Genomic DNA, 57,531 nt, shown 5'->3' on the forward strand with positions numbered 1-57,531 from the left:
TCTATCTCGACGAGTTAGAAGGAGTACAGGAACGTCTAGGAGTGAGTATAATTCAGTTAGTGGTGGAAGAAGAAGGCCAAGCGATGGAACTGGCACAAAGACTAATTCAGCAAACCCAAGAGGTATTAGACACCAGTCCCATTCAGCGAGATATTATTGACTTAATTGAAACAATTGTTGTGTACAAATTACCCCAACTGAGTCGAGAGGAGATAGCAGAAATGTTAGGATTAACGGATTTAAAACAAACTCGTTTCTATCAAGAAGCTTTTGAAGAAGGCCGCCAAGAAGGTCGTCAGGAAGGTCGTCAAGAAGGTCGTCAGGAAGGTCGTCAGGAAGGTTGGCAAGAAGGGATGGAACAAGGGATTGAACAGGGGGTGGAACAAGCTCAAAGAAACTTAATTCAACGTCTCTTGAGTCGTGGTCAAAGTCCATCGGAAATTGCTGCGTTACTGGATTTACCTGTGGAAAGAGTCCAGCAACTTCTGTAATATTTTGGCTCGAAAGGTCAAGACAGAAGATAAGGGAATTATTCCCGACATTAGGTTAAGGATGGGCATCAAGGGGAAATCAGGGGTTTCCAGTGATGGGTCAAGTAACTAGGTGTATCCCTGTTCGCCATTGAGATTCCGCTTTTCCGTTCTCCAGTCCGAGACACCCTACACCAGTGAACAGGGAGAAATCAAGGAGGAGTGAATGGAAACCATAGGGAATTGTGCTTATTCCCTATTATCACCCTACTTATGACTTGATTACTCCCCCTCTTTTTTGGGTCACTGATGCACTCTATTGAGGAGGACGGGGAAAAGGGGTTTCAACAAAACCGAGTTCAAAGAGTTGCTGATAAGCTTTTTTGCCCAATTCAGTGGTGGGGTTTTGCGATCGCACAATCTGAATCAACAACGGCACAGACAAATCTGGCTTATTTTGAGCGCGATGGACTAAGGCCAATTGGTAGGTCGCCTGATCTCGCAACTGGGCGGTATTCAGAGCATTTCTCCGGTGAGACTCTGACATCCGGTTATCAATCCCCGAAAAGGTCGAAGAAAGCTGTTGATAAAAATTAGACAGTTGGTTAAAGACTTGGCGCGCTTCTTGGAGTCTTTGGGCAGCTAAATCATAGTTTTGGTTGCCCACCGCTCGACTAGCTTCATCTAATAACCGTTGTCCCCCCGGAATACTTAGAAGACTGGTGCTTTGTTGTAGGGGGCGTAACCCATCGGAGGGCGTAAAATTGGGGTCAATATCGCCATCTTCTAAAGGGACTTGAGCTTGTGCCGCAGTGGGCAGAATCATCCCCGCGAGGAGGGCGCACAGCAGAAGTTGAAGGTTGAAGCGGCGAACCGTTCCGAAAAATAGCATTGAATAACCTCTTAGGCCAAGGCCGCAAAACACAACACAATCACGACAGGAAACAACTCCTGTCTGTTGGCATACGATTTTAGCACTCTGTTGGAACAATTGGGGAATTGGTGGGGGGAATCGGGAGTCGGGAGTCGGGAGGCGGGAATCGGTGTAGGGGCGCAATGCTTGCGCCCTAGGGAGTCGGGAAAAGGCAATAGTCAAGAGTTTTGGCTATTCACTAGCCACTATTCCCTGCTCCCCTGCTCCCCCTCCCCCCTCTCCCCTCTCCCCCTCCCCCCCTCTCCCCCTCTCCCCCTCCCCCCCTCTCCCCCTCTCCCCCGTTCCCTGTTCCCTGTTCAAGACATCCCCTATAATTAGGCTGAAACTCCTAGCCCCACTTTAACGGGGTTAGATGAGATATCTCATCGTTCTCAATCAGACACCATGACTAACCCGGAAGAGGTAGAAGTTTCTCCCAGTCCCACTGGGGTAGTTGAAGCGAAAATCGGTCTAATTTTACAACGGGGGGGGGAAGAGTTACCCCTGCTGAAAGTGGGCGATCGCTTTACCCTCGCGCTCAAGACTAAGGAAATCCCCCCAGCCTTTCAACAGTGGCGTTTGAGAGCGATTCCCCCCAGCGAATTATGGGAGGTGCGAGTGACCCCCCAAGCCCTAGAGGAACAACTCGCCCTCGCTCGGCAACATCCCGAGGTGGCTTTTGCCAGTCATGTCTACCAACTCCAACAGAGTCCCGAAACCTTACTCTATTTGAGTCGGGAAATCACCCTGCAATTTCGGGACTCCCTGACCGAAACGGAACAACAAGCCATTGCCGATAGTTGGGGACTCGACCGCCAAGAAGCCATCCCCGGCATCCCCAACACCTTTATTTATTTCCTCACCCCCACCTCCCCAGAAAACCCCCTCAAACTCGCCAATCGCTTAAGCGCCCATCCTGACATCCTCACCGCAGAACCGAATGTGATTTTGCAACAGGCGGCCTATTATCGTCCCCAAGAAGAACATTACAGCGAACAATGGTACTTATTTCACCAAGGGGGCAATCAATTAGCGGTTAATTCTCATATTGAGATCGAGAAAGCTTGGGATATTACCCGGGGGGTGCGTTCGGTAGTGGTGGCTGTTGCCGATGATGCCATTGACCTGAATCATCCCGACTTTCAAGGCAAGGGAAAAATTGTCGCCCCCTATGACTTCAAAGATCAGGACTTTTTACCCATCCCCGGCAACCGCCAAGAAAGTCACGGCACAGCCTGCGCGGGAATTGCGGTAGCGGAGGAAAATGGGACAGGAATTATCGGCGTGGCCCCGAACTGCGCTCTGATGCCCTTGCGGACGACGGGCTATTTAGATGATCGGTCGATTGAGCAGTTATTTAACTGGGCGGTGGAGAAAAAAGCTGATGTGATCTCCTGTAGTTGGGGGGCGGCGGTGGTTCACTTTCCCCTCTCCCTACGGCAACGGGCGACCTTGCACCGGGCGGCGACCCAAGGGCGAGACGGCAAGGGCTGCGTGATTGTCTTTGCGGCGGGCAATGCTAACCGTCCGGTACAGGGGAAAATCTATGAGCGAGACTGGCCAAATAATTTACTCAATGGGCCGACGGATTGGTTAAGTGGTTTTGCGGCTCATCCAGATGTGATTGCGGTGTCGGCTTCGACCAGCTTGAATAAGAAGGCGGCTTATAGTAATTGGGGGGAACATATTTCAGTCTGCGCGCCTAGTAATAATGCCCCGCCGGGGATGTGGTTTCAACAGACGGGGTTTGTGCAAACGGCGCCGAGAGTGACAACGTGGTTGCCGGGACGGGGAATTTTTACCACAGATTTATTGGGAGATTTGGGCTATGATTCGGGGGATTTTACCCGTAGTTTTGGCGGCACGTCCAGCGCTTGCCCGGTGGTGGCTGGGGTGGCGGCTTTGATGCTATCGGTTAACCCTGACTTAACCGCCCAACAGGTGAAGCAACTGTTGCAGAATAGCACCGATAAGATTGTAGACCGCGATCGCGACCCCCAACTAGGGTTACAACTGGGGACGTACAATCAACAAGGTCATTCTCAATGGTTTGGTTACGGGAAAGTGAACGCTTTTCGGGCAGTGCAGGCCGCCCAACAACAACAGGCCCAAGGGGGGAGGACGGGTTCTATACAAACCTTAGAATTACGGCAAAATCAGCCCCTCACTATCCCCGATCATGATCCTCGGGGGGGGGTGAGTGCGATCGCCTTCAATCAAACCGGACAGGTGGAACAGGTGGAGGTACAACTGGAACTCAGACACCAGTTTCTGGGGGATTTGGAGGTTTATCTGCTCCCCCCCACGGGAGAAACCTTACTTTTACAAAATCGCAGTCTGGGCAACCAAACTCTGTTACGCGCCACGTATAATTCCCTCAATACTCCCCTCCTCCAGCGTCTTAGGGGACGGTCTGGGCGAGGCAATTGGCAACTCTGGATCATCGATCATGCCCCGGGGGATACTGGGCAGTTGTGGAGTTGGGGGTTAAAAATTAGTTTACTCCTCTAATCCCCTTAAATTGATAATTAATCCAGTAACACCCACGGCTTCCGCGTCGTGTCTCCCAACGAGAAAGGACTAGAAACAATGTTAAAGTGGCTCAAAAATCTCTCCCAACAACTGAACCCCCAAATCCATATGCACCCGGAGGATGGGTCGGAGGCGACTGAGGATGTGGTGGAGGAATCGACTCAACCCTTAACCGATAAGGATTATGAGTTTTTGTTTACCCAACTCTTAGAAGGGGTAGGACATGGTTGGCAACCGATTCGCGTTCAACGGTTTTTTGAAGCCCTCGAAAGTCGCGGCACCATTGAACAATGGGTGGAGTGGCTACAACGCTATGGGGCGAAAATATTGGCCGCTTCTAACTCAAATCCCGATTTAGCTAGACGTTTGGTTGCCTTGGGTGAAGTGACGCGATCGCTCCCGAAATACCAAAAAGTCGGCGAGACGGCTGGGGGAATTGGTCGCCTCTTAGTGGCACGAGAGAGTAAAGGTGATAGTGACACTTGGCAGTATAGCGATCCCCCAGTTTATCGCGCCCAACCGGATCCCCCAGCCCCCACGCCTCCCCCCTCGGAACCGGAAACAGTGTTACCGCCCCCCCCCAGCAGTGGGATTCCCCCTCTCAACCCCCAAACCATCCCCACCGGGGACAATCGCACGATTACCCTGGATGAATTGTTAGTGCGACTGCAACAGGATGAGAATTTAGTGCAACAGGTCGCCCAGCGTTTGGGGTTACAGTCGAATGATCCCCAAGAGATTATTCAGGAGTTGGTGCGGCAAATTAATCAACGCAATGCCGCTCAAGGAATCACCGCGCCCTCACCGCCCCCGGTGTCGAGTAATGATGCCGCTGAGGCCGCCTTTAATCAAGGGGTGCAGTTTTACGAGTTGGGGAGTTTTGAACAGGCGATCGCGGCTTGGGAAAAGGCCATTGAGTTAAAACCCGACTACTATCAAGCGTGGGGCAATCGAGGGCTAGGGTTAAAAAACCTCAGTCGCTATTCCGAGGCCATCGAGTCTTATGATCGGGCGATTGGCTTAAAACCGGACTTTCATAAGGCTTGGTATAATCGCGGTCTGGCCTTGGATGAGTTGGGGCGCTATGAAGAAGCGATCGCCTCCTACGACCAAGTATTACAAATCAAGGGCGATTTCCATAAAGCCTGGTACAGTCGCGGCAACAGTTTAGACAATATTGGACGCTATGAGGAAGCCGTAGCCTGTTATGACCGCGCCATTGACTTAAAATCCGACTTTTATAAAGCCTGGTCGAGTCGGGGCAATGCCCAGAAAAGTCGGGGGATGTATGAAGAAGCCATCATGAGTTATGACGGGGCGCTACGGCTGAAATTAGATGATCCCGAAATCTGGTATAACCGAGGTCTGGCACTCGCTGCACTGGGACGGGAACAAGAAGCGATCGCCAGTTATGAAAAAGCCCTCGAATTGCGCCCCAATGATCACGCCGTCCTCTGGAGTCGGGGGGATGCTAAAGCCGATTTAGGGCTATGGGAACAAGCCCTCGCCGATTATGACCGAGTAATTGCCGTTAATCCTAACTTTGCCGCCGTTTGGTGTAGTCGGGGGAATGTGCTGCAAACCTTGGGGCGTAACGATGAGGCCTTGATGTCTTATGATCAGGCGATCGCGCAAAATAAAACCCTCACCGAAGCTTGGTATGGTCGCGCCAACACCCTCTATCAATGGCAACGCTACCCCGAAGCCCTTGATAGTTACAACCACGCCCTCTCCTGTGAACCTAACTTTGATCTCGCCTGGAAAGGGCGCGCCCTCACCCTCCTCGCCCTCAACCGCCCCGAGGAAGCCATTGGCTGTTTTGACCGTTGTCTACAACTAGCCGGGGAAGAGTGGGAAATCTGGTCAGGGCGCAGTCGGGCGGCCAAACGCTCCGGAGAGGCCGACCTGTTGTTAATGGCCCTTAGCCCCGTAGTGCAGAATGACCCCCGCTTAAACCTCCGAGGCTACGAGGGACAATTGGCCAACTTAGAACGTGGTCTAAGCGCCCTTTCCCCCGACTTATACCCCGAAGCTTGGGGTCAACTGCAACGACAAATTGCCCTCGCCCACTACCACCAAGCCCTAGAAGAAGAAAAACCCCAAGGTTTATGGCAAACCGCCTTAAACTGTAGTAATGAAGCCTTAGATGTTTTAACCCCCGAAGCCTTCCCCCTACTCACCTTGCAACTCTGGCAAGAGCAAATTCAAACCCATCTCTGCTTAGAACAGTTAAAACAAGCCGAAGCGGTTCATCAAAAGGCTTTATCCCTGCAACAAACCCTGCTCACCAGTGGAAACCTCAACCCAGAGCAGCAAAAGCAACTGAGCTTGAAACTAGCGGGATTAAACGCCTTAGCGGTGGATCTAGCCCTGCAAAACGGGGAATTTAAACAAGCCCTCGAAGCCGCCGAAACCAGCCGCCACTGGGTTCTCTCCTGGTTGCTGGATCGTCCTGAATGGCGGCAAACCCGCTTAAACTGGGAAGCCATGCAGCGTCTAATCCCCCCCCAAACTGCTCTACTCTATTGGCATATTAGCCCCAATACCCTCACCACCTTTATCTTAAAACCCAATGCCCCAGAACCCCTTGTCGTGGGACATACGCCCAATGTGGTCTTAAATGTGGTCTTGAGTCCCTCCCTACGTTCTCGGGTGGAGTCCGCCAAAGCCGACAGCGAGGCCTCCCTTGATTTATTATTGGAACTGTTAGGATTAGGGGAAGAACCCCGCCGCAAAGCCAGTAAACCCGACAAAACCCCCCAACAAAAAGAACGCACCCAAGAGAATGTAGACGAGTACACCGCCGCCCGCAAACGGTTAATGCGCCTCAAAGAGTGGTTAGGGGTATGGGATAAAGCCCAGCAGGACTTAGAACATTTTGCCGATCAACTACCTGCTTGTTTAGAAAGCCTGCAAGAGATCCTGCAAGTTCCCGAAATTTGGGACGAATTAGAGGACGAATCCATTGACCAAATCATCTTAATTCCCCATCAAGACTTACACCGTCTCCCCCTAACGGCCTTATTGGGAGAGCGCGTCACTGTGACCACCCTTCCGAGTTTACAACTGGGGGAACTGGTCGCCGACCTTGCCCCGGAATCCCCCACCGACGATTTAGCGGATCCGTGGTTAAAAGGGGAAGACTTCGGGACTGACCCCCCCAGTTCAACCCTTCCTCTCCTGTGCCTAGAATGCCCTACAGCCCCGCCCGGAAGCAATCGAACCCATATTACTCAATCGGGCTTAGAAGCCGCTCTATTGGGGGTTATTGTGGGGAATATGCAGCGTTTAGATCCCACCTCAATCAGTCAACGGCAAAGTTTAGAGGCCATTGGGGCGGGACAAGGTTTATTACACCTCCTCGCCCACACCACCTATAACACCGTCAATCCTCTCCAATCTACCCTAGTCCTGCAAGGGTCAGAACGGCTCACCCTACGCCAACTCTCCTCCCTCCCCCTCTCCCGTTATCCCCTCGTCACCTTGGGCGCCGTCGAGATTCCCGTGACAGGATACCCGGAAGACAGCCCCGACTACGGCGGAATTGCTACCATTCTCAATAGCCAAGGGGTGAAGGCTGTCCTCCGTCCCCTCTGGTCGGTTGATCCCACCGTGCGGTTATTATTCATGGTGGAGTTCTACCGACGCATCGCCCGCCGTCAAACGGCCGCCGTCGCTCTCCAACAAACCCAACAGTGGTTACGCCATTTAACCGTTCGTCAATTAGTGCAATGGTACTTAGACCGAGCGCAGGAATTGGAAACCTATCCCCAATCTCTATCGGAAGAGTTAGTCACTGCCGCCCGTCAACGCCAAGAAACCTTAAATCAAGGCAATGGGGATCTAACTCCTTATGCTCATCCTTATTACTGGGCAGCTTTCACCTTATCTGGAAATTCGTAACAGGCTTGTCAGACTTGAAACTACATCTAAGGATAGGTTATCAAGAAAGCAACAGCCCTTTTTCTAGTGGATGTCAACCAAATCATGAGTGAAATGAACTCGAATATCCTTGAAGATGTGCAAATTCCTCGCGAAGTGCGAGTCACCCAACTGCAAAACTTAATTGACACCTTGCGAATTGCTGAGGAAATTGCGACCAAAGGTTACTTAATCAGCAGTTCTGAATTAGCTGACCTGATGGACGTGAATGCTAGTGCTGTCACGAGTCGTGGGGATCACTGGTCTTGGCGAAATTGGGTAATTTCAAGAGTCCGCAGAGAAGGGAATCAAATTCTCTGGCAATTAGAACGGGTAGATTAAACAACAGGGAACGGGGAACGGGGAACGGGCAGCAGGGGAGCAGGGGAGAATTGATAATTATTCCCTATCACCTATTCCCGATTCCCGATTCCCGATTCCCGATTCCCGATTCCCGACTCCCGACTCCCTGTTCCCTGTTCCCTATTTCGTAATGCTTACTAGCCTCCTTTGGATTCTGCTCATGGGCTTTTTTGTCGGTCAAATTGCCCGACGTTTAAAAGCACCGCCCCTATTTGGGATGATTCTGGCGGGGATTATCTTAGGGCCAGAAGTGGCTAATGTTCTCACATCAGAAATACTGGAATCGGCTCAGTCCCTGCGGATTATCGCGGTCATGATCATCTTGATGAAGGCCGGGTTAGGATTAGACTGGGAAAAACTGGCTCAACAAGGTAGCGTGGCCATTCGCTTAGGCTTTCTCCCTGCCACTTTTGAAGCGGTTGTAGTTGCGATCGCCTCTATCTTCCTCTTTCAACTAGACTGGATGACTGGACTCCTGCTAGGCTGTGTCGTAGGGGCAGAATCCCCCGCCGTCATTGTCCCCGGAATGTTACGTCTCAAAAGTCTAGGCTGGGGTGTCAGTAAAGGCATCCCCGACACCATTCTAACCGGAAGTGCCGTCTCCGATGTCTTACTCCTCCTGCTGTTTAACCTCCTGCTCAATTTCCTCTCCCAAGGCATGGACACCGGAATCACCCTCCCCGGTGGCCTGACCTTAAACGCGCTGGAATTACTCCCCCTGCAAGTCATCAGTCAAATTGCTGTCGGTATTGGTTTAGGATTTTGTGCCGCCCGTTGGCTTATTTCCCTGTTAGTGCGGCAAAACTGGACTCAAAATAGTGTACAGGATACCCTCGTTGTGGCCGGAATTGCCCTGCTTTTGGTCGTGACGGCCGAACAAATCCCCCTCTTTTCCGGTTATATGGCCGTCATGTCAACAGGTTATTTTTTACTGGAATTCGATGCTCCCCTAGCCCGAGAAATTCGTAAAGGTTTTGATGGATTATGGATTGGGGCAGAAATTATCCTCTTTGTCCTCATGGGGGCTAGTGTGCAACTCTCCGTCTTGGGTGATGTATTACTGCCCGGATTGCTACTCCTCGCCATTGGTACCTTAATCGGACGGGGGTTAGGCTGGTATCTTTCTACATTAGGCAGTAATTGGACTCCCTCAGAGCGACTGTTTTTATTAGCTGGAAATTCGGCTAAGGCCACTGTCCAGGCGGCTATTGGGGCGATTCCCCTCGCCTATGGTATCGCGGGAGGGGAGATTATTCTAGCGATCGCCGCCCTGTCCATCTTAGTGACTGCCCCCCTCGGTGCTTGGGCAATTCCCACCTTTGCCCCCAAACTCCTCCAAAAAGGGGAAGTAGACCCCACCAAAGTTAATATCAGCCGCCCCGTGCGTTTACTGGTCGCCGTAGACACTTCCCCCCTCTCCCATCCCATTATGGTTAAAGCGGCCGACCTCGCCCGACGGGGCAACAGTGAGGTCATTGTGTTGCACGTCCTTTGTACCGATGACCCCCTAGGACTGGATAACCTGAGACAAAGCGCCCGACAAGTCTTCGCCGATATTCGCCATAGATTCATCACAGTCACCGGGTCAATTTCTGAAGAAATTGTCCGCACCGCTCAACAGTACCAAGTGGATGAAATTATCATGGGCAAACGAGGAAAACGGAGTTTATCGGAGCAAATTTTAGTGAATTCCGTCTCCCAAGCCATTTTAGAAACGGCCGCTATCCCTGTGATTATCGTTACTCCACCTTACGTTCTGCAATGACCGCATAAAAGGGATCTTGTCCTCCCATGCCCAACATTTGGAGGAAACTGGGCAGTTCAGAACGTTGAATAATCACCTCCGGTTCAGTGAACCCAGAAATCGCTTTAAGATAAGCCTTAACTAAGGCCACCCGTCCCATTTCGCTATTATCCCGCCAAGCGGCGATCGCCTTTTGATAAAACATCCGGTTAGAAAAGCTGATAATCAACAATCCCCCCGGTTTGAGAAGGCGACAAATTTCACTTAAAACAATCTCGGGATACTGTAAATACTGCACCGACACACAGATTAACACCGCGTCAAATTCCCCATCGGAAAAGGGCAATTGAGGGGTACTGTTCAAATTCTGCACAACATAATGATTCAGTCGCGGATTTTTCCTCAACTCCTCCTCATTCATCCCGTGACCTTCAACATGGGCAAATTCCACCTCATCCGGCAGATGAGACACCCAACTACTCATCAAGTCCAGAACGCGACTGTTGGGTTTTAAGCGTTCCCGATAAAGTTGGGTCAGTTGGTCAATGAAATGATCATCAACATGAGTCACAAAGCGAGGGACAGAATAGAAAAACCCATCATCCCCATTATCGTATTTCGTCCGTGCTTCCGGTTTCAACAACATAGTTCACAGGCATTTCTAGGATCTCCACTCCATAGGATAAAGGAAAGAGACAGTGAATTGTCCCCAGTTCCCCCCCCCCTCCCAAAAACAGGATATCCGGAATCCTCAATTTTTGGTCTGTAGCTTCTCCTCAAACCACTCTTACCCAGTTTAAATAGGGCGTGCTGAATAACTCTGCTCGTGGGGCTAGGGAACAGGGGGGAGTCAGAAAAAGGCAACCTTTTTTGATTCTTTATCTCTAAAACCTTGCACTTTCTCGCTCCCAATCGAAAGTCCTAGTCACAGTGCTTAGAGGGATATTCAGCAGACACTAAATAAGTCATAACACAGTTTAACCTCTTCTCTTCTGCCCCTGTCCCGGCAATTGTTGCCGTCCCATTCAATCATCAAAGGTCATGAAAAAAGCTCAATGGCTAATCATTCTCCTAGTCCTAGCTCTCCTAATTCTTGCCTTCCTTCAGCCTTCCTTAGCCCTCTTAAGCGGTATTGTTATCACTTGTATTTTATCCTATCAATACCCGCGAATCGCCTTTATTGCCTTGCTGATATATCTTCCTTTTTCTGGGACAATCACTTATCAACTTTTAGGCGGTCATCCCGCCAGTACATTCTTTAAAGATTTTCTTTACTTTCCTGCCTTAATCGGTTTAATTCAATTTCACCAAAAAGAAACCAATCCTGTCAGTATTTCCAAGCCCCTACGATGGTCAATTATCTTGGTCTTTTGCTTCGGTTTATTAACCCTAATCACCGTCAATTTAGCCCAGCAAGTTTTACCCGTGGCTCAGGACGGAATCCCTATCCTAATGGGATTAATCGGCTTAAAAACTTGGATTGGCTACATCCCCCTAATTGGGGTTGGTTCTCTACTCTTGCGCCAGACTAAAGACCTGCATTTTTTCAGCCGTTTATTTGTCCTCCTCGCCCTGATTTGCTCCGGACTCGCTATCATCCAGTATGGGTTACTCGTGACCGGAATTTGTGAAGGGACCAGAGGATTAGTCGATCCAGACCTTTTCAAGGCTACTCTTGAGGCTAAATGCTTTGTCGGTGGCACAGTTGCCTTTAATCCTGAACATAATATCATCCGTTTACCCGGGACTTTTACCTCCCCTTGGCATTGGTCTTGGTTTTTAATTTCCAGTGCGTTTATGGTTGCTGCTACCGCTTGGTGTGACCCCAATAAACATTGGAGAAAAATCGGATTTTTGACCTTGACTTTTCTGGTTTTATCTAGTATAATATCGGGGCAAGATTTAGCTATCAAACTTGTTCCGACTATTGGTATTTTGTCTTACTTTGTAATTCATCCTGATTGGAAGCAAAACCCAAAAAACCTTCAAGGTTTTGGGATTTTTGCCGTTGTTTTTATTGTGGTTAGTTCTATTCTTTTATCCGCCGAGTTTGTCGCGGCTCAATTTAATTGGGTATTGACTCAAAATCCGGGATTCTTGGGGAATGGTTTGGGGAGTGCTACCAACGCGGCGCGAATTTTTGGCCCCACAGACCTGATCGAAACCTTTTATCCCAAAATGCTGTTCGAGGCGGGACTGTTGGGAGTGGTGAGTTTTCTAGGGGTGGTGGTGACGTTAAGCTGGGTTGTGTTTCACCAAGGGCGATCGCTTTTAGATCCCAAACTCCAAGGATACGCCCTCCTGATTTGGCTTTTCGTCCTCCTCGTAAGTTATAACCAATACTGGTATCCGCTAGATACCGATCCCGTTAATATTTATTATTGGTTATGGGCAGGAATGGCACTCAAGTTGCCTCTCCTAAAGCCCTAATGGTTTCCTGATTACTGTTACCACTGTGTCCTCCTTCCTCTTCGACCGTGAAATGATGCGGCGCTGTTTGCAACTGGCGCGGAAAGCCCTCGGGAAAACCGCCCCCAACCCCCTCGTTGGCTGTGTGATCACCCAAGGAGGGAAAATCGTCGGGCAAGGATTTCATCCCAAAGCCGGAGAACCCCACGCTGAAGTGTTTGCCCTCCGTGCCGCCGGAGAACAAGCCCGAGGCGCTACCCTCTACGTCAACCTAGAACCCTGTAACCACCAAGGCCGCACCCCCCCCTGTACCCAAGCCATCCTACAAGCGGGAATCCGTAAAGTCGTGGTCGGGATGATTGACCCAGACCCTCGCGTTTCTGGAACCGGGGTAGAAACCCTCCAACAAGCCGGCCTAGAGGTCATCGTTGGAGTAGAAGAAGCCGCCTGTCAGAAACTCAATGAGGCCTTTATTCACCGCATCCTCTATCAGCGCCCCTTGGGGATTCTCAAGTATGCCATGACCCTAGACGGGAAAATTGCCACCACCACCGGACATAGTGCTTGGGTAACAGGAGAAAAAGCCCGTCATCTTGTCCACCAACAGCGCGCCATTGCCGACGCGGTAATTGTCGGGGGAAACACCGTCCGCCAAGATAACCCCCACCTCACCAGTCACGGCGTTTCAGACCGAAACCCCCTACGAGTCATTATCAGTCCCAGTTTTAATCTGCCCCCCATTGCTCACCTCTGGGACACAGAAACCGCCCCCACCCTGATCTTTACCCAAGAAGGTGCTAATCTTCCCTTACAGGCTCAATTAAGCCAACAAGGAGTAGAAATTGAAGCCTTGCCCCAACTGACCCTAGATGCCGTGATAGAGTCTCTCTATCATCGGGGATTATCCCAAATCTTTTGGGAATGTGGGGGAGTCCTAGCCGCCCAAGCTATTCAAGCCAAAGCTGTGCAGAAGGTGATGGCCTTCATTGCCCCTAAAATCATCGGTGGCACTACCGCCCCCTCTCCCGTAGGGGATTTAGGATTCACCCAAATGACGGAGGCTCTCCCCCTAAAAGAATTGGTCATCACGTCCCTTGATGGCGATTTATTAGTTGAGGGCTATCTCGATTTTCCATAAATAGTAAGAGATGGGGTATAGGGGGAATTAAGCATTATTCCCTCTTACCTCTTGCCTTTTCCCCATTCCCGACTCCCTATTCCCCCATCCTGATTTGTGTCTAAACAGTTTAAAAATCCCCCGTTTGAGTATATTTACTCCCCTAACTTCCCCGAAATTCTGGAATCGTTAAATATTTCCTTGTTCATTTCCACCTATCAAGTGGGCAAGTTGATTGTGGTTCGTTCACAAAATGGTTATTTAAGTACCTTACTCCGCAATTTTAAACACCTCATGGGGCTAGCGCTCAATCAACATTGTCTAGCCTTGGGAACCAAACGAGAAATCTGGTTTTTGCCCAATGTTCCGGGGATTGCTCACAAAATTAATCCCCCAGAACAATATGATGGCTGTTTTGTGCCGCGTAAGTCCCACATTACCGGAGATATTCGAGTGCATGAGTTGGCATGGGTGGGGGAGGAATTATGGTTTGTTAATACTCGCTTTTCTTGCCTTTGTACCCTCGAAGATTACTATAATTTTGTCCCGCGATGGCAGCCCCCTTTTATTACGGAATTAGTCCCTGAAGATCGCTGTCATTTAAATGGCTTGGCTGTGGTGAATTCTAAGCCCCAGTATGTGACGTTTTTTCAGGTGAGTAATGTGGCGGGGGAATGGCGTAAAAACAGGAAGAATGGGGGCTGTGTGATGGATATTGAGAGCGGAGATGTGCTGAATCAAAGTTTCTCTATGCCCCATTCTCCACGGGTTTATAACAATCGTTTATGGGTTTTAAATTCAGGCTATGGGGAGTTAGTGGTTATTGACGAAAAAAGCGGGGAAAAAATCTCGGTGGTTCAGTTACCGGGTTTTACAAGAGGATTGACTTTTTGCGGAAATTATGCTTTTATTGGGCTGTCTCAAATTCGCGAAAAAAAGACGTTTGGGGGTTTACCGATTGAGCAGCAGAATCAACCGTTACAATGTGCGGTTTGGGTGGTGGATATTGTAACGGGGAAGGCGGTAGCTTCTTTAAAGTTTGTGTCGGGCTGTACGGAGTTATTTGATGTGCAGGTTTTGCCGAATATTCCCTATCCGACGGTGGTCGGTTTTCAGAAGAATACGTTAAATAAGATTTTTATTTTTTGAGCCATAGAGGATTAAATGGGGCTTGCTGAACAAGTCGGTTAATCGGGAAGAGGCACTCTTGCAAGAGTTTTGGCTATTCACTAGCCACGATTCACTATTCCCCCTCCCCCCCTCCTGTTCCCTGTTCCCTGATGCAGCAAGCCCTACTAGGATTTCGAGAATTCTGAAGCAACAATCATGGAACCGATGCCTTGATTGGTAAAGACTTCTAATAGGAGGGCGTGGGGAACTCGGCCGTCGAGGATGTGGGCGGCATGAACACCTTGGGCAAGCGATCGCACACAACAATTCACTTTCGGGATCATCCCCCCAGCCACAATCCCGTCATTAATCAATTCTCGGGCTTGTTGGATATCTAACTTAGCGATTAAGGTAGACGGATCCTTATAATCCCGTAAAATGCCCGCCGTATCCGTCAGCAGAATCAATTTTTCAGCCCCCAAAGCGGCCGCAATTTCCCCCGCGACTGTATCGGCATTAATATTATAAGCTTGTCCGTTTTGGTCTACCGCAACGCTGGAAATCACCGGAACATAGCCCCCCTTGAGCAGGGTTTCAATGACGCGGGTATCAACACTACTCACCTCACCGACAAAACCAACATCCGCGCTATTATCCACCGGACGGGCGGTGATCAAGTTACCATCTTTCCCACATAAACCTACGGCCGCCCCCCCCGCTTGATTAATCAGGGCGACAATTTCCTTGTTCACTCGACCGACTAAAACCATTTCCACTACTTCCATCGTGTCGGCATCGGTGACGCGCAAACCATCTTTAAATTGGGGTTCAATCTTCAATTTTCCCAGCCAACTGTTGATTTCTGGACCCCCTCCGTGAACGACAATGGGGCGAGCGCCGACACAAGAGAGAAACACAATATCCCGCATGACCTGATCTTTCAAGCTAGAATCCTTCATGGCCGCCCCCCCATACTTAATCACAATCGTCCGTCCGGCAAATTGTTGAATGTAGGGGAGGGCTTCACTCAAGACACGGACGCGAGTATTGGCGGGATCTTGATTCAACAGGTTCTCACTACTCATGAATGGCTTGCCTCAATGAATAAACTGGGTTTATGTACCATCATTAAGGGACAAACCCCCCAAACCCGAGAACGTTCAGATAGATTTAACAAAAATGTTGCGGAATTCCCCTTCCTCGCTTGCTCGGGGTGGGATAGCAACCCAGCAATATACTGAGCGACAGCGAATCCATGCTAAGATAAATGTATCTTGACCACTAACTCCCAAAGCGAAAACCAAGCTAAAAAGGGCTGTGTTGCAAGAGAAAATTTGGGTCTTAGGAACTAGGACTTCTGCCTGGGGAGGGAAGATAAGACTCGCTATATTTCGGTATAGAAAGCACTTCCCATTGAATCAGGAAGCTCCATCCTCGCGCCTAGGCAGGGTGGGGTAGTTCACCTAATGAGGGCTTGATCTTCTGTCTCCTGTTTTGTGGGGGTCATCTATTGTCCCTTGCTTATGGGATCTCGTGCCCTTTGACACTCCCAGGCCTAAAGGCGTGGGGATTCTACATTCACGGACTCACCGTTAGACAGCAGGCTTGCGCCAACCGCCCAAGAGGGCAAATCTCCTGTAGCGTAAGTTCCAGTATGCCCTACCGTACTGAGTCCTAGTCTCAAAATATTGATGGCCGCATTGATATCTCTGTCTTCCACATACCCACCTTCCACATACCCACAATGAGGACAAACATGGGTTCTAGTAGACAAAGATTTTTTCACGTTATCGCCACAGCTAGAGCATTTTTGACTCGTGTTATGGGGAGGGACTGCAACAGTTACCTTCCCATATTTATGGCCAAAATATTCTAACCAACTGCGAAAAGTGTACCAACCTGCATCACTAATTGATTTCGCTAGATGTCTTTGTTGTCCATCCAGTAGCGTAAGCACTTGTTTTGAACGAATTGGCTAGTACGAATGGCTTCATCTATCGCTTGATATTGCTTGTCTTTCCCTTTGACTTTGAACTCGTATACAATCATGGCATGAACCACTTGAACTTACCTTATGTTAGCACACAAAGCATAAAGTCGTCCTAAAGGACGAGGTTTTAAACCCATGTTTTCGATAAGCAGAGGTCAACGTTGTTATCCCAGCCCTTCCTCAAGCCAATCTGACTATGAACCCAAATCCATCCCCATCTGCATCTAAGACTGGTCAATCTACTCTCGGGACTGCGGCCGCTTCTTCTCTCGGCAAAGCCCAAAACTATAAAAAACTTTTGGCTTTGGTGTTGGAGTGGACGGATAAGGAACCGTTTCTGACCCAGATCCTGTTTAAGCTGATGATGGAGGAGAAGACCACACCAAAAACGGGACAGGAGGAGGTGTGGATGGAAAATTTAGTGCGATCGCGAGTCCTCCACAACTGGGAACAAAACCCCCGTCTCAAACCCCTCTGGTCGATTCGCGATCGCCTACTCAAAAGCAAGGACAAAAAGCGCAGTCTCCAACTCCTGAAATTTTATAAGCAAGTCTTTCAAGAAGAGGGAGTTTTCGCCAATACTGGGTCAGAACAAAAAGAACTCCGCCTCTTGGGTTTAATCGCCAAGCAACAAGGGAAACTGAAAGTTCATAATAAAATCTATGAACTTATTTTCAGTGAAGAATGGGTCGATCAAGCCATTGAAACGCTGGAAAATGACCTAGAACCCAGCGAAGAAGATTATTTGCGCATCTTCACACAACTGGAGCGCAAACTATTCGGTTCTCAAGTCGATATTATCCGCCAAATTGAACAGGGCAATGATGATCAAGAAGTCACCCAACCCCTCTATGAAGTCCTGCGAGATGTGACGACCAATGTAGGAGAATTAGTCGGGTCTGACCGTACCAGCATCTTTTTACTGAATGAAGAAAAAACCGAATTGTGGTCTTTAGTAGCTGAAGATGAAAGCGGGCATTTTTTAGATATTCATGTGCGGATGGGGGAAGGAATTACCGGATTAGTGGCTAAAAATAAACAGGTGATCCACATTCCTGATCATGTCTATGAAGATCCACGCTCCCAATTAGTGAAAGAATTTGATAAAAAATATAATTACCATACCCAAAATATCCTAGCTTTTCCCATTTTAAATGATGAGCAAGAAGTCATCGCTGTTGTTCAACTGCTAAATAAACTCAAAAAACGACAACAAGATATTGAAGGCTTTACTCATCTAGATTTAGAACGTCTTGCTAAATGTGTTCTACCCATTCGTCGCATTTTAGAAACCTGTCAATCTTGTTATGAGTCCATTAAGAAAGCCCAAGCTACGGCGGCTTTAAGACAAGCGACACGCTCGTTAGATCAGGTTAATTTAGACACCCAAATGATTTTAGAACGGGTGATGAATGCGGCGAAAAAACTGCTCAATGCCGATCGCAGTACCCTGTGGTTAGTCGATGAAGAAAAGGGGGATTTATGGACAGAAATTCCCGGAGATGGCAAGATTAGATGTCCCATCGGCACGGGATTTGTGGGACAAGTGGCACAAAGTCGCCAAGCGATGATTATTCCCTATGATTTATATGATGACCCTAATGCAGAAAATGCTAAGAAAACGGATGAACATACCCACTATCGGACTTGTAGTTTGCTTTGTATGCCAGTGTTAAGTCCCAGTGGCAAGTTATTAGGGGTGACGCAATTAGTGAACAAACGGAAAGCCGGGGCAACGGGAGAATATGATAAGTCTCTCTTTCCGGCTGTTCCTCCTTTTTTTAAGGCCAGTTTTGATAAAAATGACCGCCATTCTATGCAGATTTTTAACGAACGGGTGGGGGCAATTCTTCAGTTTGCTAAAACCCATGAGAAGTTAAAAGAATCGGCGAAGCTTGAACCGCAAGCGGCAGTTTTACAAACCTTGAATTTGTTTTCCAATGTTTTAGATAATGGCTCAGAACAAGGGTATGAGACGGTTTACACGCTTATTAAGCAGTTATCCCATTCTCTAAAACGTCAACTTAAAGCAGAATTTTGCCACATTTTTATGTTGAGTGTGGATCAACAGGATCTCTGGTTGTTTTATAGAGAAGCACAAACGGAGTTAGTCAAAACGATCATTTTAACGACTCAACAAGGAATTGCTGTTAAGGTATTAACGGCTAAGGAAGCAAAGAAAAGTAATAAAGCGGGACAAATTCGCGATCAATTAGTGCGAGTGGGATTGAGTTCTAAACAGGTGGGAGACTTAAAGAGTGTTTTATTATTCCCCTTGGTGGATGGTTCGGGAAATGCTGTGGCCTTAATTCGTTTGTTAAATAAAATAGATTATCCTGATGGGTTTACGGCGGAAGATGTTGATTTTCTGAAACAAAAATCGCGGGATGTTTTACCGATTCTGCAAGGGTTTCAGTCTTTTTCTTCCAGTTTGTAAGGGCGAGTTTTGAGAGGCTCATTATCAGTTCACTTGCCGATTTAAAGTGCCAAAGAATAAAATGGATATTAGGCCCGAAGATCGACCGAAGGTGAAAGCCGAATGTTTGCGCCTTTTGGTCACGTTGCGGTTAGATCCGGCGCGGACTCAGTTGATTTCTGGCTTTATCGATAGTTATTTGAGGCTCAATGAAGCAGAGCAAGCTTTATTCACCCAAGAATTGGGGGCATTTGAACCACAAGAACAGGAGGGCGTGATGGAAATTGTAACCAGTTGGATGGAACAAGGTATTGAACGGGGTATTGAGCAAGGTATGGCACAAGCTCAACGAGAGGCGATCGCACGCATGGTTGAACGCCGCTTTTCCGTAGCAGAAATTGCCGATATTGTCAACCTCCCCCCAGAGAGAGTCGAAGCGATTATCAACAGTCTAGGCAAATAGGAAAAACCTCCCCCCGGATTCAGGAGAAGCTAGAATTCCTTCCGGCTAGAGGTTTCTTGAGAACGGAGAGGGAGGGATTCGAACCCTCGAATGAGTTACCCCATTACAGCATTTCCAGTGCTGCGCCTTCGACCACTCGGCCACCTCTCCAAAGGTGTCGCGATTTACAATCATAGCGGGTCAGTTGATCAAAAAGCAACCCCTGAAGCAAAAAAAATCCAACACCCCCATCCTTTAGCGTCCGGTTCAGGGTAGGGTAGAAGGAGTAATGCGTTAGGTCTGTGAGTCATGACCCAGTTTCATACCGTAGTAATCCGCGATCGCCAACAAAACAAAGAATATCTTCTGCGCGTCCCGGAGGATGAGTACATCCTCCAAAGCGCCGAAGAGCAAAACATCACCCTCCCCTTCTCCTGTCGGAATGGGGCTTGTACGACCTGCGCCGTGAGAATCTGTTCCGGGGAAATCCATCAACCCGAAGCGATGGGACTTTCTCCAGAATTGCGCGATCGCGGTTATGCCCTCCTCTGCGTCAGTTATGCCCGCTCCGACCTCGAAGTAGAAACCCAAGATGAAGATGAAGTCTATGAACTCCAATTCGGGCGCTACTTCGGCAAAAAAAATAAAGTCCGCTTTGGGCTGCCCCTCGACGACGACTAACCCCCCATGTTTCGTCTCCCCCCCCTCCCCCGTTGGTGTATTCTCCTCCTGAGTCTCAGCCTCCTCCCCCTGTTGCTCAGTTGCCAAGCCCCACCCCCCAGCCAACGCATCCCCGCCCAAGTCCAGCGCGTCGTCAGTGGGCAAACCCTCGAAGTCCTCCTCACAGGAACCAACAGCCCCCAACAAATCCGCGTCCGCTTGATCGGCCTAAGTACCCCCGACCTCAGCCAGGAGCCTTGGGGATCCCAAGCCCAAACCACCCTAGCCACTTGGCTCCAAGACAGCCCCACCATTGACCTTGAATGGGATCGCCAACCCCAAGACCCCTTTCAGCGTTACTTGGCCTATGTGTGGAAGGGTGGGATATTAATAAATGAACAACTCCTCAGCCAAGGATACGCCCTGCTGGATACCCATGCCCCCAACACCAAATATCAAGAACGCTTAGAACAAGCCCAACGTTACGCCCGACTCATGGGCAACGGGATCTGGAATCCTCAAAACCCCCTGCGAATCACCCCCCAAGAAGCCCGACAACAAAATCAAATCCCCCATCGGGATCGGTAATCCTCCAAATTGGGCAATCTAACCTTAACCCCTTGTCTTGTTGCTAACTCCCCCATGAATCCCTCCCCTAGAGAACTCAAACACCTACTAACCATTGCCAGCGAAGCCGCCCTGAGTGCTGGAGTCATCCTGCAAGATCACTGGGGCAACATCCAAATCATCGAAGAAAAAGGACGGGCTGGGGATTTAGTCACAGAAGTTGATAAAAAATCCGAAGCCACCATTCTCGCCATCCTGAACGAACAAGTCCCCGATCATGGCATTCTCGCCGAAGAATCCGGTATTTTGGGCAATGCCAACAGTCCTTATCTTTGGGCCATTGACCCCCTTGATGGCACCACCAACTATGCTCATAGTTATCCCCTCTCCTCCGTGTCCGTCGGCCTATTATTTAACGGAGTCCCCATCCTCGGCGCAATCTATGATCCTTACAGTCAACTGCTCTATCGCGCCGCCAAAGGACTCGGCGCCACCTGTAATCATCGCCCGATTAAAGTCTCCTCAACCCCCAACCTCAACCGAAGTTTATTAGTCACCGGGTTTGCTTATGATCGTCGGGAAACCACCGATCAGAACTATGCCGAATTTTGTTATCTCACCCACATCACCCAAGGGGTGAGACGGGGCGGTTCCGCCTCCCTCGATTTAGCCCATCTGGCATCCGGGCGACTTGATGGCTATTGGGAACGTGGCCTCAAACCTTGGGATTTAGCGGCTGGAGTGGTGCTAGTGGAAGAAGCGGGGGGAACAGTCACCGCCTATGATCAAAGCCCCTTAGACATCAATTCCGGGCGCATCTTGGCCACCAATGGACACCTTCATCAAGCCCTCAGTCAAGCCCTCTTAAATACTCCTCCCATCAGTACCTGGGCCAACCTAGAACAAATGCAACAGATTACCAGTCTGTAACAGTTGGGAAAAACGCTCCTCAGCGTTAACAAAATCCCCGGAATTTGAGACATACTATAAGAAATCCAGTCCTCACTCGCAAAAATTATGCCGTTCAATATTCAACGCGGACTCTTCAAGTTAGACATTACCGATCACTACGCCATTCTCGGGTTGCCCGTTACCATTGATACTAAGGTTATCCGTAAACGCTACCTGAAAATTGCCCAAAGTCTCCATCCTGACACCTCTAAAGTGGCTAATGATCAGGAACGTCAACTCGCCAGTGAAATTCTGTCTAAATGGGTCAATCCAGCCTACGAAATATTAAAAGGCAAAGGTCGCAATGAGTATCAATTAGTGTTATCCCAAACGGGAAAACGGTTAGCCAGTGAAGGGGGGAAAATTAACGTAGAAAGTGAAGTAGCCCAGAAACTTTTACAAGCCAGTAGTAATATTGATACAGCCTATCAAACAGTTGTCCAAGCCTTAGCCGCTAAACAATATGATGAAGTGGGCAAAGTTGCTGAGATTGTGGGGCAATTGAGCGAACTTAATTTAGTGTATCTCCTGCGCAAACAAGGCCAAGGAGTCCGGGAAGCGTCGGCTGCGGCTCCAAGTCCGGGTTCTACCTCTACGACTGGGGGGAAACCTTCTCCATCAGCCACCCGCAGCGCCCCACCCCCAACCTCCGAACGCAAAACCTCTCCGGTAGATGGTTGTGTCCGTCGCGCTCAGGAATATATTGCCAAAAACAATTACTCTAAAGCGATTTTGGAACTGCGGGACGGTTTGAAATTAGATCCCAATAGTAGTAGTTGTCATGGTTTAATGGGTTGGGCTTATTTGAAACAAAATCAAGTGAGTATGGCGAAAGTTCATATCGCCAAGGCCCTACAATCTAATCCTAATGATCCCATTGCCCAAAAAGGTCAAAAAGCATTGGCTCAACTGGGACAGAAAATTACCCCAGCCCAATCGGCATCGAGTTCCGGTTCATCCAGTAGTGATAGTAAAGCCACTAAGCCTAAATCTGGGGGCGGTGGAATGTTTGGTGGGTTGTTTGGCGGTAAGAAAAAATAACGCTTAAAGCACAAGAGAGATTTTATGAGGATTCATCAACCTCCGGCGGGAACCCGAGATATATTGCCCTTAGAAGTGGCTCAAAAACGTTGGATTGCCGATCGGATTCAGGCGGTTTTTCACCAGTGGGGTTATCAACGGATTATTACCTCAACTTTGGAGTGGGTGGACGCTTTGACGGCTGGGGGAGCGATTCACCCCTCAACGGTGATTCAGGTGGAAAATACGACTGGGGGACGTTTGGGGCTGCGTCCAGAGTTAACGGCTTCGATTGCCCGGGCAGCTGCCACACGGATGGCGGGGGATGTGTTTCCTCAACGATTGTATTACAACGCGAATGTGTTTCGCCGCACGCCAGGGGGGAATCACGGGCGACAGGTGGAGTTTTTCCAGACGGGGGTGGAATTACTCCGGGCGGGGGGAACTCGGGCGGATAGTGAAATTTTGCTCTTGTTGGTGGACTGTTTGGGTAGTTTGGGGCTGGAGGATTGTTCTGTGATTTTAGGGGAGGCAAGTTTAACGCGATCGCTCCTCAATCTCTTTCCTCCTTCAGATCAAGACCGGGTGCGGGCTTGCATCGCCCATTTAGACCGCGTTGGCTTAACTCGTTTAGGCTTATCTCCGGAGTTGGAACAACTGGCTTTATTATTATTTGACCTGCGGGGGGAACCTCGGGCAGTCCTGCAAAAAGTAAGCCATTTAAACCTTGATGAACAAGGTCAACAGATTATTCATAATTTAAAAAATCTGATTGAGCGAGTAGAAGAAAGTGCCAGCACGCATTTTTCCTTGATTTTAGATTTAAGCTTAATCCAAACTATTGATTACTACACAGGCATTGTTTTTGAAGTGGTTTATGTTCAAGATCAACAGTCTCGTGTTTTGGGTAAAGGGGGACGGTATGACCAACTTTTGGGGTTATACCATCCCCAAGGAGAAAGCGCTCCGGGCATCGGTTTTGCCCTGAATTTAGAGGAGGTTTATAGTTGTTTATTGGATTCTGAACAACTGCCTCGCAGCGCCCCTCAAATTGATTGGTTGGTGATTCCCAGTAATGACCAAGCGGAAAAAGCGGCTTTTGACTATGCTCAAAAATTGCGTCAATCAGAACATTTAGTGCGGGTTGAATTAGAGTTAGGAGGACGTTCCTCTGATGAGATTCGTCAATATGCCAGAATGTGTAATATTAATCGTTTAGCTTGGATTCAAGTAGACGGTAAACCGGAGATTGAACTGTTAGGAAACGTTGAGAATTAAGTATTGATTATTGATTATGCCTCATACCATTGTGACTGAAGTTTGCGAAGGAGTGGCTGATTGTGTCAGCGCTTGTCCCGTAGCCTGTATTCATCCGGGGCCGGGTAAAAATATGAAAGGAACCGATTGGTATTGGATTGATTTTGAGACTTGTATTGATTGTGGGATTTGTTTACAAGTCTGTCCGGTGGAGGGGGCAATTTTGCCCGAGGAGCGCCCAGAATTGCAGAAAATCAAGGCTTAGGTTGGGGTTTGCTGAATAAAACTGGACGGTAGAGGGAACGGGGAGTCGGGAGTCGGGAGTCGGTGTAGGGGCGCAATGCTTGCGCCTTAGGGAATCGGGAGTCGGGAATAGTCAAGAGTTTTGGCTATTCCCCTGCTCCCCTGCTCCCCTGTTCCCTGATTAACAAACCCTAATTAGGGTCTGCTGAATAACACCAGATGCTAGGCTCAACAAGGGAACAGGGAACTCTTAACAGGGAACAGATCATCTAAAACTGGCACGATTGCCTATTCCCGACTCCCGACTCCCGATTCCCGAACTCTCGGACTTATTCAGCAAACCCTAATTATTCAATGCTGAGAATCCAAGTCCCGACATAACGGGGGAGGGGAACATCTCCGGGGCTTAAAACGCGACCGTGGAAGTAGAACGTTCCTCCAAAGAAGGGATTTCTCACGTTGGAGAGGCGGATTTCGATGGCGTTTTGAGATTCAATGGGTTCAGCCAGATAAATTTGTACGACGCGATTATCTTGATCCCAAACCACCTCAGAAACACTAGCCGAGCGAGAAAAGTTGTTCCCGTAGGCCACCTCAACGCGGTCTGTGTCGAAGCGTCCGGTGAAGTAGTCGGGATAGGCGATCGCAATTTGAGCCACCCCTAACTCAACTCGATTGGCGGGGATGCGCAAACGGTAGCGATCGCGCTGATTCCGGGTTCCGCCAAAATCCAGACGGTAGTTTAAAATATCCCTTTGATTTTCAACTCCACTAAAAATCGTTAAACCGGGGTTGGTTTGGGCAACCGTTGCCCCCGGCAAAGCCCCCAAGAGGCAACCAGCTACCGCGAGGGCGGGCAAAAATCGGCGTTTAGAACGTTTGGTAAATAACATAGGCTTGAACATAGGGACTAAATGATCTAACAATTGGGCGGTTTCGTTACAAAACATTAAACTTTGTAACGTGAATCGATCCGACTATAACAAATGTTCGTCCCATCTGACGACTTCTCCGCCGGGGATTGTTCCCCAAGGGGGATCTCCTCACGGGATCAGAGCCATAACAATCCCCACCAGCGCACCAATTAATAAAATTAAGCCACTAAGCGAACTAATTCCGAAGCCGGGGCCGCGTTTTTCGGCGGCTTGGTAGTAACCCCAAGCGTATAACGCCCGCCCCACAATCCAGAGGATGCCCAAACCCGCGCCCCAGATGGGGCTAACGTAGAGGCAAAATAACCACAAACCGGGCAGAAAGAGAACAAGTTGTTCTAGGGTGTTTTGCTGAACCCGCAGAACCCGTTCAAAGTTTGGATCTCCTGACATGGCGGGGGGTTTGACTTCATATTTGAAGCGGGCGCGCCCTACGTTCAGGGTGACAACAAAGTAGAGAATCAGGGCTAAAACGGTGACAAGGCTGGGGAGAACTAAAAGATTGTCCATGATTGTGGGGGAGTTGAACCGTGAGGGTATTGTAGATCAAACCGTTGTTTCTTGCCTATGGGCTGTTTCCGGTTCTCTGATAACAAGTTGGGAAAAAGGAGTAAGCTAGAGAAGAAAGGGAAACGAGGCATAAGGTGCAATGTTGCCGGGTTTTCGGGTTCCCGCTCTCTGACCAATCTTTTTTTCGCTTACGAGTTGCTCTGGTTTGGGCATCTGTTGTCCGTGCCGAAAATCCATCTTCTCCCATAACAGGGGGAAATGGGGGACAGTAGGATGTGAGAGATCACATTCTGTTGAGGGCGAATATCACCGACTAAATCGGTTAACTATTGGATGCTAAGTCCTATACGCAAGGGCTAAATTATGAACTGCAAATCCTATGGTTGCCTCTATCAAACTGTCTACCAATCTCTCTGTTATCCTATCCCAGACTCACCCTGCCAGTGAGATGAATCTTCCCCACAATTCTCCTCCCCCCCCTCCGAGTCAAAGTTTTAGTCAGACGATTATTCAATTGTTGCTACAAGACTCGACGGCGGAAATGAAATTGAATCAAATTGCACAACAAGTCGCCTGTTGTACTCAGGCTGATAGTTGTTTGATCTTGTCCCGAGTGGGGGAGAGGATGTCTGTGTTGCAAGGATTTTGGGCGGTTGATGGGTCTTCTACAGAACTCTTGCTCACTCAATTACAGTCTGTGGCCACCCTTGAAGAGGATTTGAGGGGAGGGGGGGAGTCTCACCATTGGATTATGGGGGTGAGTCCTTTTGAGCGTTGTTTTCGCCTCAAAATTCCTCAAGGGGGATGGGTGATTTTGGGCTATTTGGATCTGCCCTTACATCCCTTGCTGACGGTACAGGATCAACAGTCAATTGCGGAGGGGGTGGCGATCGCATTTTCTCAACTCCAACTTCAACAACAGGTTCAAATCGGCAACCAATACCAGAGTTTACTTAATCCCCTTGCCCATGCCTTAAACCGCACATCGGACTGGGAAGATTCTGTGACTACCGCTTTGGCGGAATTAGCCCAAACCCTAGGCATTGACCGCAGTTTTGCCCTGATGCTGAAGGCGAATAACCCCCTCTACAAAACCCGCAGTCATCAAAAATTGCCTTCAGATGCTCGGGCGACTTTGTTGGGACAATGGCATAATAACAACCTCCCCCCTCTAGAATTACCGGAGAGTTTTTGGTTGACAGATTCGCCCCTTTGTGCTAGCGCGTGGAAAGCTTTTCCTGAAGTGCATGGGGTGACGGAAGTTTCCCCAAGTTTGTCCTCGGATGGGAACGAAATTGATCAAATTCTCTTCCCCTTGGATCAAGTTTGTTCTTGGTTAGTGATTCCGTTGGTGGGGGTCAATAATCGGGGCAAATCTTCGGCCTTAATTTTGGGCTTTCTGGTGTTTCAATCTGTCCAAAAACGAGTTTGGCAGCCCCATGAATTGGAGTTAGCCAGTTGGGTGACTACTCAACTGAGTACGGCGATGTTGCACAATATTACGTTGCAGAAAGTGCAGTTGTTGGTGAAGGATCGGACGGAGCAATTAGAAAGAAGTTTAGATGTGCAAGCTAAACTCTATGAAAAAACCCGCCAACAGTTGGCACAATTGCGGGAGTTAATTGAGCTAAAAGATACGTTTTTAGATGCGGTTAGTCATGAACTACGAACGCCTTTAACCATTATGAAAGTGGCGATTCAGATGTTGCGTCAGGCAGATTTACCCCTGCCACTTCAGGAAAAATATTTGAATGTTTTGGATCAAGAATGGCAACGAGAACATAATCTAATTCAAGATTTATTGGCGTTACAAAGGCTGGAATCTCATCAGCAGGAAATTCGGGTACAGCGCCTCTATTTAAGGGATATTTTGAATCCGTTAGATGAAGAGTTTAAGGAAACTTGGGCGAGTAAGAAGTTAAAAACGGAAATTAGTTATACCACGATTCCGGTTGTGGATGAATCCAGTAATCACCCCGTTTTGTTGTATTCGGATTTGGAGAGTTTACAGCGTATTTTAGGGGAGTTGCTGACCAATGCAGGAAAATATTCCGAGAAAGGGACGACGGTAAAAATTGAGGTTTGTCAGGAAGTCGCGGCAACGGGCGATCGCATTATGATCCGAGTCACTAACTTTGGGGAGGCGATCGCACCGGAAGATCAACCCCATATTTTTGAAAAATTTACCCGAGGTCAAGGCATGACAGATAATGCCGTCCGGGGGACTGGATTGGGATTAGCATTAGTGAAAAGCTTAGTCGAACATCTCCACGGAACTATTGAAGTGGAGAGTCATTCCGGGCAAGATGGGGACTTGGGAGAAACTTGTTTTACCCTAACCCTTCCCCAATTCCCAGAAAGCCATTAATCTAGAGGGTTGGGAGAAGCAATAGGAGACAAGGCCCCCTTGTTCCGACCGTGCATCCTCCATTCGCTTTTCTCGTACCCTGTTTTTCCCTTCCCCATGAGTGCATCCTCTTCCCTGCAACCTTGGCAACGTCGCAAATATTCGCCCTTTCGCCGTCAAATGGATGTTTTTGGCGCGACAGGCCGCTTTTTAACTCGCTTGTGGTGGGATAATTTTCTGGGACGCAATACCCCAGAATGTCGTCGGCAGCAAGGGCGAAAGCTGGTCAATCAGTTGTTACGCTTAGGGCCAACGTTTATCAAAATTGGTCAGGCGCTGTCCACTCGATCCGATTTAATCCCTCTGGAATATACCGAGGCACTGGGGGAATTACAGGATCGGGTGCCGGAATTTGATCCCAATGAGGCGATCGCAGTCATTGAATCAGAATTGGGGGGATCTATCCATACCCTGTTTCGGGAGTTTGACCGTTTCCCCTTAGCGGCCGCTAGTTTGGGTCAAGTTCACCGCGCTACCCTCCACACGGGGGAATTAGTCGTCGTGAAGGTACAACGGCCGGGATTAGAGGAGTTATTTAACCTCGATTTTGAAGTTATTCATCGTTTAGTGCGTATTTTAAACCGTTATGTTCCCGCCGTGCGTAAGTATGATTTAGAGGCATTATATAACGAGTTTTTTGGGCTACTTTATCAAGAAATTGATTATATTCATGAGGGGAAAAATGCCGAGCGGTTTCGGGAAAATTTTGCAGAACAGCCTCATATTTTAGTGCCTAAAGTCTATTGGCGTTATACATCCCGACGGGTGTTAACTTTAGAATATTTACCGGGAATTAAAATTGATGATCGTCAGACGATAGAGGCTTGTGATATTAACCCGGATCAACTCATTCAGGCGGGGATTACCTGTTATTTACAACAACTGTTAAAAGATGGGTTTTTTCAGTCAGATCCTCACCCCGGCAATATGGCCGTTAGTCAAGATGGTCACTTAATTTTTTACGACTTCGGCACTATGGCAGAAGTCAAATCTATGGCACAGGATCAGATGCTTAACACCTTTTTTGCGGTAATGAAAAAGGATACGGAAGGGGTAGTGAGTAGTTTGGTTTATATGGGGTTATTAGAGCCAAAACCGGATATGACTCCAGTTAAGCGTTTAGTGTCTTTTGTTTTAGATCAATTTCGGGAAAAACCCATTGATTTAAAAGCCTTTGAGCAGATGGGTAGTGAAGTATATGCCATGTTTGAGCAACAGCCTTTTCGCTTGCCTGCCCAGATGATGTTTATTATTAAGTCGGTGACAACGTTAGATGGGATTGCCCGGGCGTTAAATCCCCAATATAATTTATTAGCCGCCAGTACCCCATTCCTAAAAGAATTAACCCAATCTGCCCGTAAAGGGAGTTTAGTTCAACAGTTAGCCCAACAGACGAAATCCTATATTCGCTATCGTTTAACGCGGCCGAGTGAAGCGGAACGGGCGATCGCACAATTAGAAAACCGCATCGAACAGGGAGAGTTACAATTTAGGGTACGCACAGAAGCGAGCGATCGCATTCTCAAACGGATATATCTAGCCATCAAGTCCCTGATTTACGCCTGTATGACCGGATTTAGCCTACTCTGCGGTACCTTGTTATTATTGGGGAATTATCCCAACTGGGCCATCGTTTTATTCAGTTTAGCCAGTTTTTGTTTTTTCCTCCTCTTACGTTCTCTCAGTCGTTTAGCAGTGCGAGAACGTTTAGATAAGTTAGTAGAAAAATAATATTATCTGGCCGCCCCGAATAGTAGCGAAACCCAACACCCCCCCCTGTAAGTTGTATGAAGCAACAGCGAAACCCAACAAATTTGGATTATCCTGAACAGTGAGATAACACCCAATAGACTTTTAAAACAGACAGTTTCAGCGCCTATGTTAAGACTTAATCAAAGCCATCTCACTAAATTAGAAACCTGTCCCCGGCAATTTCAACATAGCATTTTAGAACAATTTCTCTCCCCCGTTGCCCCCGACTTACAAGAAAAAGCCGAATGGGGGAAACATTTTCACCTATTAATGCAGCAACAAGAATTAGGACTCCCCCTTTCCCCCTTATTAGAACAAGAACAGGAAATGGGCGCCTCAGTAATCTCCCTCTTAAATGCAACCCATGAGCGCCGTTTAAACCATCCCCAACACTGGCAAGAAGCCGAACACGCCAGAACCTTAAACTTTGAGGATTTTTTATTAACGGTGGTGTATGACTTACTAATTACCCAACCCAATCAAGGGGAAATCTACGACTGGAAAACCTATCCCAAACCCAAAAAACACCAGCTTCTCGCCCAACAATGGCAAACAAAACTTTATTTGTTCGTCCTCGCCGAAACCTCCCATTATCAACCAGAACAGTTATCAATGACCTACTGGTTTGTTCAGTCAAAAACGGCATCTTCATCCCCTGATAAAACCGCCATTCAATCAGCACGAATTGCCTACAATGTCAAGCAACATGAAACCATTCGCCAGCAGTTAAAAACCTTATTAAACCAGCTAAAACAGGATTTAGAAAACTACGAAAGGCAAAATATTCCCTTTCCCCAAGTGGCGGAAGAAAAAGGAATCTGTCCCCGGTGTCTTTTTGCCCATCGTTGTCAACGAAATGCCGTTTCTGTTCAAGGGAACTCCTCCAGAGAATCCCCGTTAGTGGATTTAGATCAAATTGCTGAACTGCCTATCTAGTAGGCTGGGAAAATTGCGTTAAACTGGGACAAGAAGACTATTGACCGTTGTTACAAAACTTAACCCTTCATTCGGGGAGGATTAGTCCGTTATGCAGATTATTGGAATTATTCTATTAGTCGCCTATGGTGTGGGAATTTGGAAGTTTTGGCAGGGGTATAACCGGACAAACTTCCAGCCGGGGTTAATCAACCGTTTGGGATTATCCTTATTGTGGCCGGTGTTGTTGCCTGTGAATCGTTCCTATCGGCAGAACTTTCAAAAGGCTTTAAAAGGGCGTTAAGGGGGTGGAAGGATTGTCTTCCTTCGGCGAAGCCTTGGGACGGAAGGGCGGCCGAATGATGGTAAAATGGGGCATTTCTGGCAAATGAAACAAAGACGATTATTATGGCTGATCCATTAACTCCGGCAGTAAGCGATCGCATTTGTAAACACATGAACAAAGATCATGGGGATGCGGTGCGCTTTTATGCTCAAACTTTCGGCAATGCACCCAACACAGAAACCGCAGAAATGCTCTCCATTGATGCTGAGGGGATGAATTTAAACGCTTCCATTGAGGGGGAAATTGTTCCCTTACGCATCCCCTTTGATCACACTCTAACTGATTCAGACGATGCACACCGTACTTTAGTGGCCATGTTAAAGCGAGATTAAGCGAAGCAGCAATAGGGGTGTCGAGAAGAGGCACTCTTGCAATAGGTGGGAATCGTGATGAGTCATCCGTCTCGTGTCATGGCTTTGCCGTGACGCGGGTATTGCGTGGCTCTGCTGCTTGGAATGGAGGCAGAGCCTTCAAGATGGCGTTACTTGGCAGAGCCAAGTAATGAGGGGGAAAGTGATCTGTTTTAAGTTTCAAGTTTCAAGTTTCAATACCTAATAGGCATTATAGACCATTTCAAGAAGAGTACGGCAAGACCTGAAACGCAGACACGACGCGCGTTTCAATACCTAATAGGCATTATAGACCATTTCAAGCGGGCGTCTCCCAGCTATATTGGGTGTGATGTTATGTTTCAATACCTAATAGGCATTATAGACCATTTCAAGGAGAAACAATCCAGGACAACTTCCTCGTCCTCACGTTTCAATACCTAATAGGCATTATAGACCATTTCAAGTGCGTTCGGCGCAGCCGGACGAACCGGGAGTTGGGTTTCAATACCTAATAGGCATTATAGACCATTTCAAGAAGGGGCTATAGGCTTCTATTTCCCCCATTGGGGTTTCAATACCTAATAGGCATTATAGACCATTTCAAGCCAATATTTACAGCAACAGCAGGAGAAAGAATAGGTTTCAATACCTAATAGGCATTATAGACCATTTCAAGGGGATCAAGAGGAATTCTTGAGCGAATTCCATTATGTTTCAATACCTAATAGGCATTATAGACCATTTCAAGAAAGATTTAGAGAGTTCGTCAGAGCCAAGAGTCTCGTACTCAATGATGTTTCAATACCTAATAGGCATTATAGATCATTTCAAGTTCCGCAACCGTTTGCAAAAGCGGGATCTGGAAATTCTGAAGGTTTCAATACCTAATAGGCATTATAGATCATTTCAAGACCAAGGCAAAAGAGGACAACGGCAAGCCTTATCAGTTTCAATACCTAATAGGCATTATAGATCATTTCAAGCCTGCATGGGTGTGCCAGCTTTCGCTCATATGCAAGTTTCAATACCTAATAGGCATTATAGATCATTTCAAGACGCCATCGCCTATGTGGCGATCTCTGTATGCGTTTCAATACCTAATAGGCATTATAGATCATTTCAAGGCCTGTCCAGGTCGCGCTGGAGTTCATCCTTTTGGTTTCAATACCTAATAGGCATTATAGATCATTTCAAGAGTTTGCCCTGACCGCACCTGCAACTATCCCCCTGTTTCAATACCTAATAGGCATTATAGATCATTTCAAGATATATAGGGGGCAATTGGGAAGCAGAAAATACAGTTTCAATACCTAATAGGCATTATAGATCATTTCAAGAGCAGTCTGTTACTTTCAATTGCAGGATGGCTCCTGTTTCAATACCTAATAGGCATTATAGATCATTTCAAGCTTACAGAATTGAGTGTATGGTCGGAAATTTAGATCCGTTTCAATACCTAATAGGCATTATAGATCATTTCAAGTTTGTATGACGATTTGAATCAAGCGATTCAATTAAGTAATCGTTTCAATACCTAATAGGCATTATAGATCATTTCAAGTTTTACTCGCAGATGAACTTAAGTGGGAGTTAAAAGGTTTCAATACCTAATAGGCATTATAGATCATTTCAAGTCCGAGGATTGGGTAGCAGGCCCGTTAATTGTTGTTTCAATACCTAATAGGCATTATAGATCATTTCAAGAGTATTCGCTAGGCGGGAGTAGATGATTTCAATGTTTCAATACCTAATAGGCATTATAGATCATTTCAAGCTCGGGGGACGTTCTGGTGCGGATATGTTGCGGTACACCCTGTTTCAATACCTAATAGGCATTATAGATCATTTCAAGTCACCCACGTTATCATCGCTGATGGAAATGGGTTTCAATACCTAATAGGCATTATAGATCATTTCAAGCATACCCGTTTTAGTGCTAGCTCCAAAATAGGTAGTTTCAATACCTAATAGGCATTATAGATCATTTCAAGAGAACGCTTCTTATAAACGCGCTCATTGACCGCGTTTCAATACCTAATAGGCATTATAGATCATTTCAAGTAGCCTCATAAGGATATCCCGCAATCTCTCCGGAGTTTCAATACCTAATAGGCATTATAGATCATTTCAAGTCGGGCTGAAATCGGCGGACGATTGCAATTCTTTAGTTTCAATACCTAATAGGCATTATAGATCATTTCAAGCCTCATCTCACTGAGGGAAATTTTCCCGGTGAGAAGTTCGTTTCAATACCTAATAGGCATTATAGATCATTTCAAGAACAGCAAGCCCTAGGGGTTTTTTCAAAACTGTTGTTTCAATACCTAATAGGCATTATAGATCATTTCAAGGGCACATTAGACGAGCGAGAAGCCGCCGTTCAACGGTTTCAATACCTAATAGGCATTATAGATCATTTCAAGGAGCCAGTTTCAAGGGAGTGATTGCCACGTTGTCCAGGTTTCAATACCTAATAGGCATTATAGATCATTTCAAGCCGGAGTCCCCTCCCGAAGCACGAACACTGTACTAAGTTTCAATACCTAATAGGCATTATAGATCATTTCAAGACTTTGGCGGCATATTCACCTAGAATGAGTCATCGGTTTCAATACCTAATAGGCATTATAGATCATTTCAAGTTATTTTATCCTTAAGGCAATAGCTAACAAAGCAGACGTTTCAATACCTAATAGGCATTATAGATCATTTCAAGCCGGGAGACTGTGGAGAACCCGGGGAGGAATGCCCCAGTGTTTCAATACCTAATAGGCATTATAGATCATTTCAAGCATGTTCGTGGCGGTAAGGTCGGGGTAGTCTTCGTTTCAATACCTAATAGGCATTATAGATCATTTCAAGTTGTCCTCGTCCCTCAAATTTAAAGACATCCGTAATCCGGATGTTTCAATACCTAATAGGCATTATAGATCATTTCAAGAAGTAGACAAACAAAGCACGATAAAAGCGGTAGTTTCAATACCTAATAGGCATTATAGATCATTTCAAGCAATTGCTATAAGTGCGATTATTGTCATTCCCATTGTTTCAATACCTAATAGGCATTATAGATCATTTCAAGCCCTCCGAGCCGAGGGATACCGCGTTGTTAACCACTTTGTTTCAATACCTAATAGGCATTATAGATCATTTCAAGGTCACAGGGCGGGAGAGAGGATGGAGGGATAGATGTTTCAATACCTAATAGGCATTATAGATCATTTCAAGTTTGAATTGTCCTGCGATGTCACAGGTAAAGCAAGCATCTGTTTCAATACCTAATAGGCATTATAGATCATTTCAAGGCTTCGTTCGCGATTCTTACGCCCTTGGTTTTTCTGGTTTCAATACCTAATAGGCATTATAGATCATTTCAAGGTTAGATAAGCGTGGAGAGACTTCCCGCCGGAGTGGTTTCAATACCTAATAGGCATTATAGATCATTTCAAGAGGTGATTTGGATCTGGCAGGCATGGAGTCAGTTTCAATACCTAATAGGCATTATAGATCATTTCAAGGATGGCAGGGGTTTTGAGGAGTTTATAGAAAAGTGTTGTTTCAATACCTAATAGGCATTATAGATCATTTCAAGTTGGCAATTGTACAATTTCAGCTTTCCCCTCAGGTTTCAATACCTAATAGGCATTATAGATCATTTCAAGACCCCTGATGAGTGGTGGGGATTGCGATCGCCTTGTTTCAATACCTAATAGGCATTATAGATCATTTCAAGTTCAAGCTTACTGGCAAGCCTTAACAGTTGTGTGTTTGTTTCAATACCTAATAGGCATTATAGATCATTTCAAGTCACCATCCCGAAATACGGTGGTGTCAGCCACGTTTCAATACCTAATAGGCATTATAGATCATTTCAAGTGGAGTACATCTACAACTACTTGTTCCGTTGAAGTTTCAATACCTAATAGGCATTATAGATCATTTCAAGTCAGGACTTCTTCCGGTCTGCCGTTTCTCCGGCACACTGGTTTCAATACCTAATAGGCATTATAGATCATTTCAAGGCACAGATGCAAACATTCTCCCGGCGGCGGGGGACTATGTTTCAATACCTAATAGGCATTATAGATCATTTCAAGTCCAGACCGCACAGGCGGAGGGGCAAATCTCATCAGGTTTCAATACCTAATAGGCATTATAGATCATTTCAAGCTCGAATGAATACCCACTTGAGTATTAATATCTGTTTCAATACCTAATAGGCATTATAGATCATTTCAAGGAGAGGTGGGGAAATGGGATTCCCACTGTAAAGGTTTCAATACCTAATAGGCATTATAGATCATTTCAAGCGCCCTCGCCTCGGGTTCTGTGCCGCCCCAGTAGAGGGTTTCAATACCTAATAGGCATTATAGATCATTTCAAGGACTCTGGGGCAGAATCAATCGCCCATCCGAGAATGGTTTCAATACCTAATAGGCATTATAGATCATTTCAAGGAAGTGGAGGAGAGCGCGGCATCCTTGAGATTTGCGTTTCAATACCTAATAGGCATTATAGATCATTTCAAGTCCGGTCGATGCTGTCCAGGTTGGGGCAAGCGGCGTTTCAATACCTAATAGGCATTATAGATCATTTCAAGCGATTTGGTTCTGCCCAGACGAGGGACAAACCTGCGTTTCAATACCTAATAGGCATTATAGATCATTTCAAGATGCAAGCACAGATGGACGAACTCCAGAAGGCCCTTGTTTCAATACCTAATAGGCATTATAGATCATTTCAAGTATACTGCTAATTTTTGGAGTTTTACCTCCACCCAGTTTCAATACCTAATAGGCATTATAGATCATTTCAAGCCTGAAAAATAAGTAGGGAATGGAAAAACTAAAAGTTTCAATACCTAATAGGCATTATAGATCATTTCAAGGAAAATAATCTTCAACCGCCAAAGGGCCTTCAGTTAGTTTCAATACCTAATAGGCATTATAGATCATTTCAAGAAAGCTTTGGTTATTGGTTCTTCTTCCCCTTCTTGTTTCAATACCTAATAGGCATTATAGATCATTTCAAGGCGACGCACTCAGTTTGATTCAAGAAACCATCGAAATTCTGGTTTCAATACCTAATAGGCATTATAGATCATTTCAAGAGCGGCACTCCGAAACCGTGACCTTGTGGGACTTTCCCGCCTCACTTGCGCGACACCCACAAAAATAATATAACACCGTCCTCCCAAAAAAGCAACAAATCCCTGAAACCCTTGCCCTGTAAGGTGCGCGACACCTTCAACTGAACAAACCCCCTCTAACCCAATCCCCCCAACGCTTTCAGCCCACAGTTGCCCAAGCGCAAAAAAAACACCCACCCCGTCGCGCAAATTCAGGGAAACAATCCTTGAAAATTCCCCCCTCCCGATGCTCTTAACGTCTAACGTTCCCCCTTAACTGGTCAGCCTTGGTGCTCCTCCAACTCCCCCAGAGGATCACTCGGCAACACCGGAGCGCTATCCACCTCCGGGAGACTAGACTCCGCATCAGAAGCTGCTTTTTCCTCCGACTTCGCCAGACTCTCCTCCTCCTCCTCCGACACCGTAGGCGCAACAGGGGGGGGAGTCACTGGAGGAGACGGCACCGGGGGCGACTCCGTAGAGGCCGATTCTAACTTAATATTGCGCACTCGGCGAATGGGTAAATTGGCAATTAGGGAAGTCATACGATGGTCACTTTGTAGGGAAAACTCCGACTCCCCCGTTTCAATTTCCACATAACGCGCCACCACTTCCAGAATTTCCTTCCGCATCGCCTCCACCGTTTCACGACTGAGATCCGCCCGATCATGGGCAATCACTAACTTGAGACGCTGTTTTGCTGCTGTCCGACTGTTGACATCGCCCCGCCAGTTCAGGAGTTTACCAAAAAATTTGTAAAGCATAGCCGAGTTAGGTTGAGTAGTACACACAGGATTACAGAAGCCAAAATTACCCTCGGAAGAAGCGACGAATCCGAGAAAAAATGTTTTCTTGGGCGGCCATGAGGTCTAAAAAAGGAACTCGTTCACCGTCAATACGTCGGGCGATATTCTGGAAAGCAATTCCCGGCAGGGTGTTGGCTTTCTCCAATAGGATCGGTTCTCCCTTATTGCTAGAAACAATAATCTGCTCGTCATCGGGAATAATGCCAATGAGTGGAATCGCCAGAATTTCCAACACATCATCAACGCTCATCATGTCATTACTTTGTACCATCTGGGGCTTGATACGGTTGACAATCAGGTTAATTTTGCGAATGTCGTTGGCTTCGAGTAAACCAATCACCCGATCCGCATCTCGCACCGCCGCCACCTCTGGAGTCGTGACCACAATCGCCTCCTGTGCCGCAGAAATGGCGTTGCGAAAGCCCATTTCAATCCCGGCAGGTGAATCTACCAAAATAAATTCAAAGGCCTTGCTGAGGGCATAGAGAAGGGTTCTCATTTGATCCGGGGTGACGGCCTCCTTAGTGCGGTTTTGAGCCGCCGGGAGTAATACTAAACCGGGCTGACGTTTATCCTTGACTAAAGCTTGTTCTAACCGACAGTGGCCTGCGATCGCCTCCACAGCCGTATAAACCACACGATTTTCTAAACCCAGCAAGAGGTCAAGGTTACGCAGCCCGAAATCCGCATCCACTAAGGCCACCGTATGGCCTCGCTTGGCAATGGCTGTCCCTAAGTTAGCTGTAATCGTGCTTTTTCCTACCCCTCCCTTGCCGGAGGTAATAACAATAATGCGACTCATTCTCTAGGTAATTCTCTAGGTAGTGGGTGATTCCATCAGCCATCTTCAAAGGGAATGGCTGTGTCTATCGGTTTATTTTGAGCCATTTTCTCCCTTTTCTAACCAACTATTTTCTGAAAAAGAAAAAATATGAGTCTTAAAGAAGTGAAACGCCCGGGCTAAACGAATGCCCGAAGGGGTAATATAGGCGATTTCGGGATAAAACTCATCTAAAGGCGTTTCCGGAGGACGTGCGATCGCCTCCGCAATTCGGAGTTGAGTCGCTTCCATTTGCAACGCGAAAATCTGACAAGCCCGATTCCCTTGAGATCCCGCATGGGCAATTCCCCGCAAACGGCCTAACACTAGAATATCCCCTGCCGCCACAATGGTACTCCCCGGATTCGTATCTCCCAACACTACCACCGTCCCCGGATGTTGAATTTCCACCCCAGAACGCACCGTAGACTTGAGATAGAGCGGTTCCGCCCAATTTTCCGCCGAAGTCTGCACCACAGGACTCACCGGAGTAGGAGGGGGGGGGGTTTCCTGATCCACCGAATACCCCGCCGTCGCTGCCGCTACCGCCGTTTGACGGCGACTGGTACTCACACGGCGCAATTCCAGTTTCGCACTCCCCAAAGCCTGAGCAATTTCCTGTAACTGCCGCAGATCCAGAAGTTGATCCGCCGCCAACAAATGGACATCCGTCCCCGCTTGCCAGAAATTCTCACTACTATTTAAGCGATGTTTGAGTTGATCCCATAATTCTGACCAATCCAACTTAACCGAACTCACCTGGGTACTCGGAAGGATGACCTTTACCACCTCCCCCTCCCGAGTTAAGCGGATTTGCTCCCGAGGATCCACTAACACAATCCCCCCAGTGCCTTTTTCCTCTTCCCCATCGGATTCTGGGGGTGCTGTTTCGGGTGGCCGTGTTGCTCCTTTGAGCGGTTTCACAGACTCAGACACCACTAGGGGTTCTATCCCCTTCGGCAGTGTTGCTCCTTGGGGCAATTCCACGGCCTCAGACACCACTAGGGATTCTCTCTCCTTGGGTACTGTTGCACCTTGGGGCGCTTCTCCTGCTTCAGAAAGAGTGACCGTTTCAGCCAGCACCTCTTGATCCCGATCTTCCACCCCCTCGGCAGAGTTGCCCGGTGAGTCCAGTTTTGCCTCTTCAGGAGGAGATGAACTATCCCGGATAGCTTCTGAATTTTCTAAGATGCCAGTCTCTTCTAGCAGGGTGACTAATTCCTCCAATTCAGCATCTAGCTCACTATCAGCAATGATGTTTTTTCCTTTCTCCTCATCAGTCATCGAAAAAATGGGGACTAAACCCCGTCCTTCAGAACGGCTTTATATTGTCCGATTATAGATCCCCCGCGCAAAACCCACGCCATTTACTGTTACTTCCAGTCTTGGCAAGTATCGCAGAGAAAAGAATCCGCAATCGCCTCCTCGAATCCATAGGGACATTGTTCAGGAAACGTTTTCACGGGTAAATCGGTTTCTCGTAACGCTAAATCAACTCCCGCTTCAAATCCATCTCCTAACGCATCTGGGAGGCGAGACTTTAAGCTAGGATTGTGGGTCAGATGACGCTTAATCCCTCGGCGTTGTTCTCGTATGGTTAAAAACCAGCTACGAGAGCGTTTTTCCGGCTGATATTCCCACTTGAGGAGATGCCCTAACAAGACAGTCAGACGACTGACTAATTCTCGGTATTCCTGCCTCCCCAAACTTTCTAATTCCTCCTGTAAGTGTTGCCAATCTAGGGCGGATACTTCCCGTTTCGCCAGTACCTCGGCTTGCCACTGGGTCCAACCATAAAAATCTTGTTCGTATTGTGAAACCCGTTGAGAATTCATAATTAATATACGGAGCGGCGGGAGGGGGAGGCCGGATTACGGGGTAACAAGCAGGCGTTCTGCTTCTTCGAGGTTGGTTTGGGCTGCGGTGAAGTCGGGATCGAGTTCGATTGCCCGTTGGAAGGCGGCGATCGCATCTTCTAGTTTCCCTTGTTCGAGCAGGGCACGACCGAGATCGAAGTGAGCAATGACACTATTAGGGTTGAGTTCGACTACCCGTTGGTAGGAGGCGATCGCCTCTTCTAGTTCCCCTTGCGCTCCCAGGAGATCACCGAGAAGGGAGTGAGCAAAAGCATAATTGGGGTCTAGTTCGATTGCCCGTTGCAAGGCGGCGATCGCATCTTCTGGTTTCCCTTGATCTCTCAGGACATGACCGAGAAGGGAGTGAGCAAAAGCATGATTGGGGTCTAGTTCGATGACCCGTTGGTAGGAAGCGATCGCCTCTTCTAGTTCCCCTTCGAGACGCAGGGCATTACCGAGATTGTAGTGAGCGACGGCTAAATTAGGGTCTAGTTCGATTGCCCGTTGGAAGGCGGCGATCGCATCTTCTGGTTCCCCTTGCAAATACAGGGCATTACCAAGATTGTAGTAAGCCATAGCACTATTGGGGTCTAGTTCGATTCCCCGTTGGTAGAAGGCGATCGCCTCTTCTGGTTTCTCTTGTGATATCAGAACAGCGCTGAAATAGAAGTGAGCCATAGCATGATTAGGATCTAGCTCGATTGCCCGTTGGAAGGAGGCGATGGCTTCTTCTGGTTTCTCTTGTTCCAGCAAGGCAAGACCGAGATAGGGGTGAACCTCCGCATTATTGGGTTCTAGTTCGATTGCCCGTTGGAAGGAGGCGATGGCTTCTTCTGGTTTCTCTTGTTCCAGCAAGGCAAGACCGAGATAGAAGTGAGCCTCAGCATTATTGGGTTCTAGTTGGATAGCTTGGCGAAACATCCTTTCTGCTTCCACATATCGCCCCTCCGACCAAGCCGCATCAGCCCTCTGCAAAAACTGATCAAGCGTCTGAGCCATCACCCTCTGGGGGGCAAACACCAACGACACAGCCAAAATCAACCCAACGAACTTGCGATTGACCATAAAAAACGATCTCATCTGAACCAATTCCCTTAGTCTAACCCACCTTTCCAAAAGCCGCCAGAATCAAAACCAACAAGGCTTATAGTCATTTCCCTGCATACTATCTACTGAAGAGGTAACGGATAGGGACATTGCTGCGGCACTGGTTGTTGAGCAACGTGGACTTGCAGCCTGGGGGGGGGTCAAGCTGCCTGGGGAGGAAGAGGTTATTGCTACGCAACGCTTCGCGTTCGCGAAGCGTTGCGTAGCAAACGCGAACGGGGATGTCCCTAAAAAGACATCTAGAGCCTCCCGTAGAAGCAGGAAAACCTCATAGTAATATGGGGAAGCCCGCACCGTACCCCTAGGGTCGGTGTCGGGAGGATGTCACGGCAAGATAGATCCTAGGTGTTGATGGCTTCAGATTCCGCCAACCTCGGCACAATCTCCCCTAACATTTCTAACAAAGAACAACGCCTTCCTATCCCCCAACCCTTCTCCCACCATCCCCACACAGCACCGGGAGACTGCCACAAGTTTAAATGCTCCACAGGAGGATCCGCATAAAAGGATTCATCCCCCCGCCCCAAGAGTCCTGAACTCCAATGGGTAAAATGATCATGACTCACCCGATAAAAGGGGAAACGCCCTAAACGCGGCACACCCCAACCATCCCACGCCATCACCCCGTTAACCTTGCCGCCCCGGCATTCCCACTCCTGCGCCGCCATCATCCCTCCCACTGCCCCCGCACTGAAGGCAATCACCCCCAGCGCTGGACTCGCTGAGGGAGGATAGGGTAGAACTTGCTCTATAAATTGGAGGGTATGCCATCCCGAATAGGGCGGATAGGTCGGAGGTACGAGGTGAACATCCCCTGACCCATAAGCGCCCAAGGTGTCTAAAAATTGGTCTGTCAGGTCGGGAGAATGGACTCCCGGACAAATAATTAGGGTCATGGGGAGTCGGGAGTCGGGAATCGGGAATCGGGAATCGGGAATCGGGTGTCGGGAATCGGGTGTCGGGAATCGGGTGTCGGGTGTCGGGAATCGGGTGTCGGGAATCGGGAATCGGGAATCGGGTGTCGGGAGTCGGGAATCGGGTGTCGGGAATCGGGTGTCGGGAATCGGGTGTCGGGAGTCGGGAATCGGGAGTCGGGAATCGGGTGTCGGGAATCGGGTGTCGGGTGTCGGGAGTTGGGAATCGGGAGTTGGGAGTCGGGAGTTGGGAGTCGGTGTAGGGGCGCAAGCATTGCGCCCTAGGGAGTCGGGAAAAGACAATAGTCAAGAGTTTTGGCTATTCACTACCCACTATTCCCCTGCTCCCCCTCTCCCCTGCTCCCCTGCTCCCCTGCTCCCCCTCTCCCCCTCTCCCCCTCTCCCCCCGTTCCCCGTTCCCCGTTCCCTATGCCCCTATTCCCACTCAATGGTTCCGGGGGGTTTAGAGGTGATATCATACACCACGCGGTTAACCCCTTTAACCTCATTGACAATGCGGTTAGAAATAGCTTCTAACAGGTCATAGGGCGCACGGGACCAGTCGGCAGTCATGCCATCTTCACTGGAGACACAACGCACGACTACCGGATGGGCATAGGTTCGTTGATCCCCCATCACTCCCACACTGTGAATGGGTAACAACACGGCGAAGGCCTGCCAGAAGTCATCATATACATCCCACTTGCGGATCTCATCCCGCACAACAAAATCCGCATCTCGGAGAATATTTAACCGTTCGGCGGTTACTTCGCCAATGATGCGAATGGCTAAACCGGGGCCCGGGAAGGGGTGACGACGGACAATTTCTGGGGGTAAACCAATAGTACGGGCGAGTTGGCGCACTTCGTCTTTAAAGAGTTTGCGCAGGGGTTCCACCAGCTTAAATTGTAGGTCTTCAGGTAAACCGCCGACGTTGTGATGGCTTTTGATTTTTACGGCGACTCGTTCCCCGGTTTGGGGGTCTACGTTGGTGTCGGCGGACTCAATCACGTCGGGGTAGAGTGTGCCTTGGGCGAGATAGTCAAAAGGGCCTAAGCGCCGGGATTCTTCTTCAAAGACGCGGATAAATTCGTGACCAATGCGACGGCGTTTTTCTTCGGGGTCTGTGATGCCGACCAGTTTTTCTAAGAAACGATCACGGGCGTTGACGTACTCGACGTTAATATGAAACCGTTCGTTGAAGATTTCCATTAAGCGTTCGGGTTCCCCTTTGCGCATAAACCCCTGATCGATAAACATACAGGTGAGTTGGTCGCCAATGGCTTGATGGAGGAGGAAGGCGAGGGTGGAGGAGTCTACACCGCCGGAAAGGGCGAGGAGAACTCGTTTATCGCCCACTTTGGCGCGAACTTCCCGGATGGATTCTTCTAAAAAGGCTTCGGTGGTCCAGGTGGGTTCGCAGTCGCAGATATGATAGACGAAGTTGCGAATTAGGGCGATGCCATCGACGGAGTGGACGACTTCGGGGTGGAATTGGACTCCGTAGAGTTGCCGTTTGTGGTGGGCGATCGCCGCACAAGGAGTATTATCGGTATGAGCCAGAACCTCAAAGCCTTGGGGTAGGTTTGTGCAAGAGTCTCCATGACTCATCCACATGGTAGACCCATCCTCAACGTTGGTTAGTAGGTCGGTGGGGTCGTCAATAAAGAGGGAGGCTTTGCCATATTCGGCTTGTTTCGCCCGTTCAACGCTGCCCCCCAGTTGTTTCACCATTAACTGCATTCCGTAACATACCCCTAAAATGGGAATGCCTAAATCCCAGATTGCGCTATCACATTGGGGAGCATAGGGATCATAGACGGAACTGGGGCCGCCGGATAAAATAATCCCCCGAGGACTCAGTTGACGCAACTGTTCGGCTGTGGTGCGGTAGGAAAGCACTTCGGAATACACTTGAGTTTCCCGAATCCGTCGGGCAATCAGTTCGGAATATTGGGAACCAAAATCCAGAATGACAATCATTTGGCGATTGAGTTTTTCTGGGGCGGACTCTGAAGGCAAAGTCTCGGTCGGATTGGGGGTCATGGATTCAATTTGAGTCGTCATTCGATCTGATGTTTAGCAACAAGATTGAGAGGATAAAATCGCACCCTGAGTGGTGCCATTCAGGATGAGTCAAGTTGAAAGCGAAGCGGGCAACCTTTGAGGAGTTGCCGGACTCTCGGATACAAACTTATCAAGCCAAAAAATTAAAACAAAAAAACTAAAGAGGTCGCTATTGCCCGCAACGGTAGGGAAATAAGCCAGTCAAATAAAAATTTAAATTTCGAGGAAAATAAAAAACGGACGATTCAAGCAATTCTAGCACAATTGGGATAAAAGCGTTGTGCCGTAAGCACTTTTCACAATTACAGTGCGATCGCGCCGAAAGAGCAAACAACCGACGCGCAAGGGGTTGTTACTGTGTTGTCTGACATACTCTTGTGAACGTTGATCTATAGCTTCGGCTAGGCGTTCATAGACCCCTTGGGCTTGTCCCCGTTGTTCTAGCCCTTGCAGGACTTGTTCGGCCGTCTCACAGTCTAGGATGGCTTGCAAATCGGCCAGGGGTAAACCCGCTTTAACCCCAAACGCGGTGAGAATTTCTAATCGTCCATCGGCTAAATGGTGGTGGGTGTGGAAAATTCCCCCAGCGAGTTTTAGAAGTTTGCCATGATAGCCAAAGAGTAACACCGACTCCACTCCAGCCTCCGCGGCCGTAACGAGGAGGGAGCCTAACCAGTTGGCAGTTTTAACGAGGCGATCGCCCTCAATCCCCATCCTCTGTGCCAAGTCTAGCCCATTCTCCCCCACACAAAAAACCAACGTCTTAAACTGTTCCGCTTTTTGTTGCAATTGGCTTTGATAGTCCGCCAACTGCTCCGGAGAGGTCAGAGGTTGACTAATCCCCGTCGTTCCCAGTAACGATAACCCCTCCACCACCCCAAAAGCAGCATTAGAAGTCCGTCGGGCCAACTTCCGCCCTTCGGGTAAAATCACCTGAATGGTAATCGCCCAATCTGGATCTAACTCCCGTTGTAGATTTTCCCGTAACAGTTCCTGGGCGTAGCGATAAATAGCCGCCCGCCCGTCCTCTTGGGTAATTTTGCCCAAACCTTCCCCTCCTTGAATCTGAATCGCCTCCTCCCCTACTTCTCGCCTCCGTCGTTCGACTAAAGCCCAAATAGGGGTATGACGGGTTAAATCGAGATTATCTCCGGGATCACTGCGGGTAATGGCGAGGGCGCGATTTTCCCCCAACGGGGCTACTTGTTCCACCTCAATGGTCACTCGTTGGGGAGGCTTAATCAGGTCAATCTCAACGGATGCAAGGGTGTTTAACTTGTTGGACTCTTGAAGGCAGCGTAGGGCTGCCACAGCCGAAGCACAAGCGAAAACAGGAAGGGTATAGCCAGAGTGAGTCATTAATCAGTAATTCAGTAATCAGTAATCAGTAATAGGTTGTGCTGTTGCTGCACCCAAGCCACGGAGGGCTGGCTTTTTTGGCCTAGAGTTTTTGGGATGGCTAGCCTCAACGACCTTGAAAAAGGCCCTTAAATCCCTCCCGTCGCTCATGGGGAGATTCGGGAGTAATATAGCCCCATAAACTCTCCCAATAGAAGAAAGAAACCCCAGTAAAACCTTGTTGTCTAACGATCTCCACTTGCTCAATAATTTGCCCAATGGGAATGGGTTTGGTTAACACGCCGCTCAAAATGGCTACACTGACCGGAATCCGTTCACGCGCATAATTAATGGCATCTTGATGCAGTTCATTAATGAACTTGTCGGGATCACTGCGATACACTTGTAAAACCAGTTGATCGACAAAGCCATTTTTTACCCAATCTCGCCAATTTTGTAAATATTTGTAGTAAGCAAAACTTTGAGAGTGGGGGGACAGGGATACAATGCAATCGGGTTTAATAGCTTTCACCGATTTATAAATGTCTCCCATAAAGGCTGTAATCTTATTAGCACGCCACCCCATCCAACGAGGATCATAGGGATCGCTGGGGGGCAATTGACCGTTATTTTCCTGTTGATAAAGGGCGATAGTGTAGGGGTCATAACCCATTTCGACGGGCATTCCAAAATGATCGTCAAATTGAATGCCATCAATGTCATAATTTTCGACGACTTCTAAGACCATGCCTTTAATAAAGGCCTGAACTTCGGGATGAAAGGGATTTAGCCATTCTTGGGGGATGTAACGGCGAGTATTTAACCACTGTAAGAGGGGGGAGGCTTGTTCTGATTCGGCGGCTAAGTCGTCATCATAACCGATGGAACGATGATCTTGGGTTTGGGTTAACCAATCGGGGTGTCGTTTGGCTAACAGGGAACGCCGGGGAGTCATTAAACCGTATTCAAACCAAGGGAGGACTTTAAAATCCCGTTGGTGGCCTTGTTGGATGATTTGGGCTAGGACATCTTGGCCGAAGTGCATTAGGGTTAAAAGGGGGAGTTGGGCGTTTCCGGTTTCTTGATGAGCAATGGCGCTGGGATAGAAGGTATATCCGCGATTCCAGACGACGGGGTAAAGGGTATTGAAGTTAAATTGGGCGAGTCCTTGGATGGCGCGCTGTATACCCCAGGGTAGAAATAATACTCCACTGGCAACGTTGGTTAACCAAACGCCGCGCATTTCTCCTTGTCGGGTGATGGAGGCGACAGTGGGAGTTGTGGGGAAGGGCGATCGCAAAAAAAACACCATTAATGCTAGGGTGATCAGCAAAATCCCGAAATTCTGGCGGCGATCGCCTTTAAATCGTCTCATGAATGTACTCATCTGCTAGGAAAATTTCCCCCCCATGACATCTGATGGGGTGATTGGGTGGAGGGAAACCCAGTCCCCAAGGTCATGACACCCCTCAAACAAGCTAGCCCATCTTGACGAGATTTGAAAGTTACGCGAAACTTACAAATTATTGATGTAGCCTCTCCTGTGATCTTTAAACTTTGTTAAAATCTAACAACTTTTAATGCGATCGCTCAAGATAGTTGAGTAATAGCATTAACCCGCGAGTGCTTCCGCCTCGTCCCCCTACTCTAACTTCAGATGGAGGTTTTCCTAGAGACAAACCATGAACATGGAAACTCTAGAGTTTATCATTTACCCCGACGGTCGGGTACAAGAAAAAGCCACAGGCATTGTGGGAGCGTCTTGTACTGAAGTAACAGCAGCAATTGAAGCCCAATTAGGCATCGTGCTGTCGAGTGAAAAAACCTCGGAATATTATGCTCAAGAACAGCGCCAGTCTGCCAGCGCAACCAATCACCAACAAAATTGGAGTGATTGGTAATCGGTTAATCAAGGGGGTTTGTTCCAACCCTTGAATCTGAAAACAGTTCTAAACTTGTTTTACGTTTTGAAAACTTTTGTAAATCTAATGGCCATAGGTTAGACAAAATATGTCTCATTTCAGCAACATTAAAACACAAATTCGCAATCTTTCTTCTTTACAAGCGGCTCTTTCTGATTTAGGAGTAGCTTGGAAATCGGGCCCTTCGACGGTGAGGGGATATCAAGGACAAACCCGCACAGCTGAGGTGGTTGTTGAGCAAAGCAATGACTATGATATTGGCTTTAGTTGGAATGGTCAAGAATACGAATTAGTCGCTGATTTGCAATACTGGCAACAACCTTTATCGGTGGAAGGGTTTTTGAAGCGTTTAACTCAACAGTATGCCTATCATACGGTGGTGAGTGAAGCGACGAAACAAGGCTTTCAAATTGCAGAACAACAAAAGAATACAGACGGTTCTCTCCGTCTAGTTGTCCAACGCTGGAGTGCCTAATGGCTGATTTTGAACCTACTCCTGAACGGTCTGGTTTTGAACCAGAATTGGGGGGCATTTTTCGGGATGCTCCTGAACGCACGGGTTTTGAACCGGAGTTAGGGGGGGAATTACGGCAGAAAGGGGTTTATGTAGACGAGATTACTTGTATTGGCTGTAAGCATTGTGTCCATGTTGCGCCGAATACGTTCTATCTTGAGCCGGATTATGGGCGATCGCGGGTGATGAGTCAAGAGGGTGATCCGGAGGCCTTAATTGATGAGGCCATTGAGACTTGTCCGGTGGACTGCATCCATTGGGTGGATTATACCCACCTCAAGGAGTTAGAAGCCCAGCGCAAGTATCAAGTGGTGAAGCACTTAGGGTTCCCCAATCATGGCGCGAATGCTAAACCTGCGAAGTCTAAACCCCGTCCATCTTGATCAATTTTTTTGCAATTGATTCACTTCATCGAGTTTGAGAGAGGCTATAAATAGCCTCTTTTTCTTGATATTATCTCTCTTCTGTCACTGAATCGCTTAAAAGCTCATTTAGACGAAGATGTTAATCCAAATTGGGAGGATAGAGAATTAATTATGCGGTTATCTCCTCTTTTTGATCAACAGTTAGAAGCGGCCAAACTATCGGGTTTGGAACAAGGTCTAGAACGGGGTCTAGCACAGGGTCTAGAACGGGGTGAACGTCTGGTTGTGGAGAATTTGCTTCAGTTTCGTTTTGGAGCAGTTGATGCTGAGTTAGCCGAAATTATAGAGGCTATCTTGAGTTTGCCCGCTTCAGAATTTACCCCCTTGTTAATGCAGTTATCTCGGCAAGAATTGATTGAGCGTTTTGGTGGCGCATCTCCCCGTTGAATTGAGTCTCAATCCATGAAAATGGGGCGTTTCTTCCTTGAATGGGTTGTGGGGGATTCGTGGCTCCGGTTTTACCAATACCCCCGCAGAACGAGCCGGACTAAGACGGGGTGACGTAATTTTAGAAGTAGATGGTTAACGAGTCACCAGAGGGGTAGAAATTCAGAACAAATTTAATAAACCCGAGGAAGGCGCTGTTTAAACCCGCAGAGAATTTCCCAAGAAATGGTATTTGTTTTATCAGCCCACTCTTCGGCCGTAATCACTTCTGAACCATCTCGCCCGATGAGGGTGGCAATTTCCCCCGCTTGTAAGTCGGGGATGGCAGAGACATCTAACATCAGTTGATCCATCGTAACAGCCCCGATTTGAGGGACTCGGCGGCCGCGGAGTAACACGTCCATCTGGTTGGTTAAGGCACGGGGTACACCGTCGGCGTAACCAATCCCGACGACGGCAATTTGTAAGGGGCGATCGCACACAAAACGCCGTCCGTAACTCACACTACTCTGGGGGGGGATGGTTTTAACTTGGGTAATGCGCGCTTTAATCGCGAGGGCGGGGTTTAAGGCCAGTTTGTGCCGCAGGTGGGACTCTGGATATAACCCATAGATCGCTAAACCCACCCGCACTAAATCGTAGTGATAGCAGGAATCAGTGAGGGTAGCGGCAGAGTTGGCGATGTGTAGCATGGGGGGGATGAGGTGGTTTTGTTGCCATTGGGCGATCGCCTCTTTAAACCGTTGATGCTGTAATTCCATAAAACTGGGGTCAGGATCATCCGCCGTGGCAAAATGGGAGTAACAACTCGCTAAGTGTAAGTGGGGCAGTTGGCGCACAAATTGGACAAATTCCAGCGCTTCAGTCCAAGCGGTGCCTAAACGGGACATTCCGGTATCGATGTTTAAATGGACGGGTAAATCATGCCCCAGTTGCTGTAAGGTGTCGGAGAAAATCAAGGCCTGTTGAGGGCTGCAAAGGGTAGGTTGGAGTTGATACTGCACCACCGCTTTAATCTCTTCTAGGCTGTTAATAGCCCCTAAAACTAAAATAGGGGCTTGAATCCCAGCCTCTCGCAGGGTAATTCCTTCTTGAGAGGTGGCCACAGCAAACCAGTCCGCCCCCGCTTGTAAAGCGGTTTTAGCCGTCATGACGGCCCCGTGACCATAACCATCCGCTTTAATCACGGCCATCAGTTGGGTGTGGGGTTTTAAAAAGCGTTTGATTTGCCGGACATTATCGGCCAAGGTGGTGAGATTAATTTCTACCCAAGCGCGTTGATATTCCGCTTGGCTGACGGTTAATTTTTGGGGGGATGGATAACTTAACACCATAGGTTCACTCCTCTACACTCACGACAACATCCCACGCTCTGGGTTTTGCGTCCTTGGGGGATGTTTCATTGCTATACAGGATAACCTGTTCAGTTTCTGGATGGGGGGTGAGGTAAATTCTGAGGGGGGTTTTATCGGCCTTGGATGAAGAAACCTAGCAGTCCCCCAGCGAGGACGAGCCAGACTGAATTAATCTTGAAACGGAAGACGGCGATCGCACTCCCTAAACTCAGGATGAGGCTGAACCCATCAATCAGGGCGGTTTGCCCTAAACTGTAGGTGACACCAACCATTAACCCTAATGAGGCCCCATTCACCCCATCAAGAAAACCACCCGCCCAGGGGGATTGTCTTAATTTTGTCACCCAAGGATTGACCATCCGCACTAACAGGAACGCGGGGCAAAAGATGCCAACGGTGGCGGCAATGGCTCCCATATTTCCCGCTAATAAATAACCGATAAAGGTGGCGGTTGTGGAGAGGGGGCCGGGGGTTAATTGTCCAATAGCAACGGCATCTAAAAGCTGTTCAGAGGTGAGCCATTGGTGATGATCAATAACTTCCCGTTGTAGAAAGGCGAGTAATACATAACCACTGCCATAGAGGACAAAACCAATTTTTAAAAAGAGTAGAAAAACCTGTAGCCCATTAATAGTTTTATCGGGGTCGGGGGGACTATTAACGAAGGTGAGGAGGGGGAAAAGGGGGAATAGCCCCAATCTAGGTTTTTTGCCCCAGAAAGGAGGCTGAGATTCTCTGGCTTTAATAACCATTACAATCACTCCAATTCCTAACAGGGCAACGACTTCATTAAAGCCTGTAAAATAGGCGAAAATTGCCCCCAAACTTCCTAAAATAGTGGGGACATCTTTAATGGCTTTTTTCCCTAAATTCCAGAAGGCTTGTAGGACAATGGCAATAATAACGGGTTTAATGCCGTAGAGAATAGATTGCCCTTGGGGGATATTTTGGGAGTGAGTATAGAGAATGGCTAACCCCCAAACCATAAGCATAGCCGGTAAAATAAAGCAAGTCCCCGCTAAAATTAATCCCCGCCATCCGGCTTGTTCGTAGCCAATATGAATGGTTAATTCTGTGGAATTCGGCCCAGGAATCAAATTAGTAAAACCGATGAGATCCAGCAACCTTTCACGGGTCACCCATTGGCGACGTTCTACTATTTCTTGGTCGATCATGGCAATATGGGCAGCCGGACCGCCAAAGGCAATGGTTCCTAAACGAAGAAAGACAAGGGCTAAGTCTTTTAAGGGGGCTTTTACAGGTTGGGAGATTTTGCTTGAATCGGTCATGATTACAGTTGCTATATTTAGGGCTTGCTGAAAAAAACAAACCCTAGAATTATCTCTCTTCTGTCAGATCCGGTTCAAACCCTGATTCTCTCGTTGGCTGTGATGGCGAAGATTCGTTAAAATCTTCTGGAATAACAGAAGAGAGATACAGTAGACCGTAGACATCAACTGCCCCACCCACAAGGGGATGGGGTTCTCCGGGCTATCTTTATCAAATGGGTCAATGAAAGCGATTAAACCGAAAGCCTAGGACTCCCGATGGGTGCAGTTTTGGCGGTTGCGGCGGGCGATTTGTTGACGCAGGAGGACGGCTAAGGGAGAGCGCAGAATGCCTTCTTGTTCCAGTAAGTAGAGGGTTTCTAGTTCGCTCAGACGGGTGACGCGCTCGATGAGGGACTGTTGACGCTGACGGGCGAGGTCGGGGGTGTATTTGGCGACGGTTTCTAGTTGCTGGGTGGCAATGACGCTATCTTCTTGGTAGGTGTTGGCACAACGTTCTACTAGGTCGGCGCGTAGGTCGGTGTCCGCTTGGAGTTGGCGTAGGGTTTGGGCGATTTGGGCGCAAACATGGGCGATCGCCAGATCGGCCTCATATTTGGCATCGGCGACGGTTTGACGCTGTTTTTGCAGCAGTTGGGGACGGAACAGAAGCCACCCCAGCACCCGATACAGCCACCGTTGCCAAGATGTTTCGCTGGGACGGACGGAGAAGAAGGGCGGGGGCATAAATCCGGCCTGGATGGCATCGTGTTTGAGCAAAATCCGCAGTTCTAATTTATCGAGGGCAAATTCTGAGAGTAACCCCCCCTCATACAGTTGTTGATACCCAGCCCGTTCGAGGGTGAGGGTATAGAGCCAAAGGGTTTCGGGGATTTGTAGGAGATGACGGCGATCGCCCCATAAACTCTCTAACGCCTGAGATCCTTGATACACCCCCTCATTGTAGTTCTGGGTAAAGTGTTGAATCACCGCCGGGTCAAGGGTGGGAATGCCCTTGAGCAAAGGGATTTGATTGAGAGCCGCCCGTTGACTGGTCAGCAGAGCCTGAGCTTTTTCGATTTGCTTTAATAAACGGGGAGATTGTAACTCATGTTGTCGAATCACCCAACCCAGAAGCGGGGGGAAGAGCAGAAACCGAACCAAACTCACCGCAACAACCACAAGCTGAATCACATCACGCTCTTCTAAGGTAGGGGGAAGATTGAGAGCGAGTAAGAAACCGACAGAACTGGGGAGTCCCGTTGTAATCAGTAGGGTTTGTTGGGGAAAGGCGATCGCACTTAAATCCCGCAGCTTATTCAACCCCCCGAAAAACCCCCACAACAGCAAGGCACGCAAAACCAACAGGAACACCACCCCACAAACCCCCACCCAGAGCCACCCCAACCCAGACCATCCCTCAACCACCCGCCACCCCAGCGCCAACGTCACCCCAGCCCGGGCAAAATTCCCCCCATAGTGCCAGAGACTGTGTAAATATTCCCGATGGGACGGCGCGAGATTTTGGGCTAATCCCTGTTGAGTCACCAACCCCCCACAGGCCACCCCCAAAGCACCCGCCCCCGTTCCCCCCAACTCTCCGAGGGTATAACCCCCATAAACCAAAAACAACGACAACAGCGCCATCGTCCAAGGTTGCTCCTTCGTGCGCAAAAACAGCGCCGTCAGCAACACCCCCCCCCAAATCCCCCCAGCAATGCCCAAGACCAGCACTTGAGCCAACCCTAGCCCCGTCGCCCCCGTCAACGCCTCCAACCCCTCCCCCCTGAGCAACAACGGCAACAACAGAATCAGCGTCAGTTGATTATATAACCCTTCTCCCTGCGCCACCGTCTGGACTTGGTGGGGCGTATCCAGACGCTTTAACCGCTCCAACAGTCCCGTGGGATCCGTCGCCATGACCAACCCCCCTAAGACCAGAGCAGGAGTCAGATTAAACCCCGTCAACTGCGCCAAAATGACCCCAAACAGCCCCGTTGAGAGCAGAAACCCTACAATCGCCCAGATTAGGGTGGGAAAGCGATATTGGCGAAAAAACGAGCCATTGAGAGTAAACGCCGTTTGGAAGACGAGGGGGGGTAAACAGAGCCAGAGCAGAAGATGGGGGCTAAATGAGGGAGTCAGCCCTAGGTCAGGTTGCCACAGAGTAAACCCCCCTAACCCCAAGCCAAGCCCCAAAAACAGCACCCGAAACCCTAACGGAAATCGGCGGCAAACCATCGCCACAACCATCCCTAGAAAGAATAAACCCAGCCAGAGCAGGGGAGGAGTGAATAGAGTAGACAGATTCATAGGGGCAATAAAAAGAGGACTCTATCTGTATCAAACCAGATAAAATCCCTTTGCATTTCACAATTTAACAACCTTTAGGCTGTGGTGGCCTCAAAAGTATTTTTCCTTAAGTTTCCGCTTCCGTCGCCGTAGCGGGAATCATTTTGATATCCGTCGCTAATCCCAAGAATTGCAGGAGGCGAATGGTCATCCAAGTGATATCAAGTTCCCACCACTTCAAACCATGACGGGCAGAATATTGATAAGCGTGATGGTTATTGTGCCAACCTTCACCGTAAGTCACTAAAGCCACCCACCAACAGTTCCGAGATTTGTCATCAGAATCATAGGTTCTGTAGCCGAATTTGTGAGTTGCACTGTTCACAAACCAAGTGCAGTGGAACACAAAGACGAGGCGGAAGAAAATCCCCCAAACCACATAAGACCAGCCACCCAAGGCAAAGAGAATCAGGCCTAAAACCACCTGAACCAGTACAAAGTATTGATCGAAGAATTTATAAACTGGGTCGTCTTTAATATCTTTGGTAAAACGGGGAATATGTTCATGAGCGGGGATTTTATAGAACATCCAGCCTAAATGACTCCAGAAGAACCCTAAACTAGAATCATGGGGATCTAAATCCCGGTCGGAGTGTAAATGGTGGATGCGGTGTAACCCCACCCAGTCAATCACGCCCCCTTGACAGGCCAAAGCACCACAGAAAACAAAGAAATACTCCACCAGTTTGGGCGCTTTAAAGCTCCGATGACTCACCAGACGATGCCACCCTAGAGTAATTCCCAGACCCCCTGTAATCCAGTGGAGCAAAAGAACTACACCTATCGCTGACCAGCTAAAATTTCCGGGCAGCAGGGCAAACAACGCAAAAAAATGGATGAATGCCATATAGGAGATATTCTTCCAGTTAAGCGGAAGCTTATTCGATGTCGCAGCAGTCATGTATGAACCTAAAAAAAATTAACAAAGTAGCCTTATCCTATCGAAGATTAAATGGTTTATTCTAAGAATTCAGACAAATTTCACGCTTTATTAAGGAATGAACAGCAGAGAATTGCTGAATGACGCAGAAAAGGCACTCCTTCCGATTTTTCACCGAATTGATGCGCAGGTCAAGCAAAACCTAGAAAAAGTTTTGATGGCCTTTCGCCAGCACCGGGTCGGCCCCCATCACTTCGCGGGGGTGAATGGCTACGGACACGATGATTTAGGCCGTGCTACCCTCGATCAAGTTTTCGCCCAGGTCATGGGGGCGGAGGCGGCGGCGGTGCGGTTACAATTTGTCTCGGGGACTCATGCGATCGCCTGTGCTTTATTCGGGGTTCTGCGGCCGGGGGATGAGATGTTGGCGGTGGCGGGCGCGCCCTACGATACCCTAGAGGAGGTGATTGGTCTTCGGGGGTCGGGTCAGGGGTCTTTAGGGGAATTTGGCATTGAGTACCGTCAGCTAGAGTTAACCCCCACAGGTGAGATTGACTGGCAGGCGCTGGGGCATTCGGTGCAGGAGAAAACCCGTTTAGTTCTCATTCAGCGCTCCTGCGGCTATTCGTGGCGGAAGAGTTTGTCGTTATCAGATATTGAGAAAATTGTCAAGGTAGTTAAGGCACAAAATCCCGAAACGGTGTGTTTTGTGGATAATTGCTATGGGGAATTTATCGAAACCCAAGAGCCGACGGGGGTAGGGGCGGATTTGATGGCCGGGTCTTTGATTAAGAATCCGGGGGGAACGATTGTGCCGACGGGGGGCTATGTGGCGGGACGGGAGGAGTGGGTAGAGGCGGCCACCTGTCGGTTAACGGCGCCGGGGATTGGCAGTTCTGGGGGGGCGACGTTTGATCTGAATCGTCTGTTGTTTCAGGGGTTATTTTTAGCGCCCCAAATGGTGGGGGAGGCGATGAAGGGAACCCATTTGGTGGCCTATGTGTTTGATCAGTTGGGCTATGAGGTGAATCCGGGGCCGTTAGAACCCCGTCGAGATGTGATTCAAGCCATCCGTTTGGGTTCACCGGATAAGCTGATTGCCTTCTGTAAGGCGATTCAACGCCTTTCTCCCGTGGGGTCTTACCTAGAACCGGTGGCGGCGGCCATGCCGGGGTATGAGAGCGATTTAGTGATGGCTGGGGGAACGTTCGTGGATGGCAGTACCTCGGAATTTTCGGCGGATGGGCCGTTGCGAGAACCCTATATTGCTTTTTGTCAGGGGGGGACTCATTGGACTCATGTTGCTCTGGCGTTGGAAGCGGCGATCGCAGCGCTTAATCCGGAGTGACTCCCTAACTAGGGCTGAATAAGTCCGAGAGTTGGGGAGTCGGGAATCGGGAATAGGGAATAGGGAGTCGGGAGTCGGGAGTCGGGAGTCGGGAGTCGGGAGTCGGGAATCGGGAGTCGGGAATCGGGAATCGGGAATCGGGAGTCGGGAATCGGGAATAGGGAATAGGGAGTCGGGAGTCGGGAGTCGGGAATCGGGAGTCGGGAGTCGGGAGTCGGGAGTCGGGAGTCGGGAGTCGGGAGTCGGGAGTCGGGAATCGGGAGTCGGGAATCGGGAGTCGGGAGTCGGGAGTCGGGAATCGGGAGTCGGGAGTCGGAAGTAATGTCATTGCGTTTGCTGCGCAACGCTTCGCGAACGCGTAGCGTTCCGAAGGAAGGTACGAAGCAATCTAGTCAGGAGTCAGGAGATTGCCTCTCCCCCTCTCTCCCTATTCCCTGTTCCCCGTTTCCCTATTCCCTATTCCCTAGCCCCACGAGCAAAGTTATTCAGCAGACCCTAACTATATAACGAGGGTTTAATCAATGCCGGAACAATGCGATCGCAGGCCATTCTCCCTCCCGATAAATTCCGCGCCACTGGACCCAATTGTAAGGCCGCCCATCCTCCCATAACAAAAATATTGCTCTTCCCCCAGCGTAAATGGTCATCCAACACAGGTAAACCCCGAATAAGGGGCAGTGGGGCAAAATCCTGTAGAGTTTTCAGCAGGGGGTGTTGGGCGACATCCCATTGAGTCCCCGTGGCACACCAAAGGCGATCGCATTTCAAGGTCTGACCATCATCACAGGTAATCTGCCACTGTTGCCCCGACTCTACAAGATCCACAATTTGGCAATTTTCCCGTAACTGTAACAGACCTTGCTTTTGGGCTTGACGGAGTTGGGTCATCATTTCCGGGGTGAGAGATCCCCCATTGCGGGCGCTTTGGATCATCTGCCAACGAGTCTCCCAGTCTCTCTCCTCCCAGAAGGTTTTAAGGGACTTGGGCCCTAACCAACTGGGATCCGCATCAAACAGTTTAACCTGCATTTTCCGACGGTGGATTAGGGTGACAGTGGCTCCTCGGGTCGTTGCACCTACCGCTAAATGGCCGGCCGTCAGTCCTCCCCCCACAATCACCACCTGTTCCCCCCTCAAAGATAACCCCCTTAAATCCACCTCTTGGGCGCTACAGAGACGTTCGCCCCTGTGATTTTCCGCCCAACTGGGCCACTGGGGAACACTAGGCCCGGTGGCCAACACCACCCGACGGGCAATCACCGACTCCCCCGATCCACTATGGAGTTGGTACAAACTGGATTTGCGCCCTTTGAGGGGTTCAATGGCCTCAATTTTTTGCGGGATCACTTGTTCTTCCAGTTGCCAGCGTTTAATCACATCTTGACAAAACTGTTGGAAGAGTTCCCGACTCGGACGATCATAGGGGGGGTAAAAATGCTCCGGTCGAGTTTCGGCAAAATGGCGCAGGGCGTAAGGATTGGGGTCTGGGTGATGAACGGCAGGCGATCGCAAATAGGGAATATCTAAGGCCTCAAACTGCTGCTGCCACACCTTCAGCCACTGCCCACTGGGATCAAAAATCTTTAAACGCGATCGCCACTTCGGCCGCTTTTTCAACAAATGCGTCGCCAACATTAAACCATGAGGGCCGGCTCCAATTATCGCAATATCAAGGGGTCGAGTCATTACCGAACAAGTCATAATCGGATTTTTTCGCCAATGGGT

At 48.6% G+C, this 57,531-nt stretch carries 48 protein-coding genes, 1 tRNA gene, 2 pseudogenes and 1 CRISPR repeat array; of the genes and pseudogenes, 30 read left to right on the plus strand and 21 right to left on the minus strand.

From position 1 onward, the window contains the following. Window positions 1-491: DUF2887 domain-containing protein (locus tag SPI9445_RS25395; protein WP_017305116.1), on the plus strand; the 491-nt coding region annotated here is incomplete at its 5' end. Between the two features lie 295 nt (window positions 492-786). Here the strand turns inward: SPI9445_RS25395 and SPI9445_RS0112630 are convergent. Beyond that, entirely contained in the window at window positions 787-1,362 is a 576-nt protein-coding gene (locus SPI9445_RS0112630) for a hypothetical protein (protein ID WP_017305117.1), read from the minus strand. A gap of 66 nt (window positions 1,363-1,428) precedes the next feature. Between SPI9445_RS0112630 and SPI9445_RS0112635 the strand changes: the two genes are divergently transcribed. The 5 genes from SPI9445_RS0112635 to SPI9445_RS0112655 all read left to right on the plus strand — a co-directional run bounded on the left by SPI9445_RS0112635 (window position 1,429) and on the right by SPI9445_RS0112655 (window position 9,964). Then, the gene (locus SPI9445_RS0112635) at window positions 1,429-1,722 is read left to right on the plus strand and encodes a hypothetical protein (protein ID WP_017305118.1); all 294 of its coding nucleotides are present in this window, start codon (window positions 1,429-1,431) and stop codon (window positions 1,720-1,722) included. A 66-nt stretch (window positions 1,723-1,788) separates the two neighbouring features. Beyond that, entirely contained in the window at window positions 1,789-3,894 is a 2,106-nt protein-coding gene (locus tag SPI9445_RS0112640; protein WP_017305119.1) for a S8 family serine peptidase, read from the plus strand. A gap of 78 nt (window positions 3,895-3,972) precedes the next feature. Continuing rightward, window positions 3,973-7,818, plus strand: coding sequence for a tetratricopeptide repeat protein (locus SPI9445_RS27630; RefSeq protein WP_017305120.1), 3,846 nt, complete (start codon window positions 3,973-3,975; stop codon window positions 7,816-7,818). 84 nt (window positions 7,819-7,902) lie between these two features. Further along, window positions 7,903-8,178 carry a hypothetical protein gene (locus SPI9445_RS0112650; protein WP_026079751.1) on the plus strand — a complete coding sequence of 92 codons (276 nt, stop codon included), beginning with the start codon at window positions 7,903-7,905 and terminating at the stop codon, window positions 8,176-8,178. Window positions 8,179-8,329: 151 nt separating this feature from the next. Beyond that, entirely contained in the window at window positions 8,330-9,964 is a 1,635-nt protein-coding gene (locus SPI9445_RS0112655) for a cation:proton antiporter (protein ID WP_026079752.1), read from the plus strand. On the opposite strand, the gene SPI9445_RS0112660 is transcribed toward SPI9445_RS0112655, so the two are convergent. Next, on the minus strand, window positions 9,939-10,589 hold the full coding sequence (locus tag SPI9445_RS0112660) for a class I SAM-dependent methyltransferase (RefSeq protein ID WP_017305123.1): 651 nt from the start codon (window positions 10,587-10,589) through the stop codon (window positions 9,939-9,941). The two genes, SPI9445_RS0112655 and SPI9445_RS0112660, sit on opposite strands and share 26 nt — an antisense overlap. Window positions 10,590-10,984: 395 nt before the next feature. Here SPI9445_RS0112660 and SPI9445_RS25405 point away from each other — a divergent pair, with 395 nt between their 5' ends. The 3 genes from SPI9445_RS25405 (at window position 10,985) to SPI9445_RS0112675 (ending at window position 14,618) form a co-directional block, all read left to right on the plus strand. Beyond that, complete coding sequence (locus SPI9445_RS25405; protein ID WP_017305124.1) at window positions 10,985-12,373, plus strand: hypothetical protein; 1,389 nt, start codon at window positions 10,985-10,987, stop codon at window positions 12,371-12,373. A gap of 55 nt (window positions 12,374-12,428) precedes the next feature. Beyond that, a complete protein-coding gene (gene ribD / locus SPI9445_RS0112670) occupies window positions 12,429-13,490 on the plus strand; it encodes a bifunctional diaminohydroxyphosphoribosylaminopyrimidine deaminase/5-amino-6-(5-phosphoribosylamino)uracil reductase RibD (RefSeq protein WP_017305125.1) in 1,062 nt (353 codons plus the stop codon). 96 nt (window positions 13,491-13,586) lie between these two features. Continuing rightward, window positions 13,587-14,618: a TIGR03032 family protein gene (locus SPI9445_RS0112675; protein WP_017305126.1), complete on the plus strand. Its 1,032-nt coding sequence runs from the start codon at window positions 13,587-13,589 to the stop codon at window positions 14,616-14,618. A 146-nt stretch (window positions 14,619-14,764) separates the two neighbouring features. On the opposite strand, the gene argB is transcribed toward SPI9445_RS0112675, so the two are convergent. Continuing rightward, window positions 14,765-15,664, minus strand: coding sequence for an acetylglutamate kinase (gene argB / locus SPI9445_RS0112680; protein ID WP_017305127.1), 900 nt, complete (start codon window positions 15,662-15,664; stop codon window positions 14,765-14,767). Between the two features lie 470 nt (window positions 15,665-16,134). After that, window positions 16,135-16,515: pseudogene (locus SPI9445_RS28540) on the minus strand (RNA-guided endonuclease InsQ/TnpB family protein); the annotation flags it as partial. Window positions 16,516-16,765: 250 nt separating this feature from the next. On the opposite strand from SPI9445_RS28540, the gene SPI9445_RS0112690 reads away from it, so the two are divergent. Both SPI9445_RS0112690 and SPI9445_RS27005 read left to right on the plus strand, forming a co-directional pair. Then, window positions 16,766-19,006: a GAF domain-containing protein gene (locus SPI9445_RS0112690; RefSeq protein ID WP_017305129.1), complete on the plus strand. Its 2,241-nt coding sequence runs from the start codon at window positions 16,766-16,768 to the stop codon at window positions 19,004-19,006. A gap of 61 nt (window positions 19,007-19,067) precedes the next feature. Beyond that, window positions 19,068-19,448 (plus strand): RpnC/YadD family protein, encoded by a 381-nt coding sequence (locus tag SPI9445_RS27005; RefSeq protein WP_017305130.1) that lies wholly within the window; start codon window positions 19,068-19,070, stop codon window positions 19,446-19,448. Between the two features lie 63 nt (window positions 19,449-19,511). On the opposite strand, the gene SPI9445_RS0112700 is transcribed toward SPI9445_RS27005, so the two are convergent. Next, a tRNA-Ser gene (locus SPI9445_RS0112700) sits at window positions 19,512-19,598 on the minus strand. Window positions 19,599-19,736: 138 nt separating this feature from the next. On the opposite strand from SPI9445_RS0112700, the gene SPI9445_RS0112705 reads away from it, so the two are divergent. The 6 genes from SPI9445_RS0112705 to SPI9445_RS0112730 all read left to right on the plus strand — a co-directional run bounded on the left by SPI9445_RS0112705 (window position 19,737) and on the right by SPI9445_RS0112730 (window position 24,147). Further along, window positions 19,737-20,108, plus strand: a complete 372-nt coding sequence (locus SPI9445_RS0112705) for a 2Fe-2S iron-sulfur cluster-binding protein (protein WP_017305131.1) — start codon at window positions 19,737-19,739, stop codon at window positions 20,106-20,108. A 6-nt stretch (window positions 20,109-20,114) separates the two neighbouring features. Further along, the gene (locus tag SPI9445_RS25420) at window positions 20,115-20,675 is read left to right on the plus strand and encodes a thermonuclease family protein (protein WP_017305132.1); all 561 of its coding nucleotides are present in this window, start codon (window positions 20,115-20,117) and stop codon (window positions 20,673-20,675) included. A gap of 54 nt (window positions 20,676-20,729) precedes the next feature. Next, on the plus strand, window positions 20,730-21,584 hold the full coding sequence (locus tag SPI9445_RS25425; protein ID WP_033374645.1) for an inositol monophosphatase family protein: 855 nt from the start codon (window positions 20,730-20,732) through the stop codon (window positions 21,582-21,584). Between the two features lie 87 nt (window positions 21,585-21,671). Next, window positions 21,672-22,646, plus strand: coding sequence for a J domain-containing protein (locus tag SPI9445_RS0112720; protein WP_017305134.1), 975 nt, complete (start codon window positions 21,672-21,674; stop codon window positions 22,644-22,646). A gap of 24 nt (window positions 22,647-22,670) precedes the next feature. Continuing rightward, complete coding sequence (locus SPI9445_RS0112725; RefSeq protein ID WP_017305135.1) at window positions 22,671-23,903, plus strand: ATP phosphoribosyltransferase regulatory subunit; 1,233 nt, start codon at window positions 22,671-22,673, stop codon at window positions 23,901-23,903. A 16-nt stretch (window positions 23,904-23,919) separates the two neighbouring features. Next, on the plus strand, window positions 23,920-24,147 hold the full coding sequence (locus tag SPI9445_RS0112730) for an indolepyruvate ferredoxin oxidoreductase subunit alpha (RefSeq protein WP_017305136.1): 228 nt from the start codon (window positions 23,920-23,922) through the stop codon (window positions 24,145-24,147). 325 nt (window positions 24,148-24,472) lie between these two features. Here the strand turns inward: SPI9445_RS0112730 and SPI9445_RS0112735 are convergent, their stop codons facing one another. Together SPI9445_RS0112735 and SPI9445_RS0112740 are read right to left on the minus strand one after the other, a co-directional pair. Next, the gene (locus SPI9445_RS0112735) at window positions 24,473-25,018 is read right to left on the minus strand and encodes a DUF2808 domain-containing protein (RefSeq protein WP_026079755.1); all 546 of its coding nucleotides are present in this window, start codon (window positions 25,016-25,018) and stop codon (window positions 24,473-24,475) included. Window positions 25,019-25,168: 150 nt separating this feature from the next. Then, a complete protein-coding gene (locus SPI9445_RS0112740; RefSeq protein ID WP_017305138.1) occupies window positions 25,169-25,567 on the minus strand; it encodes an MAPEG family protein in 399 nt (132 codons plus the stop codon). A gap of 379 nt (window positions 25,568-25,946) precedes the next feature. Here SPI9445_RS0112740 and SPI9445_RS25430 point away from each other — a divergent pair, with 379 nt between their 5' ends. The 5 genes from SPI9445_RS25430 (at window position 25,947) to SPI9445_RS0112770 (ending at window position 31,319) form a co-directional block, all read left to right on the plus strand. Beyond that, entirely contained in the window at window positions 25,947-27,935 is a 1,989-nt protein-coding gene (locus SPI9445_RS25430) for a GAF domain-containing sensor histidine kinase (protein WP_017305139.1), read from the plus strand. A gap of 96 nt (window positions 27,936-28,031) precedes the next feature. Beyond that, window positions 28,032-29,705 (plus strand): ABC1 kinase family protein, encoded by a 1,674-nt coding sequence (locus tag SPI9445_RS0112755; RefSeq protein ID WP_017305141.1) that lies wholly within the window; start codon window positions 28,032-28,034, stop codon window positions 29,703-29,705. Between the two features lie 147 nt (window positions 29,706-29,852). Further along, window positions 29,853-30,662, plus strand: a complete 810-nt coding sequence (locus tag SPI9445_RS0112760; protein ID WP_017305142.1) for a PD-(D/E)XK nuclease family protein — start codon at window positions 29,853-29,855, stop codon at window positions 30,660-30,662. A 91-nt stretch (window positions 30,663-30,753) separates the two neighbouring features. Next, window positions 30,754-30,945 carry a hypothetical protein gene (locus tag SPI9445_RS0112765; RefSeq protein ID WP_017305143.1) on the plus strand — a complete coding sequence of 64 codons (192 nt, stop codon included), beginning with the start codon at window positions 30,754-30,756 and terminating at the stop codon, window positions 30,943-30,945. Window positions 30,946-31,049: 104 nt separating this feature from the next. Further along, on the plus strand, window positions 31,050-31,319 hold the full coding sequence (locus tag SPI9445_RS0112770; RefSeq protein ID WP_017305144.1) for a DUF2470 domain-containing protein: 270 nt from the start codon (window positions 31,050-31,052) through the stop codon (window positions 31,317-31,319). Between the two features lie 209 nt (window positions 31,320-31,528). Continuing rightward, window positions 31,529-36,429: direct repeats of the CRISPR family, unit length 37 nt; unit sequence GTTTCAATACCTAATAGGCATTATAGATCATTTCAAG. A gap of 488 nt (window positions 36,430-36,917) precedes the next feature. Here SPI9445_RS0112770 and minE read toward each other — a convergent pair. The 6 genes and pseudogenes from minE to SPI9445_RS0112805 all read right to left on the minus strand — a co-directional run. Beyond that, window positions 36,918-37,211 (minus strand): annotated as a pseudogene (gene minE, locus SPI9445_RS32115) (cell division topological specificity factor MinE); the annotation flags it as partial. 46 nt (window positions 37,212-37,257) lie between these two features. Beyond that, the gene (gene minD, locus SPI9445_RS0112785; RefSeq protein WP_017305146.1) at window positions 37,258-38,055 is read right to left on the minus strand and encodes a septum site-determining protein MinD; all 798 of its coding nucleotides are present in this window, start codon (window positions 38,053-38,055) and stop codon (window positions 37,258-37,260) included. Window positions 38,056-38,127: 72 nt separating this feature from the next. Then, on the minus strand, window positions 38,128-39,357 hold the full coding sequence (gene minC, locus SPI9445_RS29270; protein WP_017305147.1) for a septum site-determining protein MinC: 1,230 nt from the start codon (window positions 39,355-39,357) through the stop codon (window positions 38,128-38,130). Window positions 39,358-39,446: 89 nt separating this feature from the next. Continuing rightward, the gene (locus SPI9445_RS0112795; protein ID WP_017305148.1) at window positions 39,447-39,908 is read right to left on the minus strand and encodes a DUF29 domain-containing protein; all 462 of its coding nucleotides are present in this window, start codon (window positions 39,906-39,908) and stop codon (window positions 39,447-39,449) included. 36 nt (window positions 39,909-39,944) lie between these two features. Beyond that, complete coding sequence (locus tag SPI9445_RS25445; RefSeq protein WP_083883531.1) at window positions 39,945-41,009, minus strand: tetratricopeptide repeat protein; 1,065 nt, start codon at window positions 41,007-41,009, stop codon at window positions 39,945-39,947. Between the two features lie 368 nt (window positions 41,010-41,377). Further along, entirely contained in the window at window positions 41,378-41,932 is a 555-nt protein-coding gene (locus SPI9445_RS0112805) for a hypothetical protein (protein ID WP_017305150.1), read from the minus strand. 59 nt (window positions 41,933-41,991) lie between these two features. Here SPI9445_RS0112805 and SPI9445_RS29275 point away from each other — a divergent pair, with 59 nt between their 5' ends. Beyond that, on the plus strand, window positions 41,992-42,213 hold the full coding sequence (locus tag SPI9445_RS29275) for a hypothetical protein (RefSeq protein ID WP_017305151.1): 222 nt from the start codon (window positions 41,992-41,994) through the stop codon (window positions 42,211-42,213). A gap of 172 nt (window positions 42,214-42,385) precedes the next feature. Here SPI9445_RS29275 and guaA read toward each other — a convergent pair whose 3' ends face one another. From guaA to SPI9445_RS0112825, 3 genes are all read right to left on the minus strand, one after another. Then, the gene (guaA, locus tag SPI9445_RS0112815; protein ID WP_017305152.1) at window positions 42,386-44,017 is read right to left on the minus strand and encodes a glutamine-hydrolyzing GMP synthase; all 1,632 of its coding nucleotides are present in this window, start codon (window positions 44,015-44,017) and stop codon (window positions 42,386-42,388) included. Window positions 44,018-44,272: 255 nt separating this feature from the next. Continuing rightward, complete coding sequence (gene cbiD, locus SPI9445_RS0112820; protein ID WP_017305153.1) at window positions 44,273-45,376, minus strand: cobalt-precorrin-5B (C(1))-methyltransferase CbiD; 1,104 nt, start codon at window positions 45,374-45,376, stop codon at window positions 44,273-44,275. Window positions 45,377-45,482: 106 nt separating this feature from the next. Next, window positions 45,483-46,730, minus strand: coding sequence for a glycoside hydrolase family 10-like protein (locus tag SPI9445_RS0112825; RefSeq protein WP_017305154.1), 1,248 nt, complete (start codon window positions 46,728-46,730; stop codon window positions 45,483-45,485). Window positions 46,731-47,037: 307 nt separating this feature from the next. On the opposite strand from SPI9445_RS0112825, the gene SPI9445_RS0112830 reads away from it, so the two are divergent. The 5 genes from SPI9445_RS0112830 (at window position 47,038) to SPI9445_RS32120 (ending at window position 48,742) form a co-directional block, all read left to right on the plus strand. Next, window positions 47,038-47,256 carry a DUF2997 domain-containing protein gene (locus SPI9445_RS0112830; protein ID WP_026079757.1) on the plus strand — a complete coding sequence of 73 codons (219 nt, stop codon included), beginning with the start codon at window positions 47,038-47,040 and terminating at the stop codon, window positions 47,254-47,256. Window positions 47,257-47,365: 109 nt separating this feature from the next. Beyond that, window positions 47,366-47,752, plus strand: a complete 387-nt coding sequence (locus SPI9445_RS0112835) for a DUF1257 domain-containing protein (protein ID WP_017305156.1) — start codon at window positions 47,366-47,368, stop codon at window positions 47,750-47,752. Next, window positions 47,752-48,174, plus strand: coding sequence for a ferredoxin (locus SPI9445_RS0112840; RefSeq protein ID WP_017305157.1), 423 nt, complete (start codon window positions 47,752-47,754; stop codon window positions 48,172-48,174). The genes SPI9445_RS0112835 and SPI9445_RS0112840 overlap by 1 nt, the downstream gene beginning before the upstream one ends. A gap of 153 nt (window positions 48,175-48,327) precedes the next feature. Then, a complete protein-coding gene (locus tag SPI9445_RS0112845) occupies window positions 48,328-48,603 on the plus strand; it encodes a hypothetical protein (RefSeq protein ID WP_017305158.1) in 276 nt (91 codons plus the stop codon). Between the two features lie 46 nt (window positions 48,604-48,649). Continuing rightward, window positions 48,650-48,742, plus strand: a complete 93-nt coding sequence (locus SPI9445_RS32120) for a PDZ domain-containing protein (protein ID WP_420329824.1) — start codon at window positions 48,650-48,652, stop codon at window positions 48,740-48,742. A gap of 34 nt (window positions 48,743-48,776) precedes the next feature. On the opposite strand, the gene alr is transcribed toward SPI9445_RS32120, so the two are convergent. The 4 genes from alr to SPI9445_RS0112865 form a co-directional block, all read right to left on the minus strand. After that, window positions 48,777-49,937: an alanine racemase gene (gene alr, locus SPI9445_RS0112850; protein WP_017305159.1), complete on the minus strand. Its 1,161-nt coding sequence runs from the start codon at window positions 49,935-49,937 to the stop codon at window positions 48,777-48,779. 131 nt (window positions 49,938-50,068) lie between these two features. Further along, the gene (locus SPI9445_RS0112855) at window positions 50,069-51,247 is read right to left on the minus strand and encodes a chromate transporter (protein ID WP_017305160.1); all 1,179 of its coding nucleotides are present in this window, start codon (window positions 51,245-51,247) and stop codon (window positions 50,069-50,071) included. A gap of 246 nt (window positions 51,248-51,493) precedes the next feature. Continuing rightward, window positions 51,494-53,539: a cation:proton antiporter domain-containing protein gene (locus SPI9445_RS0112860; RefSeq protein ID WP_017305161.1), complete on the minus strand. Its 2,046-nt coding sequence runs from the start codon at window positions 53,537-53,539 to the stop codon at window positions 51,494-51,496. Window positions 53,540-53,645: 106 nt separating this feature from the next. Then, window positions 53,646-54,479 carry an acyl-CoA desaturase gene (locus tag SPI9445_RS0112865; RefSeq protein ID WP_026079759.1) on the minus strand — a complete coding sequence of 278 codons (834 nt, stop codon included), beginning with the start codon at window positions 54,477-54,479 and terminating at the stop codon, window positions 53,646-53,648. Window positions 54,480-54,576: 97 nt separating this feature from the next. Here SPI9445_RS0112865 and SPI9445_RS0112870 point away from each other — a divergent pair, with 97 nt between their 5' ends. Continuing rightward, complete coding sequence (locus SPI9445_RS0112870) at window positions 54,577-55,806, plus strand: methionine gamma-lyase family protein (RefSeq protein ID WP_017305163.1); 1,230 nt, start codon at window positions 54,577-54,579, stop codon at window positions 55,804-55,806. A 31-nt stretch (window positions 55,807-55,837) separates the two neighbouring features. Then, entirely contained in the window at window positions 55,838-56,128 is a 291-nt protein-coding gene (locus SPI9445_RS25455) for a hypothetical protein (protein WP_017305164.1), read from the plus strand. A 173-nt stretch (window positions 56,129-56,301) separates the two neighbouring features. Here SPI9445_RS25455 and SPI9445_RS0112880 read toward each other — a convergent pair whose 3' ends face one another. Beyond that, window positions 56,302-57,492: an FAD/NAD(P)-binding protein gene (locus SPI9445_RS0112880; protein WP_017305165.1), complete on the minus strand. Its 1,191-nt coding sequence runs from the start codon at window positions 57,490-57,492 to the stop codon at window positions 56,302-56,304. Between the last annotated feature and the right edge of the window lie 39 nt (window positions 57,493-57,531).

The organism is Spirulina subsalsa PCC 9445, assembly GCF_000314005.1.
Taxonomy (GTDB): domain Bacteria; phylum Cyanobacteriota; class Cyanobacteriia; order Cyanobacteriales; family Spirulinaceae; genus Spirulina_A; species Spirulina_A subsalsa.

What these genes read in the sequence shown, in the direction of transcription:
- SPI9445_RS0112880 (WP_017305165.1), bottom strand. Translation starts at nt 57,492, where the DNA reads ATGACTCGACCCCTTGATATTGCGATAATTGGAGCCGGCCCTCATGGT.
- SPI9445_RS0112870 (WP_017305163.1), top strand. Translation starts at nt 54,577, where the DNA reads ATGAACAGCAGAGAATTGCTGAATGACGCAGAAAAGGCACTCCTTCCG.
- SPI9445_RS25405 (WP_017305124.1), top strand. Translation starts at nt 10,985, where the DNA reads ATGAAAAAAGCTCAATGGCTAATCATTCTCCTAGTCCTAGCTCTCCTA.
- minD (WP_017305146.1), bottom strand. Translation starts at nt 38,055, where the DNA reads ATGAGTCGCATTATTGTTATTACCTCCGGCAAGGGAGGGGTAGGAAAA.
- SPI9445_RS0112825 (WP_017305154.1), bottom strand. Translation starts at nt 46,730, where the DNA reads ATGAGACGATTTAAAGGCGATCGCCGCCAGAATTTCGGGATTTTGCTG.
- SPI9445_RS27005 (WP_017305130.1), top strand. Translation starts at nt 19,068, where the DNA reads ATGGATATTAGGCCCGAAGATCGACCGAAGGTGAAAGCCGAATGTTTG.
- SPI9445_RS0112830 (WP_026079757.1), top strand. Translation starts at nt 47,038, where the DNA reads ATGAACATGGAAACTCTAGAGTTTATCATTTACCCCGACGGTCGGGTA.
- SPI9445_RS0112835 (WP_017305156.1), top strand. Translation starts at nt 47,366, where the DNA reads ATGTCTCATTTCAGCAACATTAAAACACAAATTCGCAATCTTTCTTCT.
- argB (WP_017305127.1), bottom strand. Translation starts at nt 15,664, where the DNA reads ATGAGTAGTGAGAACCTGTTGAATCAAGATCCCGCCAATACTCGCGTC.
- SPI9445_RS27630 (WP_017305120.1), top strand. Translation starts at nt 3,973, where the DNA reads ATGTTAAAGTGGCTCAAAAATCTCTCCCAACAACTGAACCCCCAAATC.
- SPI9445_RS0112725 (WP_017305135.1), top strand. Translation starts at nt 22,671, where the DNA reads ATGAGGATTCATCAACCTCCGGCGGGAACCCGAGATATATTGCCCTTA.
- SPI9445_RS0112755 (WP_017305141.1), top strand. Translation starts at nt 28,032, where the DNA reads ATGAGTGCATCCTCTTCCCTGCAACCTTGGCAACGTCGCAAATATTCG.
- SPI9445_RS0112730 (WP_017305136.1), top strand. Translation starts at nt 23,920, where the DNA reads ATGCCTCATACCATTGTGACTGAAGTTTGCGAAGGAGTGGCTGATTGT.
- SPI9445_RS0112735 (WP_026079755.1), bottom strand. Translation starts at nt 25,018, where the DNA reads ATGTTATTTACCAAACGTTCTAAACGCCGATTTTTGCCCGCCCTCGCG.
- SPI9445_RS0112770 (WP_017305144.1), top strand. Translation starts at nt 31,050, where the DNA reads ATGGCTGATCCATTAACTCCGGCAGTAAGCGATCGCATTTGTAAACAC.
- ribD (WP_017305125.1), top strand. Translation starts at nt 12,429, where the DNA reads ATGCGGCGCTGTTTGCAACTGGCGCGGAAAGCCCTCGGGAAAACCGCC.
- SPI9445_RS0112865 (WP_026079759.1), bottom strand. Translation starts at nt 54,479, where the DNA reads ATGACTGCTGCGACATCGAATAAGCTTCCGCTTAACTGGAAGAATATC.
- SPI9445_RS0112760 (WP_017305142.1), top strand. Translation starts at nt 29,853, where the DNA reads ATGTTAAGACTTAATCAAAGCCATCTCACTAAATTAGAAACCTGTCCC.
- SPI9445_RS0112705 (WP_017305131.1), top strand. Translation starts at nt 19,737, where the DNA reads ATGACCCAGTTTCATACCGTAGTAATCCGCGATCGCCAACAAAACAAA.
- SPI9445_RS0112660 (WP_017305123.1), bottom strand. Translation starts at nt 10,589, where the DNA reads ATGTTGTTGAAACCGGAAGCACGGACGAAATACGATAATGGGGATGAT.
- SPI9445_RS25420 (WP_017305132.1), top strand. Translation starts at nt 20,115, where the DNA reads ATGTTTCGTCTCCCCCCCCTCCCCCGTTGGTGTATTCTCCTCCTGAGT.
- alr (WP_017305159.1), bottom strand. Translation starts at nt 49,937, where the DNA reads ATGGTGTTAAGTTATCCATCCCCCCAAAAATTAACCGTCAGCCAAGCG.
- SPI9445_RS0112765 (WP_017305143.1), top strand. Translation starts at nt 30,754, where the DNA reads ATGCAGATTATTGGAATTATTCTATTAGTCGCCTATGGTGTGGGAATT.
- SPI9445_RS0112845 (WP_017305158.1), top strand. Translation starts at nt 48,328, where the DNA reads ATGCGGTTATCTCCTCTTTTTGATCAACAGTTAGAAGCGGCCAAACTA.
- SPI9445_RS0112690 (WP_017305129.1), top strand. Translation starts at nt 16,766, where the DNA reads ATGAACCCAAATCCATCCCCATCTGCATCTAAGACTGGTCAATCTACT.
- cbiD (WP_017305153.1), bottom strand. Translation starts at nt 45,376, where the DNA reads ATGACTCACTCTGGCTATACCCTTCCTGTTTTCGCTTGTGCTTCGGCT.
- SPI9445_RS0112860 (WP_017305161.1), bottom strand. Translation starts at nt 53,539, where the DNA reads ATGAATCTGTCTACTCTATTCACTCCTCCCCTGCTCTGGCTGGGTTTA.
- guaA (WP_017305152.1), bottom strand. Translation starts at nt 44,017, where the DNA reads ATGACGACTCAAATTGAATCCATGACCCCCAATCCGACCGAGACTTTG.
- SPI9445_RS0112740 (WP_017305138.1), bottom strand. Translation starts at nt 25,567, where the DNA reads ATGGACAATCTTTTAGTTCTCCCCAGCCTTGTCACCGTTTTAGCCCTG.
- SPI9445_RS0112640 (WP_017305119.1), top strand. Translation starts at nt 1,789, where the DNA reads ATGACTAACCCGGAAGAGGTAGAAGTTTCTCCCAGTCCCACTGGGGTA.
- SPI9445_RS0112630 (WP_017305117.1), bottom strand. Translation starts at nt 1,362, where the DNA reads ATGCTATTTTTCGGAACGGTTCGCCGCTTCAACCTTCAACTTCTGCTG.
- SPI9445_RS0112655 (WP_026079752.1), top strand. Translation starts at nt 8,330, where the DNA reads ATGCTTACTAGCCTCCTTTGGATTCTGCTCATGGGCTTTTTTGTCGGT.
- SPI9445_RS25445 (WP_083883531.1), bottom strand. Translation starts at nt 41,009, where the DNA reads ATGAGATCGTTTTTTATGGTCAATCGCAAGTTCGTTGGGTTGATTTTG.
- SPI9445_RS0112855 (WP_017305160.1), bottom strand. Translation starts at nt 51,247, where the DNA reads ATGACCGATTCAAGCAAAATCTCCCAACCTGTAAAAGCCCCCTTAAAA.
- SPI9445_RS25430 (WP_017305139.1), top strand. Translation starts at nt 25,947, where the DNA reads ATGGTTGCCTCTATCAAACTGTCTACCAATCTCTCTGTTATCCTATCC.
- SPI9445_RS0112840 (WP_017305157.1), top strand. Translation starts at nt 47,752, where the DNA reads ATGGCTGATTTTGAACCTACTCCTGAACGGTCTGGTTTTGAACCAGAA.
- SPI9445_RS0112650 (WP_026079751.1), top strand. Translation starts at nt 7,903, where the DNA reads ATGAGTGAAATGAACTCGAATATCCTTGAAGATGTGCAAATTCCTCGC.
- SPI9445_RS0112795 (WP_017305148.1), bottom strand. Translation starts at nt 39,908, where the DNA reads ATGAATTCTCAACGGGTTTCACAATACGAACAAGATTTTTATGGTTGG.
- SPI9445_RS0112720 (WP_017305134.1), top strand. Translation starts at nt 21,672, where the DNA reads ATGCCGTTCAATATTCAACGCGGACTCTTCAAGTTAGACATTACCGAT.
- SPI9445_RS25425 (WP_033374645.1), top strand. Translation starts at nt 20,730, where the DNA reads ATGAATCCCTCCCCTAGAGAACTCAAACACCTACTAACCATTGCCAGC.
- SPI9445_RS0112805 (WP_017305150.1), bottom strand. Translation starts at nt 41,932, where the DNA reads ATGACCCTAATTATTTGTCCGGGAGTCCATTCTCCCGACCTGACAGAC.
- minC (WP_017305147.1), bottom strand. Translation starts at nt 39,357, where the DNA reads ATGACTGATGAGGAGAAAGGAAAAAACATCATTGCTGATAGTGAGCTA.